This is a genomic window from Sediminibacterium soli, from assembly GCF_009939225.1.
In the GTDB taxonomy this organism is placed as follows: Bacteria; Bacteroidota; Bacteroidia; order Chitinophagales; family Chitinophagaceae; genus Sediminibacterium; species Sediminibacterium soli.
The window spans coordinates 346028-401938 of sequence record NZ_JAACJR010000006.1; the positions used below are offsets into that span (position 1 = coordinate 346028).

Genomic DNA, 55911 nt, shown 5'->3' on the forward strand with positions numbered 1-55911 from the left:
GCGATAAGGCTACGATGGGAGAATTCACGATCAAAACCTGGGTAAAAATGGCCGCCTGGACGGTGGCCGCCGTGCTGGTTTACCTCAATGTAAAACTGGTGGCCGATGAAAGTATCGGACTGTTCCGCTCGCAGGCTGCCTGGTACTGGAAATGGCTGCTTGTCATCGCCATCCTTGTATTCGTATGGCTGTTCCTCACCATGACCTTTTTACCCCTTGTAAAACGATACCGCAAAAAACAGGGTGAAACCCTGCATGGCGAAACCCCCGAGCTAAAAAACCTGCAGGTGGCCAGGATCAGCCGTATTGCGGTGGCGCTGGATTTTTCTTCTTCGGATGAGAAAATGATCGCCTATGCCATTGCGCAGGGCAATACCTCGGTAACTTATGTATTGCTGCATGTGGTGGAAAGTGTGGCTGCCAGTTACTCGGGTGAGGCAAGCGATGACAACGAAACCCGGAAGGACAGGGGCCGGCTGGAAAGTTACGCGGCCCAGTTACGCAATATGGGTTACCAGGCCGAGTTTCACCTGGGTTACAAGAACCGTGTAAAAGAGATCATACGGATGGTGCGCGATTCGGATGCCGATATGCTTGTGATGGGCGCCCACCGGCACTCGGGTCTCAAAGATTATGTATTCGGCGAAACCATTGAGGCCGTCCGCCATGCGCTGCAGATTCCCGTGCTGATCGTTGGCAAGTGATACGGAATCGTGGATGAGGGATTATCGGATTGGTGGATTATGTATTCGCGGATTTTTTCCCTTCTCGGCGAGAAACCCGACTGGCCGCATTCCCCGCAACTGAAAAATCCACAATCCACTAATCCACAATCCGCTAATCCATCAATCCGCTAATCGATATTCCATTATTCCGTCTTACATTTGTGCACTTTTAAACATTCACTAAACCTTCTATTCAATGGCACAGAAAATCAAGGTGGCAAACCCTGTGGTGGAGCTGGATGGGGATGAAATGACCCGCATCATCTGGAAATTCATTAAAGACAAACTGATCCTTCCTTATATCGATGTTGATATCAAGTACTACGATCTGGGTATGGAGTACCGTGACGAAACCAACGACCAGGTAACTGTTGATGCCGCCAATGCGATTAAACAGTATGGTGTTGGTATCAAATGTGCCACCATTACACCCGATGAGCAGCGTGTGGAAGAATTCAAGCTGAAACAGATGTGGAAGAGTCCCAACGGTACTATCCGCAATATCCTTGACGGAACCGTTTTCCGCGAGCCGATCGTTTGTAAGAATGTGCCCAGGCTGGTTCCCAACTGGACGGCACCGATCTGCATCGGCCGTCATGCATTTGGCGACCAGTACCGTGCAACCGATTTTGTGACAAAAGGAAAAGGAAAGCTGACCGTTAAGTTCGAAGGAGAAGACGGAACGATACAGGAGTTTGAAGTGTTCAACTTCAAAGGCGATGGCGTAGCACTCGCTATGTACAATACCGATGAAAGTATCAAAGGTTTTGCAAGAAGCTGTTTCAATACTGCATTGAGCAAAAAATGGCCTTTGTACCTCTCTACCAAGAATACCATCCTGAAAAAATACGATGGCCGTTTCAAAGATATTTTTGAAGAGATCTACCAGAACGAATTCAAAGCCAAATTTGAAGCAGCGGGTATTACCTATGAGCACCGCCTCATCGATGATATGGTGGCCAGTGCCTTGAAATGGAACGGCAATTTTGTCTGGGCCTGCAAGAACTACGACGGCGATGTGCAGAGCGATACCGTTGCGCAGGGTTTTGGCTCACTTGGCCTGATGACTTCCACCCTGATCACACCCGATGGCAAGATCATGGAAGCCGAAGCGGCACACGGAACGGTAACACGACATTACCGCGAACACCAGAAAGGGAAACCCACTTCCACCAACCCGATCGCTTCTATTTTTGCCTGGACAAGGGGACTGGAGTTCCGCGGCAAACTGGACGGGAACCAGGAACTGATCGATTTCTGCCAGGCCCTCGAAGCCGTATGCGTGGAAACGGTTGAGAGCGGTAAGATGACCAAAGACCTGGCCGTATGCATCCATGGCAACAAAGTGGAGCATGGTGCGCATTATCTCTACACCGAAGAATTCCTCGACGCGCTTGATCAGAACCTGAAAGCGAAACTGGGCAAGTAATAATTTTGGTCTGTGGTCTGTAGTCTGTGGTTTTTAGTAGTGAACCATAAACTACAGACCATAATGATCATTCTCTCTCAAAATACGCAAGGCTGCCGCCCACCCATTGTTTGTCGTGGTTGTAGCGCACGCCGATCATTTTGCCCTTGCTCAGCCTGGCAAGGTTGTTGGTGGCCACGGGTCTTGGCTCACCGTCTTTCCAGAAATAAAAGATACGTATCTCCGCTTTGGCGGGACCATCGGGTGTCTCTATGACATCGGCATAGGTTACTTTGCGCTGCAGTATCCAGTTGTGCGGGTCTTTTACCCCATCAATATCCGCCTGTTCAACATCAATGACAACGCCCTGGCCTGCGAACGAGAACAGGGGTTTCAGCACATAATTACCGAGGTCGGCCGGCATTTCTTTTATCTCGCTGAGAAAACGTGTTTCGGGAACATAGGGATGGTCGATAAACGGCAGCGTGTATTTGCTGATGCGGTAGAACCAGTTGGGATGCGGCAGCCATTCCACATCCAGTTCCTCGAATAACCATTTGCCTTTGTCCTGTATCTCGGCCGACTGCTGCTGCAGCTCATCAAAAATGATGCGGTTGTAGATGCGTTTGACAGGTATTTTTCTGCCATCCTTTTCATAGAACAGCTGTTTGCCTTCGCGTAACAGCTCGGTAAGGCAAACCACCGGTATGCCGGTATAATCCGATGTGCAGTAAAAATCGATCCTTGTTTTTTGCCGGTGCGGCAATATCTCGAGAAGGATCACTTCTTCTTCCCGGTGATTGCCTACAATGATCTCTCTGAGCAGTTGCCGGTAGCTGTCTGCATCAAAACCGTTCAGGTAAGTGGAATAGTTTTCAGGAATAGAAAAATGCCTGCGTGTTGTTTCGTCGTGCCATACCTGGTAGGCGAAAAGCGTGGGAAAGCCCTGCATTTCGACCAGCTGCGGCTCCAGCTCGCCTTTTTCATTCTCGCAGATGCCGAAATCAAAAGCAATAAAATGCGAATGCCTGTTTTCATTGGGTACCCGCAGGTTGGCGGGTACAGCATGAAAGGACAGGGTGCTAAAATTGAATTGCGTGATCACATCCACGATGCTTTCGCAGGCGGCCAGCAGTTTATCGCGAAACGCGGCATCGATAAAAACAGGTGTTTCCGCCACCCGGAACTCGATCGCGCCCGGGTGTTTGCTGTTCAGGTCGCTCAGGAAGCGCCGGTATTTTTCTTCGGTGAACTGTTCGTTATACGCTTTCCTGATCGAGGGTACCATAACACATGATTTCTGTTGCTATTAAAGTTACAGAAAATGCCCGAAGGCGGTGGTCCGCCCCGATGGGATTATAAGCGGAAAATAACGGCGGCTGCTATACACCCAGCAGCACCGCGCTGGTGGCCAGTTCCAGAAAATTGGGCAGCACATGGCGGTAGGTCCACATGATCTTACCCGGGTCCTGCAGCTGTTCCACCATGCTTTCCCATTTGGCCTCGCCATGGTTTTCGATAACGGTCTGCTTTTTATCCTGCCGCTGCAGGTACATAAACATACCCTCTGCATCGGCCTCGGGGTGAAACTGCGTTCCGATAAAATAATCGTTGAACCGTATGGCCATCATCGCCCGCTCATAGGGAACATGGGGGCGGTTCTTTTCGATGGCCAGTATCCTGGCGCCCATTTCGCGCAGCCTGGCATGGTTGGGTTCGATCACCTGAAAATCGCGGCTGTCCACGCTGTAGAACGGGTCTTTCAATCCGGAGAAAACCGGTTCGTTCTTTCCGTCCAGCAGCATATGGATGGGGAATACGCCAAAAGCGGTGGATTTGCGTGCGCAAACCCTGCCTACGCCAAAATAACGGCAGGCCAGCTGGTAGCTATGGCAGATAAACAGTACATGCTTTCTGGGGAAACCATCGGGTTGCCGGTTCCATTCTTCCATATTGCGGATCCAACGGAAATACTGCTGTTCCCATTCAGCACCCTCGCTGTCAAGCGGAGATCCCGGACCGCCGCTCGAAATATAGGTATCATAGGAAGTATCGGGAACCTCCTGCTTCAATCGTACCTCAAATTCATCGTACTGCAGCTGCAGTCCCTGTGCGGCTCCCCATTGCGCCAGTATCTCCCGTATGCAACGCATGCCCTGGTTCGGATGCCCTTCGTAAAGGTCAAGGATAGCGATACGTACCTGTCTTTTCTCACTCGGGTTCATCGGGCAAATGTAAGGGTTTGGGGGGAGTTGGGGAGGGGGCGTGATAAGTTGAATGGTTGTATTGTTTGATGGCTGCATTGTTATATGGCTACCTGGTTAAGTGGTTACCAGCTAACCATATAACAATGCAGCCATCAAACCATTCCACTTACCTACAGATACCTCAGATTCGTCTTCGGCGTCAGCACCAGCAGTGTCTCGTACATCAGGCGGATCGTTTCCTCGATGTCTTTTTTATGGAGCATTTCCACCGTGGTATGCATATAACGCAGCGGTATGGAGATCAGCACCGAGGGACATCCGTCGTTGGCGTAGGCAAAACTGTCGGTATCGGTGCCTGTGCTGCGGCTGAGTGTTCTGAGCTGAACGGGTATGTCTTTTTTCTCCGCCACATCCTGAACCAGGGCCAGGAGTTTGTTATGAATGGCGGGCGCATAGGCCAGCGAAGGGCCTTTGCCGCATTGTATATCGCCCTCGATGGCTTTATTGATCATCGGTGTGCTGGTATCGTGTGTTACATCGGTGATGATGGCTATATCGGGCTTGATGCGGCGTGCAATCATTTCCGCGCCGCGGAGACCGATCTCTTCCTGTACGGCATTCACCATATACAAACCGAAAGGCAGTTTCCGCCCGTTTTCTTTCAGCAGCCTGGCAACTTCCGCAATCATAAAACCACCGATACGGTTATCGAAGGCGCGGCCGATATAATGATCGTATCCCAGTTCGTCAAACCCCTCTTCGTAGGTGACCACCGAACCGATATGAATGCCCAGCGCTTCCACCTCCTTCTTGCTGCGTGCGCCGCAATCCAGGCAGAGATTGTCTACCTTGGGCGTGGGTTCTTTTGCTTCGGGGTTGCTGAGACGGGTATGGATGGCCGGCCAGCCGAATACGGCTTTTACCGGGCCCTTTTTGCCATGCACCCACACACGCTTTGCCGGTGCCACCTGGTGGTCCACCCCGCCGTTGCGTTTCAGGTAGATCAGCCCCTGTTCGTTGATATAGTTCACGAACCAGCTGATCTCATCGGCATGGGCTTCTATCACCACTTTGAATGGCGCATCGGGGTTAACAACGCCCACCGCAGTGCCATAGGGATCAGTGAAATAAGTGTCTACATACGGCTTGAGGTATTCCAGCCAGAGCTTCTGCCCGCCGCTTTCAAAACCAACGGGAGAGGGGGTATTGATATAGTTCCTCAGGAAACCCAGGGAACTTTCTTTGATCAGCGACCTGTTCCGGCCCGCTGCTTTTTTTGCTTTTGCCATAGTACTTTATTTTATCAGTGATATGCCGATGATGCCGCAGATGGCTTTCACCAGCATCAGTCCGTCAATGATTGCAAGATAATAGAGAATGTTTTTACGTCGGTGCAATGAATATGCCACAATTATCAACAGCAGAAAAGGAAGAGTATTGATGAGTACCCGCAAAACGGGAAATTGCCGTATGGAAGCATACAGGAGAAAAGTGCCGAGTCCCACGGCCGCCAGGGGGATCAGGATATAAAAAATTGTTTTCCGCAAACCCAGTTCCACCACAAAGGTCTTGAGCTGCTGGTTGTGATCCGCCGCAAAATCCTTGATATCGAACATGATGCAAAGCAGCGTGATATACATGAAGTTTTTGATAAACAGCAGGAACCCCACAAGCGTCAGCTGGTAATGTTCGCCGATGGAAAGATCCGTGAACAGCAATGGGTAAAGGGTTACCGGCCCTGCCCAGGAAAAACCGATCACAAACGGTTTTACCCAGCCCTGTTTTCTCAGGCTGTTGGTGGCCGCCCCGGGTTTGACGCTGCCGTAATACAGTGCCGCCACCAGCGGAAATACCAGCAGCAATAGCCATTCCTGCCAGTGCATCGCCAGGATGGGTTGCCATAACTGCCGCAGAAGATAACCGCCGGCAACCAACAATACCAGGGTAAGAACGACCTGCGATATACGTACCGATTTTGCATGCGCACGATACCAGAGCGAACGTGCATTCAGCGTTGTATGGGTGGCGGGCTCCGCAATATAGGCATGCGTGTAATACACTACCGTGGCGGAAAAAACGATAATATAATAGACAAAGCTGTTCAGCGGGTATTGCTGCTGCAAGGCTGCTTCTGCCGAGAGCGCTACGGCACAGATGCCGTAGAAATAGTTTCCAAAGAGAACCGTCCGTATCAGTCCGTTTGACAGCACAGCTTACCGGAGTAATACGATGTTTTCGGTGCTGATGGTATCGCTGCGGTTATTGGCCTTGTCCTTTAACCAGAATTTGAAATAACAGGTGTCGTTCCTGGTGCCGCAGCCGGCGATGGAACTGTAGCCCCCCGCACTCGAATTATACGCAAAACCCACTTCGAGAATGCCTTTCAGGTCTTTGGTGGGTGTAAAATTGGGAACACGGTACCGGGTGAGGAACTGGGCGCCGGGTGTAGTGGGACAAACACGCGATACTTTCTGCACCCAGAGCGTATCCTGTATATCGCCTTCCTTATCGGTGAAAGCTATCTGGAATAAAAGTATGTCGCCGGTAGTCAGTACTTTTTTGTTGATCTGTTTAACGGATATTTGCGGTTTGGTGGTATACGTGTCTTTTTTACAGGCGTAAAACACAAACGGTATTGCCAGCAGTATCAATAATTTTGTCTTCATTCGGCTAACTTTCCGTTCAAATTTAGTCAAAACATCACAATTCATAGCAGTGCGGTCATTTGATGTTAACAATATTTTCTCTCTTACAACAGGTTCCGGCAATTTTACTGCGCAATGCCGGGAACTGTTCCGTTTCCAGTTCGAACACAATGCGGTATACCGGCAGTGGTGCGGACTGATCGGAAAAGACCTGGCTGACGACAAGACACTTACACAAATCCCGGCGTTGCCTATTTCTTTCTTTAAAACACACGAAGTGGTCACCGGTTCGTTCCGGCCCGAACTGTTGTTTGAAAGCAGCGGCACCACGGGTATGGTTACGAGCCGGCATAGGGTAAAGCATACTTCGCTGTACCAGAAAAGTTTCCGGGAGGCTTTCCGCCGGTTTTACGGGGAAGTAAAAGACTGGTGCGTGCTTGGTCTGCTGCCCGCTTATCTTGAACGGCAGCATTCTTCGCTGGTATACATGGTGGATGACCTGGTAAAAGCCAGCGGTCACCCGCAAAGCGGTTTTTACCTCAACGAATTTGAACAGCTCTCGCATACACTGCAGCAGCTGGAGGCCGCTGGACAAAACACCCTGCTGATCGGCGTTACATTCGGCCTGCTTGATTTTGCGGAAGCGTTTCCGCAGAAACTGCGTCATACCACGGTCATGGAAACCGGCGGGATGAAAGGAAGAAAAAAAGAAATGACCCGGGCCGAAGTGCATCACCTGCTGTGCAGCGGGCTTGGTGTGGACAGGATACATTCGGAATACGGTATGACGGAATTGCTTAGCCAGGCTTATTCAAAAGGAGGGGGGCGTTTTACCTGTCCGCCCTGGATGCGGGTGCTGGTAAGAGATGAGGAGGATCCGCTGCGGGTGAGCGAAACCGGTCGCGGCCTGCTGCAGGTGATCGACCTGGCTAATGTTCACAGCTGCGCATACATTGCCACCGAAGATGTGGGTATCGTGCATGCCGACGGCAGTTTTGAAGTATGGGGCAGACTCGACAACAGCGATATCAGGGGCTGCAGCCTCTTGGTGGTGTAGGCCGGGGCAGGATACGGCTCCGTTTTTTTGCTGTATACATAGGGTCTATTCCGGCACGAGGGTATACGATTTACCTTTTTCCGTTTTAACAGACAGCAGGTATTCCTTTGCATCGTTGATCTGCACCAGTTTGGCGGAGGGGTCTTTTTGATAAGGCGGCTTACCATATGCCGTTTCTGACAGCAGGTTATCGTTCTTACCCGATGCAGCGGCCCCGATCAGCTTAACAGGTACGGTTGTTCGTATGATGCAGTCCCCGCCGTTACGGGAAACGATCTTTGCCTGGGTTAACCGGCCATTTTCCCAGCTGATATCGATCGTAAAATTTCCCCTGGCTTTGATGCCTTTTACGGAGCCTTTCTTCCAGGCCTGCGGCAATGCGGGCAGGAGGGAGATCCTTCCGTCATGGCTTTGCAGCAACATCTCCGTAATGCCCGCAGTGGCGCCAAAATTGCCATCGATCTGGAAGGGCGGATGCGCATCGAACAGGTTGGGATAGGTGCCGCCCCCGCTCATCTGTCCTTTCTCTTTCAGCGGATCGATGTAGTTGAACGCATTCGTCAGTATTTTATAGGCGTGCTCGCCATCCTGCAGTCTTGCCCACCAGTTGATCTTCCAGGCCATTGACCAGCCGGTGCTGATATCGCCCCGCTCGATAAGCGATTCTTTGGCCGCCGCGGCCAGCTGGGGACTCTGGTTAATGGTTATCTGGCTGCCGGGATACAATCCGAACAAATGAGAGATATGCCGGTGTTTATCTGTGGGATCGTCCCAGTCCATAAACCATTCCTGCAGCTGCCCGTTGCGGCCGATATGGTAGGGATAGAGTTTTTCTTTTGCGTGCACAAGCCGGTCATGAAATGGGCGGTCGATCTGCAACAGTTCTGTTGTTTTGATCAGTGCCGTAAACAGTTCGCGGATGATGGACATATCCATGGTGCTGGCCATCGACAGCTCGTATTCCTTTCCGCCGATCTTAACCGTGTTCTCGGGCGAAGTGGAGGGGTTGGTGACCAGGTACCCCGATACCGGGTCTTCGATCAGCCAGTGCAGCAGGAACTGTGCCGCGCCTTTCATCAACGGGTATGCTTCGTTTTGCAGAAATTGTTTATCACCGGTAAACTGGTAATGCTCCCACAGATGCGTGCTGAACCAGGCGCCCGCCATCGGCCAGGCAGACCATCTTGGCGCACTGCGTGGATCCCATTCGTAACCGCCGGGCGGCGATGTTTTTGCCCAGATATCAGAGTTGTGGTGTGTTACCCAGCCTTCCCGGATACCGTAGTTGACCCTGGCAGTTTTTGCGCCGTTCACCGCCAGTTCTTTCATAAAGTCAAACAGGGGCCGGTGGCATTCGGAGAGATGGGTGTTCTCCGCCAGCCAGTAATTCATTTCCGTGTTGATGTTGGTGGTATAGTTGCTTCCCCAGGGTGGCTGCACCGCATCGTTCCAGATGCCCTGCAGGTTGGTGGGCCTGGAGCCGGGTCTTGACGCGGCGATCATCAGGTACCGGCCAAACTGGTAATACAATACCGTAAGCCCATGGTCGTCCGGCGAGGCGGCAAACCGCTGCAAACGTTCATCGGTCGGAACCTGGTCCGCGCCTGTTTTGTTCTCGAGACGCAATGCCACGCGGTCAAACAAAGACCGGTAATCGCGTATATGTGCTTCTTTCAGCGCGGCAAATGTATTCCGGGCGGCTTGCTGCAATACAGCGGCTGCTTCGGCGGCGGCATCCCTGCCCTGCAATCCCGGTGATTTATCAAAGCCGTTAAAACTGGTGGCTTCGCTGAGGTAAATGGTCACTTCATCCGCATCCCTGATCTCGAGACGGTCCGCCCGCCGGTTGATGCGCCCGCCCCTGGCTACCACTTTCAGCTGCACGGAAAAATTCATGCCTTCGCCGCCGGGTTCATCGTAGGCAACCTGTACCGGTTCGGTATTCCTGTTCGCCACAAATTTTGGTGCCTTGCCGGTTAATACCAGTTGCCCGTTGTCTGAAGTTTTGGTTGTGAACCTTAGTTTGCTGCTAAGCCATATATCCAGCTGCAGCGCTGCCCGCCTGTCTGTTTTGACATGCGATACCAGTGCTTTGGCGGGATGACTTAAAAAAGTTTCCCGTGTATACCGGATACCGTCTGCGGTATATGTGGTACGTGCCACTGCGTTGCCGATATTAAGTTCGCGGCGGTAGTTGGTTACCGCTGAATCCCTGTAACCAAACTTCAGCCAAAGATCCGCCAGCGGCAGGTAACGGGCCGAATAAGGACCCTGCATCCTGCGCCAGAGTCTTGTGGCGCTGTCGTAGTGTCCTGCAAATACCTGCCGGCGCACTTCGGGTAAGGTGCGTATGCCGTTGGGGTTATTGCCGTCATCGGGATAGCCGGACCATAAAGTGGCATCGTTCAGTTGCATCCTTTCGGTAACCACGCCGCCGAATACCATGGCGCCGGTTTTGCCGTTGCCAAGCGGTAAAGCCTGTTCCCAGGCAACAGCGGGTTTGTTATACCAGAGCGTAAGCGGCGATTGTGCCCATACAGCCTGATAACAGGTAAAGAACAACAGTAAGAGCAGCTTTGTTTTTTTTCTCATGACAGCTATTGTAAAACCCGCTCATAACCGTGTTGCGGGAGATAACATAGGTAGTCAGAATATTTCAGATAGCCACGGGCCATTACGAAATCGTTATCGTTTTTTACCGGGTATGACTGCATCGGGCCGGTCGTTGGCAAATACGGTTAAAGTAAGCGAAAGATGGCTGTGTCGCTATGTTGCACGACAAATGTCGTATTTATTTATGCGCAAATTTCGCATCCGGCCCCGGGTCATATAAATAGAAACAGAATCACGAAAAAAACAACGGCGTCCGGTTAAGCTATTTTATTTCCTGCAATCCGAAGTGGGTTAAGGAGGAAAGCCGTTGAAATTGCCTTATTTTCATTTATTCTATCTCCACTATGGAAAATATTTTTGCCGAGTATGTGTTCCTGATCATGATCATCCTTTTGCTGGTCATGCTTGCGGGGAAAATGAAGATCGCTTACCCGATTGTGCTGGTGCTTGGCGGACTGGCATTGAGTTTTACTTCCTGGTTTTCCGGTATCAGCATCAATCCTGCCTCGGTGTTTTTTATTTTTCTTCCGCCCCTGCTGTACGAAGCGGCCTGGCAAACTTCCTGGAAGGATCTCTGGAAATGGCGCAGGGTCATCACCAGTTTTGCCTTTCCGATCGTGATCATCACTTCAACGGTGATTGCTTTTATATCGGCATGGCTTATCCCGGGGTTTACGCTGGCGCTGGGTTTTCTGCTGGGCGGTATCATTTCTCCTCCCGATGCGGTCTCTGCAACCACCATTATGCGGCAGGTGAAAGTGCCCAGGTCGCTGCAGAGCATCATCGAAGGCGAAAGCCTGCTGAACGACGCTTCTTCGCTGATCGTTTTCCGTTTTGCGCTGATCACCGTGGTCACCGGCCAGTTTCATATGGGTGAAGCGGCCGTAAATTTTGTGCTGGTCATCACCATGGGAATCCTTATCGGTCTGGCCGTTGGGTTTCTGTTTTACTGTATCCATCGCTGGCTGCCCACCACTTCCAGCATAGAGATCGTATTAACGCTGGTTACGCCGTATTGCATGTACTATGTTGCCGAATATTTTCATTTCTCCGGTGTACTGGCCGTGGTAAGCGGCGGGTTGCTGCTGTCGGGCAAACGAAGGATCATGCTCAGCTACCGCAGCAGGATAGAAGGGGTGAATGTGTGGACCAATCTGGTTTTTGTACTGAACGGACTTGTTTTCTTTCTTATCGGCCTGGAACTGCCAACGATCACACGGCAGCTGGAAGACGGCGGTCTGGTAACGGCCATCGGTTACGGACTGGCGATCTCGGTGATCATCATCCTCACCCGTTTCGCCTGCACCTTCGGCGCGGCCGGCTTTACCATGCTGGCGAGCCGTTTTATTACGGTTGCCGATGCCAGGCCGGGATGGAAAGGGCCGGTTATCATCGGCTGGGCGGGTATGCGCGGCGTGGTTTCTCTGGCGGCGGCTTTATCGATACCGATATACCTCACGGGCAGTGAAGCTTTTCCTTTCCGGAACCTGATCCTGTTCATCACTTTTGTGGTGATCCTGTTTACGCTGGTGGTGCAGGGGCTCACGCTTCCCTGGCTGATCCGGAAACTGAATCCCGAAGACCGGTACCGTAAGATCACTGCGGAAGAACAGGACCTGCTGATCCAGAAAAAAATGTCCTGGGCGGCGTTGCAGCTGCTTGAAACGGATCATGGAGAAAAAGCAGCGCAGAACCATTATCTCCGCAACCTTACGGACAGACTAAAGCTTGATCTCCGGTTTTTTCGGTCTGAGGAAGAGAACGTGATGGAAGAGCGGACCGCTGTTGTGAACGATTTCAGGCATACCTACCTGTTGCTGCTGGAAGCGCAGCGTCAATTGCTGTACAAAATGAACCACAAAGATGAATTCGATGAAGAACTGATCAGGAAATACCTGCTGCTGGTCGATATCGAAGAACTGAAAGTAAGAGAGAAACTGCACGAACAATAACGGGAACTCCTCAGGCAGGCATATCTTTCAGCAGCCGCGCAGTTACCAGCGCCGCGCATGCCTGCACGGTACCCATCGTAACAAACAGCGCTTCAAAAGAAATAAAATGGGTGATCAGTCCGCCCGCTGCAAAAGCCAGACCGGTAACGATCTGCGACTGTCCGGCAGACAATCCCCAGGCATAAGCGTCCATCTCTTCGTCCAGGTTCCTGGCATACAGCGCGTCCCAGGCCGGCGTGCCGATGGCTTCGGCAATACCCAGTCCGGCCTGCACCATAAACAGCTGCCAGGGCGAGCCAACGAACAGGTAACAGAATGTAAGCGCAGCATTCATGGCATACCCCGCCACCATTACCTTAGCCTGGTAGGGCTTGTTATTGATCAGCCGCCCCACTACGATGTATACCATACCGGTGATGACCAGGTAGGTAGCCCATGCCCAGGTGATATCGAGAATGTCACCGCCTACTTTCTCCGCAAAAACCGCAAACAGCGGGCCCATCATTCCCTCGCCAAAATACCAGATATTGGCGCCGATCAGTAAGGTACGGGTGGTCTTGTTCAAACGCATGCGTGTCTGTTTTTAATTGCCTTGTACAGATGAAAATACAAAATGCTTATAAAAACAAACGCCGTCCTCAAAAGATGGTTCACCCAACACCCTCTTCCTTTCTTCTATGGAAAGGGTATTCGTCTACGCAGAGAAACCGATGCCCGGCATCGGTCACCATACAGCCATAACAGGCCGGTTACAAAAGAACCGCCTTAGACAGGGATAGGCATGCCCTGCTGTTTTATTCCGCCGTTGTGGGGTCAATAACCGCCATAACCTCGCTTACCGAATTGGCAGGGAAACCGCCCTGCCTGGCGTGTTCGCGCACCATTTCTTCATTGGGTGCAATGTAAACGCAGTAGATCTTGTTGCCGGTTACATAGCTCTGGAGCCATTGAATTTTAGGTCCCAGGTTGCTCAGTACGCCGCAGGAGGTTTGCGAAATGCCTTTTAATTGTTCGGGTGTTAAATTACCCGCACCGGGTATTTCGCGTTCGATTACATATTTGGGCATGGGAGAAGGATTTTAATTTTCCGGTTGATGGCTGCCTGTGCTGTCAGCCCAAAAGACAGAAGTTAATTTGTTTAGTTAAGGTACACAGCCCGTTGAAGCTTTGCAAGCTTTTGACGGTTTATTTGCGTGAATGAAACGGGAAGGGGGTTTACCCGTTATGAAAGCTGCTATCCAATGGCGGGCAGTTGAACGAATGGCTATTGCTGATCTGTGGGTGCGGAGAGGAGTGTCTTTCTAAAATGAAGAAACGCCGGAAATCAATGTTTCTGACGTTTCTTTTTCGGTGCCCAGAACTGGATTCGAACCAGCACACCCGTGAAGGCGCTGCGACCTGAACACAGTGCGTCTACCAATTTCGCCATCTGGGCTCCTGTTTCAGGGCTGCAAATATAGGGAAGGGAGATTAATTTTGGAATTTTGGATTGGAAAATTTTGAAATTGTTTTTAGCAGCCCTCAAATTTCAAAATTTCCCAATCCAAAATTCCAAAATCCCCGCCAGTCATTTCGTTTTACGCGAGTACAGATTCCAGATCGGGATGTCCACGAGCAATCCCAGGGAGAACCTTGCCGACTGGCTGTTATTATATTCGTTGTAGCCGGCTTTTACGCTGCGCAGGTTGGTTCCGGTTTGCCAGCCTGCCGAGAGCGAAAGCGGCGTTTTGCCCAATCCCCAAATAACATGCAGTCCCGGGGCAATGATATCGCGGAAGCCTACCTTGGGTATTTCGTTCAGCGTATCGTTCCGGAAACGGAAAGAGACCACTGCCCCCACGTCGATCATGGAAATAAACAGCGAAAAGGATTTGTTGCCTTCCGTTCTGCGGTCTTTGCAGAAACGGATCTTACCCCAGCTCAGTGCAATGCCGATGGGCGCGGTAAGTCCATAGCTGTTGGCGATACTGTGATCGCTTACATTCTCTATCCATTCCTTTCCGATAAACAAACCGCCGTAAGCTGCCAGCGATATATTGAAAAACTGCTCGCGTTTTACCCTTGAGCCGCCCACGGGCATGGCTGCCCTGTTGATGGCGGCATATACCTGTTTCGAATCCGATGATTCGGCCACTTCTGCCATCAGTGTTCCGTATTCGAACAGGAAATCCATCGTTCTGTCGAGCGAACGCCGTTGTTCGCGGTCGGCCTGCATCAGCGCGGGATCGTATCGCAGGCTGTATAAAGAACGGATGCTGCTGAGCAGCATTCCGTATTTCTTTTCCTGCAAAGCCTGGTAGGCCGTAAGGATATTGTCTATTCCGGCGGTGGTTTTTCCATACAGCTCCCATACCTGCTGCATATGGCTTTGCATGGATACCGGTAACGCGGCACTGAACGGCTCATTGGTGGAGATGCTTTCCCAGAAATGCGTTACGGCTGAAAAATACGCAAGGTAATCGGACACGGTTTTCTTTGCGGGCCGCTGCAGCTCCCGGAACCGCTCCTGGCAGAATGCCACGCTGTTCAGTATGCCGCGGAAATAATCCGCCAGGCGGGCGCCCTGTCCCGCGGCAGCGGTCATTATGGTACCGAAAGAAAGCGAATGGCCGCAGTCGATCAGTTTGATGCGCTCATACAATAATCCGAGGTAAATGCGCAGGCAAACGGGATCATTCAATTGTGCCAGCTGCGATGCGTTGATCCAGTACTGATCCGCTGTATTGCTTTTCAGCGAGAGCGACACCTGCTGAAGAAATGCAATCATACCCGTCCTGGCTTTTTCGGCATCGGTGGCCGGACTGCCGGTTGCCTCATCGGCCTCATACGGATCGTAGGCTTCGAATACCTGCCCCGGCGATTTGCCCTCGCTGATTTGTTTTCCGAGGAACAAAGCCGTCAGCGCCATCGCCCTCAGTTCCCGGTGCTGTTCAAAAAACACGGCAAACCTGCCGTTACGGATCAGGTTATCCAGGTTCGGTATGATGGCGAGCATATCATTGCCAAACGCATTCCGCAGCGACTGCAGGTAGGTCTCGTACCGGTAAATCTCTTTCCCTATCGACAGCAGCTGCCGGTATGTGGCTGGAAACAGCAGCTGGCAGTCGCGGTATTCGGCCGAACTGATCTTCTCGTAAAATTTCTGGAAGAACACCGCCTGCAGTTCCTGCTTCATCCTATCCACGATAAAACGCGCAATACCGTCGATGATCACCGATTGTAGATCCGCGCCGGCAAATGCGATGCCCGGCGCATTGTTCTTTGCCATTTCCGTAGACGAGGTAAGGCCTGGCAACAGACCTGTCAGGAAAGGATTGTTTTCGAACTCATCCAGTACGGCGGTAACGGCGATGCCGTTTTGTGTTCGCCAGGCCGGCCGGCTGTAATCCTTCAGCACAGTACCCAGCAGCACCAGCGATTGGGGGTCGCTCCGGAATTTTTGCTGCGAGGCGTTGTACAGGGGTTTCAGTTTGATGGCATCGATGGCTGCATACTGCGCCTGCAATTTGCCGAGGCAGGGTAACAGAAAGAGTGCGGATAACAGGATTTGATGATTTTTCTTTTTCATACAGCAGTTGGGTTAAGAATTCCTTTTCCGTATTCCAGTGCATTGTGGGTATGATCGTATTGCTTCAGGTCTGCGATCATTTGTTCGAATATGTTTACTGCACTGGCAGCAGGATCGGTTTTGCGTTTGATGGACAGCAGCAGCGCCGTTACCCCGCTGGTAAAAGCGGTGGCGATGCTGGTATCCGAAGTGGTGACGGCCTGCCCGTTGCGATCCGTGGTAAGCAGGTTCTCGCCGGGCGACAGGCAGCAGAGATGGCTGCTGAAGTTTGAGATCTCCAGTCGCCTGAATGTTTTTGTGCAGGCGCCAATGCTGTAGCAGCAGTTGTAGGAGGCCGGATACCTGTTCTTTTCCTCTCCGCTCTGTCCGCCATTGCCCGCTGCCGCTATTAGCGCGATGTTTTTCTGCCGGCAAACAGCCAGTGCGTCGTGAAAAGCATTGTCGAACAGCCGCAGTTCGAAACTCATGGAAATAATATCCGCCCGGTTGTCTGCCGCCCAGTTCACCGCCTGTACCAGGGAATTACTGTCGTTGAAATTCACTTTGACAATAAGCAGCGAAGTCCGGGGCGCCACACCCCATACCGGCATACCGGTTCCCGCGATCATTCCCGCCATCATACTGCCATGTCCGTTGGTATCGGTTATATCAGCTGAACTATCAAAGCTTTGCATGGCTGCGATATTCCCATAGACAGGAAGCGATGGGTTGATGCCTGTATCGATGATTGCCACGCGCGTATTTTCACCCCTGCAGTTGTGCCGTTCCCACAACGCGGTGATGCCGAAATCGCGGTGCGCCCAGGAGCAATGGTTTGCATAGGGATCGGTCGCAACGGTATCCGCCAATGCCACTGCCCCGCCCCAGTAATAACTGTTATCCCTGTCGCGGTACCAGTCGCCAAGGGCATTGCCGGTCTTTTCTCCCTCAAAAACAAACCCGCGGTACACTTCGCCGATAAGGTTGGATCTGTCCGAAAGATCTGTTACGGGTGCAGACCGTTTGTTGAGTTTGTCAGCAGTTACTTGTAGTTGTGGCATAGTTAACCGATCATAACCCCATGCGCATTGATCCTGAGCCAGAGGTTCCAGTTGTGGGTGGCTATCTGCTCTATGAAACACTGCGTACGGTAATTGGTTTTTCGCAATATGGGATCCCTGTGTGTGCTCAGCCAGTTATGCCTTGCGGTCACGTAGTTTTCTGTCCATTCTTTTTCATCACCGCCGTTCGAAGGCACCGGTGTGCTGAATCTTTTGCGCAGAAAGGAGAGTATGGTGCCCGAATGGATAAAACTGTCGTAGATCACCAGCATGCTCAGCGGTAAGGCAAAGCCGTTTGCCGAAAACCAGGCAAAAGCCGGCTGGTAATACTTGCTGTCGAAGAAAGCATCCTGCGTGGTCTTCATCAGCGGATCTTCTTTACCGGCTTTTTTCAGCAGATCGCGAAAGGGTTCGTTTTTTTCGAGACTGGGTTTTTGACCGATGCGCGGCAGGTAGGTTTTCATTTCGGATGCAAAGCGGCCGTTATTATCGATGTATTCCCCCACCAGTTCTTTCAGGTGACCAAACTCTGTTGTCTGCGACCTGCCATAGGTGATCTGCCGTATCCTTGTTCCGGTATCGGGGTCTGAATAGTCTGCAAAAATGCTGAGCTGTGCATAGTCGCCTTCTCCGCTGCCGGTTTCAAACACATTCACCACCTGTTCTATTTTCTTTTTGACGGAAGGGGTGATGGGTATCTTTTCGAGGATGCCATTGTCTGTTACGGCAAGCTGGCTGTCCTGGTCGTCTGCAGGTTCTTCGAGTATGTTCAGCGCACCGCCCCAGTAGAAATAGTTGTCACGATCGCGGTACCATTTACCGAGGGAGGGGTTGGGAGTATTCAGCACTTCTTCGCCCTCGAAAACAAAGTTCTCGTTAACGGTGCCTGCAATATTTTTCGGGTCGGGCAGGTAAGCGGGAACGCTTTTGCGTTTGTTGAGCTTTTTGGCTTTGACGATGAGTTTCATGGGTTATCCTACGGCCTCCTCTCCGGGTTGTGTGTTTACGGTAACGGTAACAGGCGCCGGTGTGGGCGACGCGGTGTTTGCGGCAGGTTCTTTTTTCGCAGCGCCTTTAACACGCATCAGTTTACTCAGCAGGTCGAACCAGAATGGCGCGCCCAGCGATATCGCCAGCGCGGTGATCAGCCAGCCTATAAAATTGGCCAGGGATGCATCGGGCAACCAGAAAAAGAAAATATGCAGCAGGGCAGGGTGCTGGCAGTTGTAGCCAAGCCCGATGACGTTGTTGATGTTCTTGATGTCTTTGTCAACAAAGTTTTTTGCTTCGCCCAGCAGGGAGTCTGTGCGCTGCCTGCCCTGCTCGAACGAGACCAGCTGCAAACGGTAGGCAGCGCCCGTGTCTCCTTTTTCTTTCATAGACTGGATACGCGCGCCGAGTTGCTGGTTGTGTTCGAGGTAAGTTTGTGCGTTTTGCACCAGTTGTTCGCGGAGCTTGGGATCGCGCGCGAGTTTTTGGGCGATGGAGATGCTGTCCACATTGAATGCAACGGCAAGGAACATGCCTATGCCAAACAGGATCACCTGCACATACCGTTTGTACCAGTCGGTTGCGCGCTCCATGGTTTCGTCAAACCATTTTTCGAGCTGCGACCGGAAAGCGGCCAGGTCGTTGCCAGCCTCTGCGAGCACAGAGCGCAGAAAGAGCTGTGTATCGGCGTTGATGTCTTTCTCCCTGGTATCCTGCCTGTTTTCACGGAACGCTTCTATTGCGGGATTGGCGGTATCAGTGGATACGGGATCCAGCCGCAGCATACCGTTCCTGACCGATTCCCTGATCTTTTCGATATCGGGCGGAACGCCGTTCGTGTCAACGCCGTTCAGCAGGTCGATGATGATCTTGGAAAAATTGGAACGATCTATATAGGCGGGTTTGCTGAACCAGTTGTCCTCTGCCAGGTACTTCATCAGCGGGTGCCCGTAAAACCTCGAGGCGAATTTTTTATTCCGCAAACGGTTTACCCGGAAGATCATCTGCCAGAAGCCGCGGAGCCTGTCGAGGTAAGGCACGCCGGTAGTGGATTTTCCGTCTTCCAGCATCCGCAGGACTGCCTTCTCGAGTATCTTGGAACGGAATGCCAACTGGGTGGCAATGATCTCCTGGATGATACTGGCCAGCAGGCTGTACAGGAGATAAATGAATACGAGCCCGATAACAATATCAAGCGCTACGTTATTGAACATACGTAAAGGTTTGCGCCTACTCTGAAATCCCGTTTTCGGCATCCCGGTATGAGCATGCATGCTCAGCATGAAACATCAGCAATAAGAGGGGGAGGCAGGATGGCGATGAAACCGGCAGGGTTTCCCTGAGGGGAGAGCGCATCGATACCGAACAGCCGAACTAAAAATACCTCGCCGTTTTCAGAAATCCAAGCATGCGGCAAAAACAGCAGGAAGCAAGCCAATAAACAGGTTTTCCACAGAGGTGAATATCTCTAAAAAAATAGCCGTTTACAGAGGAGATTTTGTTGTTGGATTGGATTATTGTTTATATTAGCCATGCTAAAATCATCTATACACATTAAATTCAACAAAGATGGCAAAGTCAAAACCGGCGAAGAAAGCCGCCAAAAAAGCAGCTCCCAAAAAGGCCGCTCCCAAGAAAGCAGTAAAAAAAGCAGCCCCTAAGAAAGCCGCCAAAAAAGCAGCTCCTAAAAAAGCCGTTAAGAAAGCCGCACCCAAAAAAGCCAAAGTAAAACGCAAACCTAACGCCGCTTTCATGGCGCCCCTCACACCCAGCGCTACACTTGCTGAGGTAATTGGCAGCAAACCGCTGGCAAGAACAGAAGTGGTTAAGAAAATCTGGGAGTACATCAAAAAGAACAAATTACAGGACGCGAAGAACAGACGCATGATCAATGCCGATGCAAAACTGAAACCTTTGTTCGGTAAAGCACAGATCTCTATGTTCGACCTCACCAAGATCGTGAGCGCCAACCTGAAATAGTACCACTGTTCAGTTACAAGATTAAAACCCTGAAGCATGCTTCAGGGTTTTTCTTTTTCTTATTTGATCGGCTGCTTCGCCGGTTTGGGCAATAGTTTTCTTCTTCTGCCCTTGGCCACTATCTGCGTCTGGAGATCCGCATCGTAGGGATGCGAGATGGCATGCGCAGCATCGGGGTTACCCAGTCCTGTAGCAGGACCGCCTTTGGCACCGATATCTTCCTGCATATCCATGTTTTCCGACGCAAATCCTTTGGTATCTGTTTTTTTACTTGGCATATACGATTGTTTTGATGAAGTATACCAGTGATGCCGCATAAAACATGCCATGCCCCGCCGGTGCAGGAGGGGATTTTTTTCCCTAAAAAGGAACCGCGGGACAGATAACGGGGTTTGTTATTTTGGAATGGGGGATTGGGGAATTTTGGAATTGAAAGAAGCAGAATCTCTTTCATTAGCCGGTTGACTTTGCGCCAATGGCTCTACGGGTAACAAATTCGGTGTTTTGTGCCGGTAAAACCGTGTTTCTCACGGGGCAGAAACCCGCCGGGTTCAGTAAATTGTCTGTATCGGCGCGCCGGGCAGACAATAAACAGGCCCTGAAAGCCGTTCTATAGAAGGATTACCGGGTTCTGCTGCCGGAATTTGCGGAATTTCTGTAGGCTCAGTAGTTTTGATAACAGGTAAGGCATTTTCAGGTTTTAAAAGAACAAGCAATGCGTATTTTGATTGCAGACGATCATACCCTGATCAGGGAAGGGTTGCGGAAAATTTTGGTTGAGTCGTTTCCATTTGCGGAAGTGTATGATGTGGCGGATTCGGCCGATCTGCTGAAAAAAGCGATCAACGAAAAATGGGATATCATTATTTCCGATATCAGCATGCCCGGGTATTCCGGCATCGAAATATTAAAGCAGATCAAAGAGCATGCGCCGCAGACACCGGTGCTCATGCTGAGCATGCATGCCCCCGAGCAGTACGCAGTACGCTCCCTGAAAGCCGGGGCTTCGGGTTATCTTACCAAGGAAAGTGCGCCCTATGAACTGGTAAAAGCCGTTCAGCAGATACTCAGCGGCCGCAAATACATCACCAGCGAGGTAGCCGAGGTGTTGGCGGGCTCTATCGAACAGAACAATTCACAGGCGCCGCACGAACAGTTGTCAGACCGCGAATTCGAGGTGTTCAAGATGATCGTCAACGGCAAGAGTATTTCAGCCATCGGCGAAATATTATCGCTTAACGTAAACACAATCAGTACTTACCGTTCCCGCATAATGGAGAAAATGCACCTGCAGAATAACGCAGACCTGGTGAAATATGCCATTATGAACAACATTATTTAGCGGGTTTTTGCGGGCCACTACACGGTAGATAAAATACTACAGAAACAGAGAGGGAATTCTATCGGCTGTTGCCCCCCTTTCAGGTTATTTTTACATTACCAATTGCCGGATAAGCTGAGTGAAGGGGCGCCCTTACATGTGGTGCATTTTTTTCATCTTATATCCATTGGAGACGACCTTGATAATTCCCCCCCGGGATCTGTCAGTGTGCATGGTATTGACCAGTAATTGGGGAACGGTTCCGGTTGCCCTGGCGGGTAGGTGTAACGTAATTGTTGGCTGCCGGCGGTATGACTGAAGCTGTTGCTGCGATGTGATAACACATCCAAATCACATATACTGTTTCGCTAACTATGAACACTGAAGGTCTCAAGGTTTTACTGGTAGATGATACCCAGATTGTACTCGAACATCTGGCAGGACTGATGTCCGCCCTGCAACAGGTAAGCCAGACCAAAGCCGTAACGAATGCCGAAGAAGGTCTTGCCCTGCTCCGCGATTTTGAACCCGATGTGCTGATACTCGATATCAATATGCCGGGTATGAGCGGTGTCGAAATGCTCCGCCGCATGTCGCTGAGCCAGCCCACAGGCGCCGTGGTGGTAATGCTCACCAACAACACGTTTGCCGGTTACCGCGACGAATGTATGCGGCTCGGCGCCGATTTCTTCCTGGATAAATCCCGCGATTTTCAGATGATACCCGGTATCATCGACGATGTATACCAGGGAAGAATGGTGCAGCTATAGCATTTGTTCCTTCAATAATTCCCTAAACATTATTCAGGATCCGTCCGGGCGACAGCGTTAAGATTGTCCTTTATATACTCACCCGTTTATATCCCCAGCACCTGTTTTAACCGAACATACCCCGATTTGCTGACCGGCAGTTTCATGCCAACGCTCAGCACGGCCAGGTAACTGTCTTTTTCATAAGGCTCGATGCGTGAGATAAGCTGGATATTGATCAGGTATGACCGGTGTATCCTGACAAAATTCTGCGGGTCGAGCGCCTGTTCGAAATAGGCCATGGTTTTGTTCTTAAGGAAATAGCCTTCGGCCGTTACGATCTTTACATAATCATCCGCCGCTTCGAGGTAATGGATACCTGCTGCGGGTATGATCTTGATTTTGCCATTGTCTTTCAGAACGATCCTGCCGGGATGGTGCGGCGTGAGTCCGGGTGCATTGATGAGTTGCCGGGTATGCTCCCTTTGTTCCTGCGGGTTCTGCTGCCGCCATTTCTGGATGGCTTTGTCAAACCGCTCCTTGCTGAACGGTTTCAGCAGGTAATCCACCGCATGCGATTCAAATGCCCTGATGGCATATTCTTCGAAAGCCGTGGTAAAAATAACCGCCGGTGGCTGCTCTATGAGTTCCAGCATTTCAAAACCGGTGATCTTGGGCATCTGTATGTCCAGGAACACCAGATCGGGTTGGTGCTGCTGTATGGCTTTTACGCCTTCAAAACCATCGGCGCATTCCTGTACGATGTCGATATCCGGGTACTGCTGCAGGTATTCGCGTACGATGCCTCTTGCCAGCGATTCGTCGTCAATGATGATTGCCTTCATACTGGTATTGTGGTATCACAAGTGTGGTGGTAAAAATGCCCTGTTGCCTGCCCGTATGCAGCAGATCGTGCCTGGCAAACAACAGGAATAGTCTTCTTTGTATCGATGCCAGTCCAAAACCGGTGCCCTGCGTGCTCACCGCCGTTTCTTCGTCAAACGGGTTGCTGATGCTGATCTGCAGTTGCCCTTCGCGTTGCTCCGCATGAATGGTGATCATCACATCGCCGGTTGTATCGTACAGACCGAACTTGATGGCGTTCTCCACTACGGGTTGCAGCAGAAGGGCGGGTATATGCAGTGATTCTGTTTGGGCAGACACCCGTATATCTGTCTGCAGCCTGTGGCCAAACCTCACTTTCTCGATATCGAGGTACAGCGCCAGGTGCCGCAGTTCCTCTTTCAGGGTCATGGCCTGCTGCTCGTCGCGTTTTAAGGTGCCACGCAGGAAATCGGAGAGCTGGTGAATCATATGCCGCGCTTTTTCCGGCTGGCTGCCCGCCAGCGCACTGATGGAGTTGAGACTGTTGAACAGAAAATGCGGCTGCAGTTGCTGCCGCAGTTTGAACAGTTCCGCATCTTTTGTCATTTTCTCCGCTTCTTCTTTGCGTTTGTTGGCCTCCTGCTGTTCCTGCAGCGTATACCAGAGAATGCTCATCACCGCCATGGCCCCGAGCATCAGAAAACCGATCACAAAGCGGATGGTGCTGGAGTTGTTCAGCAATGCCAGGTAAAGTTCATCCGCGCCAAACAGCAGCTTCAGCATGGTTTTGGTGATAAATAACCACAGAGCACTCAGCACCAGTCCCATGATCAGTATATACCAGTACCGCTCGCGCTGCGGCAGGTAATATTTCATGTTGTTGGCCACCAGCAGACAGCCGGCCGCCAGGAGAATATTGCAGAGTATCGCCTCTGTAAAACCCTGCAGCAGCCCGGCGCCGTAGCTATGCACCACCCAGGCATGCACGATGATCCAAACGATCCACCATCCCGCAAATGCGAGCCGGAACCTGTTTCCTTTGGTAATCGAGTGCATCATATCAGATAGACTGCAGGAACTGCTCCGTACAGTGTTCCAGCAAATATCTTGCTTTTAGCTGTACGGTATGCTGGTAGTCGCCGCCGTCGCGCTCCTCCCTGATCTTCGAATACACTTCAGCGCCATCGGTTAGCTGTTCCAGTTTATGCAGTTCGGTTACATTGATGAATTTCCACTGCACCGGCCGCTCTGCTTCGTTCAAAAAATGATCCTGCTCCCGCTCGCCTGTCAGCTGTGCCTTGTGAAAAGCATGCAGCTCGTCTTCGGCATAGATCAGCCGCAGTTGTTCGTCGAACTGGGGTGTATGATCGCCATCGCCGCAAAGGATGCGATAAACAAGTTTTGCCAGGTACCAGTTCATAAGATGGGCTTTTGGGAGGGATTGGTAATTTTGGAATTTTGAAATTGGGGATTGTGGGCCGTTGCCACTATGCTCAATAGCTTTTGATTTCAATGCCACCGAATATGGTCACGCCTTTGACGATCAGCACTTTTTTCGGGTCGAAATTGCCTGCCTGCGCCTGTCGTTTGTCTTCCACACCGGCAAAAATGGCCACGGCCTCCGCCGTGCGTATTTCCCAGTGCGGGGGAACCACCAGTTTGGTGCCGCCAAACATCTGGAATATTTCAAGCACCACCGGGCCCTGTATATCGGCCTGGCTCAGAATGAGCTCGGCACCGCCCATAAAACACACGATATCGCCGCCACGGAAATTTTTAGAGGTAACCACTTTTTTCACGCCTGAAAAAATAGAAACGCTGTCTACCCTGTCCAATGAAGAAGCCTCGTCAAAATACTGCGCGTGTTCTGCTTCGGCCGCGGGCATCGGGGTAACGGGTGGCGCGTCGGAAACAAAATCGTCACTGGTGTCGTTTTTCCGGTAATACCATTTTCTTCTTGGCCGGAACAGGAACAGCAGTCCCACGGCTATGATCATAACGGGAAAGAAATAGGGCCTGAAATTGATCGTATCAACAATGTAATCGGACAGAAAAAAGGCACCCACACCCATCAATATCAGCCAGGCCGGATTACGGAAACCATGCCTGATGCCGATCACCAGCCCGATAACGATGCAGAGCATGGGCCAGGTAAACAACCAGTAGGGAAGCCCCAGGTTCATTTTTTCCAGCAGCAGACCCACACCTGCGATCAGGAAAATAAAACCCGTCCAGAACCTGTCCTGCGGGTGGTTGTTCCTGTACTGTCTGTTTCTTGCCATATCCTTTAATTTGACACCAAAACTATTTCGGGAAAGCGCAGAAAAAAAACACTGTTAGGCCACCGTGGTCAAACAGGCGGTCAATGGCGGAAAAAAGGCGGTGAGTGGATTGTGGATTGGCGGATTTGGGAATGGGTGGGGCTGACGCCGGTTTGTCTTTTACTTTACCGTTGCTGTGTTTAGCCATTCAACCATTGAACCATCGAACCATTTCACTCTTCCACCTTCCTAACCTCCCTTCTTCGACTTCCAGCCGATCAGCAATACGCCGGCGATTACGAGCAGGGTGCCGGAAAGCTGTGTGGTATTGACGGGCTCGCCGAGAAAAAAATGTGCCTGCAGAATGGTGGAGACTGGGCCGATGCTGGTGATGATGGATACATTGTTGCTGCCGATCCTTTTCATACCGTTGCTCATCAAAAACGAAGGCAGCACCGTTGCGATCAGCGCGATGGCGAGCGAATACCAGGCAAGGGTGGGCGTCAGCCGCACGCCGGCAAAATCGTGCACCAGCAGGAAATGAATAAAAATTCCCGCCGTGGCGGCCAGCATGGCATAAGCCGTATACCTGGTAGCACCCAGTCGCGGCACCAGTCTGCCCGAGCCCACCAGGTAAACCGAATAGGTGATGGAACAAAGAAAGACCATGAACGACCCGAAATAGAACTGCGGGTTGGTATCCCCGAGCTTCAGCTCACCAAAATAGGCGATGCCGATACCCAGGTAGGTGAGCAACAGCGCAGCCAGCTGCGCCCGCTCCAGTTTTGTTTTGAAATAATAGGTATTGATCAGCACCGCGAACGTGGGATAGAGGAAAAGGATCAGTCGTTCAAGACCTGCCGATACATACTGCAGACCGATGAAATCAAACAGGCTGCTGAGGTAGTAGCCGAGAATGCCCATTGCCAGTACCAGCAGCCAGTCCCGCCGCGTGAGCGCGGCCTGGTTCTCCTTTCTTGCAGCCAGCCCGGCCGCTGCCAGGTAGAAGGGCAGCGAGAAAAGCATACGCAGACAGAGCAGCGTCAGCGCATCCACCTGTGTATCCCTGAAAGCAAGTTTTACAAAAATGGCCTTGGTGGAAAAGAAGACCGCACCAAGTATGGTGATGAAAAAACCGGTGAGTGTGATTTTTTTACCCATTGGCATGTTGGAACGCGACCCATTGACATTGCGTATCGCCGGCGCCGGGCGCTCGCGGGAAACGGCAACTGTTACCATTTCCGGATTTCAAAGTAAACCCTTTCCGGAGGAACGAAAACGGTGCAGCCGGTCAGGCGCTTACGTTGAAATCGCGCAGTGCGTCGTTCAGGCTTGTTTTAAGATCGGTGCTTGCCTTGCGCTGACCGATGATCAGTGCGCAGCTGACCTGGTAATCGCCGGCGTTGAATTTTTTGGTATAGCTGCCCGGTATCACCACGCTTCTTGCAGGAACACGGCCTTTGTATTCAACAGGCTCGCTGCCGCTTACGTCGATGATCTTGGTAGACTGGGTAAGCACCACGTTGGCGCCCAGGACAGCTTCTTTTTCAACGATCACACCTTCCACCACGATACAGCGGCTGCCGATAAAACAGCCGTCTTCCACGATCACCGGACTGGCCTGCAGCGGTTCCAATACGCCGCCAATGCCCACGCCGCCGCTCAGGTGCACGCCTTTGCCTATCTGTGCGCAGCTGCCAACGGTTGCCCAGGTGTCTACCATAGTGCCTTCGTCCACAAAAGCGCCGATGTTTACATAGCTGGGCATCAGCACCACGTTCTTTGCCAGATAAGCGCCATAACGTGCCACCGCATGCGGTACGGCCCGTACACCCAGTGCCTTATAATTGCTTTTCAGCAGCATTTTATCGTGAAATTCAAAAGGAGGCAGGTCCCAGGTCTGCATTTGCTGAATACCGAAATACAGCAGTATGGCCTGCTTCACCCATTCGTTTACCACCCAGCCGTTGTCGGTGGGTGTTGCTGTGCGCAATCGGCCTTTGTCCACCTCTTCTATCACTTCGCGTACGGCATCGGCGTATTTGGCGGTTTTCAGCAGTTCTCGGCTATTCCAGGCTTCCTGTATCAGCAGTTGTAAAGACATGTTTTGAAATTTTTTGCAAACATACAGTATCGTAAGTTGCCACAATCTGTAATTTGCGGCGGTAAATGCAACCTTTCGAAAAAGATATCGAAGCCTGCCTGGAGCAGTTGAACAGGGGCGGACTTATTTTATACCCCACCGATACCGTGTGGGGTATAGGCTGTGATGCAACCAATGCCGAGGCCGTTGCAAAAATCTACGCGCTGAAAAAAAGGGCCGATTCAAAAGCGATGATCGTGCTGGTGGCCGATGAGAGGGATATCCTCCGGTACGTGACCCAGCCCGATCTGCAGATATTCGACTACATCAAAGGCGTTAACAAACCCACCACCGTTATTTACGAGGGCGCCATTGAACTTGCGGATAACCTGATTGCCGCGGATGGTTCCATCGCCATACGTATCTGCGAGGAGGATTTCTGCAGGCACCTGATACGCCGTTTCCGCAAACCGCTGGTGAGCACCTCCGCCAATATCAGCGGTTACCCCTCGCCGCAATGTTTCGATGATATTGAACCCCTTATCCGCGATGGGGTGGACTATGTGGTGAACTACCGCCAGGACGACCGCGAGCCGCGCCGGCCCTCGTCTATCGTAAAATGGGAAAAAGATGGGACACTTCAGATCATCCGACCCTGACAAACCGCCTGTGCATAACCCGGTGCGAAACTTCCGTTTTTTGTTAATTATTTGATTATCATTTAATTGAGACGGTTATCGCAATTACGGCATATTAATTGAATCTTACCTGCTTGTAAGAACGAAACCAAATCACCAATTTAACCAAATAATCAAGCACCATGGCAAAAGTTAGCATTGATGTACCAACCGAGAAAATGCAATCTTTTCTGCAGGCCATAGTAAACCTCGGTATCGATACGCGTTCTGTATTAACCAAACGCTATCGCAAGGCGGTTGATCAGAAAAGACATTTATCACAGTCGCTCAAGAACATGCTGTTCGGCTGGGAGTATTTCAGTAACGAACTGGAGTACGAATAGGAACGGCAAAGCTGTTTCCGCCTGCCGCCTTTTTTCCACAAACCCGCTTTCGCTTAGTTTTGCATCACCATGCAGAAAATACTGGTTGTTCAGACAGCTTTTATAGGTGATGTTGTATTGGCTACCGGCCTGCTGGAAAAGCTGCATGTTTTTTATCCCGACGCCCATCTCGACATACTGGTCCGCAAAGGCAATGAAGCCCTGTTCAAAGGGCATCCATTTCTGCGGCAGGCACTGGTATGGAACAAACAAACGGCAAAGTACCGCCATCTCTGGCAGCTGATCCGGAAGATCCAGAGAAACAAATACGACCTGGTGGTCAATGTACAGCGTTTTGGTGCCACGGGTCTGCTGACGGCATTATCGGGCGCCAAGCATACCATCGGCTTCGATAAAAATCCTTTCAGTTTTCTTTTCTCGGAGATCGTTGTGCATGTGGTGGGGGAGGAAGCGAAGACCCTGCACGAGATCGAACGCAATCACCAGCTGATCCGCTCTCTCACCGACGAAATACCCGGCAGGCCCGCACTGTATCCGTCACCGGCAGATAAGGAAGCGGTGGCTGCCTGGAAAAAACATCCCTATATCTGCATTGCACCGGCCTCGGTATGGTTTACCAAGCAATTCCCCGCTGAGCAATGGATCGAATTTATCGGTGCATTACCCGGCAACATCGCGGTATACCTGCTGGGCGCGCCCGGCGATAACGGGTTATGCGAGCAGATACGTACCAGGGCCATTGCGCTGCGGCCGCAGCAGGCTTCGCCGGTGGTTAACCTGGCGGGCCAGCTCGGGTTTCTTGCTTCCGCTGCTTTGCAGCAGGACGCAGAGATGAATTATGTGAACGATTCTGCGCCCATGCATTTTGCTTCTTCCGTAAACGCGCCGGTTACGGCGGTGTATTGCTCCACGGTGCCCGCGTTTGGCTTCGGGCCCTTGTCCCGCAACAGCCATATCGTGGAAACGCCCCAAGTGCTGGCCTGCCGCCCCTGCGGTCTGCATGGACGGAGGGCCTGTCCGCTGGGTCATTTTCACTGCGCCACGCATATCCGGACAGAACAATTGCTTGCCACCATGGTAGAGAGATAATAGTAACGGCACTGCAGGCTTCTTGGTGCAGCGGCAATCTTCAACGGGCAATTGTTCGCCCGCACTTACCTTTGCCGTTTATGGAGATCGCATTTACTGCAAAGGAGACTGGCATATTCAGAAAGATCAGCGAGGCCGCTGCGGGCCTGGGTGTTCCCTGCTACCTGATCGGGGGATTTGTTCGCGACAAGATTATCGGCAGACCCACCAAGGACGCGGATATCGTTTGCCTGGGCGATGGCATCGAGCTGGCGCATGCCGTGGCCGCTTTTTTCGATCCCAAACCGCCGGTGGCCTATTTCAAAACATTTGGCACCGCACAGATCAAACTCGGCGATTTTGAAATTGAATTCGTGGGCGCCCGCAGGGAAAGCTATACGCATACCAGCCGTAAACCCGAAGTGGCGCCGGGTACGCTGGAAGACGACCAGAACCGCCGCGATTTTACCATTAACGCCCTGGCGGTAAGCCTGGGAAAAGAAGATTTCGGCACGCTGATCGATCCGTTCAACGGGCTGGTGGACATCAGCAATCAACTTATCCAGACACCGCTGGAACCTTTACAGACATTCAGCGATGATCCGCTGCGGATGATGCGTGCGATCCGTTTTGCGGGCCAGCTGCAGTTTGCGATCGATGCAAAAACATTTGCCGCGATAAAGGAAAACGCCCATCGCATCAGGATCGTTTCGCAGGAGCGGATCACGGATGAACTGAACAAGATCATGCTGTGTGAAAAACCATCGGTGGGCTGGGACCTGCTGTATAAATCGGGTCTGCTGAAACTGGTCTTCCCGCAGATGGTAGACCTGCAGGGCGCCGAATACGTGGATGGGAAAGGGCACAAAGACAATTTTTACCATACGCTGCAGGTGCTCGATAAAATGTCGGAGAAAACCGCCGATCTCTGGCTGCGCTGGGCCGCTGTATTGCATGATATCGGTAAACCGGCCACCAAGAAATTTGAAGAAGGACATGGCTGGACATTCCACGGGCATGAAGTGGTGGGCGCCAAAATGGTGCCTAAAATATTCACCCGGCTGAAACTGCCGCTGAACGACAAAATGAAGCTGGTACAGAAATTGGTGCTGTTACACCTGCGGCCGATCAGTCTGACAAAAGAAAACATCACCGACAGCGCCATCAGAAGGCTTTTATTTGATGCGGGAGAGGATATAGACGCATTGCTGATGCTTTGCAATTCGGATATCACCAGCAAGAACGAACAAAAAGTGAAACGGTATCTCCAGAATTTTGAACTGGTACGGCAGCGGTTGCAGGAGGTGGAGGAAAATGACCGCATCCGCAACTGGCAGCCGCCGATCACGGGAGAGCTGATCATGCAGAAATTCGGGCTGCCGCCAAGCAAACCGGTGGGTATTATCAAAGACGCGATACGGGAGGCAATACTCGACGGTATTATTCCCAACGAATACGAAGCGGCCTACGCCTTTATGTTACAGAAGGCATCCGAACTCAACTTGCAGGCAGTGGAATAAATTGTATTTTAGTAGGCTGATTGTACACTTAAAAACGAAAAACAAAGAACCGAATGGCGATTTTGAAATTCAGGATTTATCTCGAAGAAGATGATGCAGTTTACAGGGACATTGTAATCAAACATACGCAGTCTTTCCAGGAACTGCATTTTGCCATATTGAAATCGTACGAATTCGATTCCAAACACAAAGCCACTTTTTACCGCAGTAACGACAACTGGCAGAGAGGCCGGGAGATCAGCTTTGAAAAATACGAGAGACCGTACGTGGTGGAGCCGCTGATCATGCAGGAGGTGAACATCGGCTCTGAGATACGGGATACCAACCAGAAGTTCATTTACGAATACGATTTTGTAAAACACTGGGTGTTCCTGGTAGAGCTGATCAATGTCAGCAAGGAAGAAAACAGTAAGGTCAGCTATCCGGCCACCTCGCGCGTGGAAGGCATCGGTCCGCAGCAATACGGCACCAAGAGCCTGCTGGGCGATAAGTTTGCCGATATAGAGGAGAAATACGACCTGGCGGAAGCCACCGACGGATTTGGCACCGAAGGAGAGGGCGAGGGCGAAAGTTCTTCGGAAGAATCATTCGGGTCAGAAGATACGCAGGAGGATTTCTGATGCTGCGTGGCCGGGTGCATGGCTGCATGGCTATACTGTTACGCTGGTAAACGGTTCAACAACGCCATTCTGCAATAAAACCATTCAACAATGCAGCCATTCAGCAATACAGCCATTTAACTATTTAACCATCCCCACCACTTCCCATGCAGGAACCTACCGTGATTGTCGTTGCCGGACCAACCGCCGTTGGCAAGACGGCATTTGCGATAGCGCTGGCAAAATATTTTAAGACTGAGATCATCTCTGCCGATTCAAGACAGTGTTACCGTGAAATGAAGATCGGTGTGGCGCGCCCGTCCGAGAATGAACTGGCGGAAGTGCCGCATCATTTTATCGCTTCGCACAGTGTTACGGAAGACCTGAACGCAGGCAGTTTTGAAAGATATGCGCTGGATATTGCCGCGAAACTTTTTGAAAAACAGCAAGTGATCGTACTGGTTGGCGGTACGGGTTTGTATATACAGGCATTCTGCGAGGGGATAGACCCGATGCCCGAAGTGCCGGAAGCTGTGAGGCAGGATGTGATCGAAGGATACCAGACCAAAGGATTGATCTGGTTACAGAAAGAACTGCAGCACAAAGACCCGGTATTCTGGGAAGTGGCCGAACAACAGAACCCCCAGCGTTTGATGCGCGCACTGGAAGTGCTCAACGCCACCGGAAGATCGATCATGGAATTCCGTACAAAAAAGAAACAGCAGCGACCGTTCCGCGTGATCAGGACGGGATTGGATCTGCCCAAAGAGCAGTTACACGAACGTATCCACCAACGGGTAGACCAGATGATGGCGGACGGTCAGCTGGAAGAAGTGCGCTCGTTACTGTCTTACCGGGAGCACAATGCGCTGCAGACCGTAGGGTACCGCGAACTCTTTGACTGTATAGACGGAAAATTGACGCCGGAGCAGGCAGTTGAGAAGATCAAGACCAATACACGTCACTATGCAAAAAGACAGCTTACCTGGTTCAGGAAGGATACGGCATTTGAATGGTTCCTGCCTGAGCTGACCAATGTGCACAAAGTTGCTGCGTTGATTGAAAGATGAATTGCCACAGATTGGCACAGAGGAGTTCTTTCTGTGATAATCTGTGGCAATAATTTTTATCTCTTGGATCCTAAAACTTAAATCCAACCGTCAGCACCAGATTACCTTTAAATCCTTTCTGCTCGGCATAGGTATTGGGTTTATCGTTCAGCCTGTACGCAAACACCACATCCTTTGTGAAATTGTGCGCATACCCCAGGTCGATGAAAATGCCATGGTTGCGGTACCCCAGTCCGCCGGTGGCCAGTATGCGGTTGGCGTTCAGTGATTTATCTGCATACGGACTTCCATAATACGCACCACCGAGACGGAACATCACCGTATGCCATTTCAGTTCGCCGCCTATGCGGAAATTGATATTGCCTTTATACGTGTCTTTGATCGTTTCATTGATCATATCGTAATAATTCCGCAGCGCGTTGTCTCCTTCGTTGTTGCTGGTGGCCGAGAACCGTGCGCCGCGGTAGTTCACATATTCCAGGTCGGCGCTGATAAATGCACGCTGCCGGCGGGTATCGCTGATCTCACGGAACACATAACTGGCGCTGACGATCGCTCTCCAGGGAGTGATAAGGTTGTATTGTCTTTTGCCTGCGTTACCGCTGTTCAGTGCATCGCTGGTTGCTTTGCGAAGACCGGCATAGCTCTCGGTGTTTGCCGTGATCTCCGCCTTGATCCTGTCTGTGAAACTCATCAGCTGCGGCGTATGGATGGCAAAACCAACGCGCCAGAATTCCTGGGGTTTATAGATCAGTCCCAGCTTGGCGCCAATGCCGATGCCTTTTGACGAAAAACTTTCTTTATACTCGAAAAAAGAGAACTGGTTGTTGGGGTTGCTGGTATAATCTGTTTCGCGGTAGCTGATATCGCGCCAGTAGCTTACGATGGGAATGGTGAGGCTGCCGCCGATATAGAGCCTATCGTCCATATTGCCTGCCCCGCCGATGGCGATTTCGTGCGATCCGCCGCGTGTGATCGCATCATAGCGCTGCCGTACACCGGTGGAAATGGGCACCAGGCTCTGGTAACCCATTACCGAACCGCCGGCGCCGCGGATGGTATCGATCAGGTAAGTGCGGAATGCCAGCGAAGACCCGAAAATATAATTGCTCAGCGCTGCATTGGTATCGGCCCTGTCGCGGGTAAGTTCTTCCAGGTACTGTTCGCTGAAGGAGCTGAAATTGTTGACGCCGCTGAACTGTACGCGGTTATTGTAACTGGCCAGCTGCATAACCGAAATGGCAAAGGCGCTGCTGGTCCATCTGTTACCGGTATGGTTTCTTCCGCCGAACACAAAACCCGATGTGCCGTAAGAGAATGCATTTTTTTGATTGGAGGTATCGGTGCCGCGGTAGCCGAATTTATTGCTGTTGAGCTGGAAGCCGGGACTCAGCACAAATTCCCTGGTCTTGTACAGACCGATGCCCGCAGGGTTTACATGGTTTGCTGTGATCTCGCCGCCAAGTGATCCCATTACGCCGCCGGTGGCCACATTGCGGGCAGTGCCGTTCTGTGTAAACCAGGCGGTGCGCAGGGCATCTTCGGGCGACTGTGAAAATGCGGTGATGCCAAGCGCCAGACAGAGGGATAGCAGTATTGTTTTCATAACATGGTTTTGGGTATAGGTATGTCACCAGGCCTTACGGCCCGGAAAAATGTGCACGATGGATGGTTCCGGTAAACTAAATTACCCCCTGCCGCCACGACCTGTGCTGCTGCTCGATCCGCTGCTCTTGAATCCGCCGCTGTTGCCACCGGCGCTGCTGCTGGTAGAAGGCGTGCTGCTGTTATTTGTTGGCGCAAAGGTTCTTGCTGGCCTGTCGAAGCTGTTGGTGCTACCATTGGGGGAGGTGGTAAACACTTTTTTCAGCAGGTTGCCAAAGTTATTGTTATTGGTAGCCGAGGGCACGAAATTGCCCGACTTATCGCGGTAACCGTAATTGGAATTGTTATAGGTTTTGTTCTTGTAGGCCGACAGGTTGCTGCCGGATGTATAACCACCGCCGCCGAATTTGGGCGTACTGTAATTTACCAGGGTATAATACGGGTTGTTCCAGCCATAATAAGCGCCGCCGCCCCAGTAGGGTCTGCCATAGTAGGAAACACCGATATACAGGCCATTGTTCCAGGTGTTGTAAAGAGAGTAGTTGTTGTAATTGCAGAAATCATAACGGCTGTCGTACCAGTAAGCATAATCATCCAGCGAAGACCAGCGGTTGCGGTTGGCTACCTTCATCCTCAGGTAACGGTCGTCCTGGCTGCTGATGTATTCGTCGTAATCCTCACGGTCCTGTTGCCGGCGCGTCTCTTCCTTCGCTGTCAGTCCTTCCCGGCCGGGTGAATAATAAACATCGTCTGGGGTTTGTCCTGCCTTGTACGCGGTTGAGCAACCGGAAAAAATTGCCATACCAAGAATAGCGGAGAGTAACAGTTTTTTCATAACAGCCGTATTAAGGTTAGATAATGTGAAGTTACATACATTTGCGGTCTTGTAACTTCTGGTATTTCCGGAGCAAATGTTCGGCCAACTAACATTTGTGAACCGGTTTATATGTTAAAAATGAGATAAAACTTTATGGGTAAGGAGATCACTTCAAGAGAACAGGATTATTCGCAGTGGTATAACGATCTTGTCATCAAAGGCAGCCTGGCCGATTACAGCGCCGTGCGCGGCTGTATGGTCATCAAACCCTATGGTTATGCGTTATGGGAGAACATGCGCGATGTGCTGGACAGGATGTTCAAAGACACCGGTCACCAGAATGCATACTTCCCGCTCTTTGTTCCCAAAAGCCTGTTTGAAGCCGAGGAAAAAAATGCGGAGGGCTTTGCAAAAGAATGTGCCGTAGTAACGCACTACCGTTTAAAAAGCGATCCCGTTAACAAAGGCAAACTGATCGTAGACCCCGAGGCAAGACTGGAAGAAGAACTGGTGGTTCGCCCAACCAGCGAAGCCATTATCTGGAATACCTATAAGGGATGGATCCAGTCGTACCGCGATCTGCCCATCCTGGTAAACCAGTGGGCCAATGTGGTAAGATGGGAAATGCGTACGCGTTTGTTCCTGCGCACTGCCGAGTTCCTCTGGCAGGAGGGACATACCGCGCATGCCACGGCTGCGGAAGCCATCGCCGAAACCAGGCAGATGCTGGATGTATACGCCGATTTCGTGGAGAACTGGATGGCATTGCCCGTGGTGAAAGGTGTAAAAAGTCCCAACGAACGTTTTGCAGGCGCCGAAGACACTTATTGCATCGAAGCACTGATGCAGGACGGTAAGGCATTGCAGGCGGGCACCTCTCATTTTCTGGGGCAGAATTTTGCAAAAGCCTTTGATGTGAAATTCTCCGACAGGGATAACAAACTGGATTATGTATGGGCAACCAGCTGGGGCGTAAGCACCCGGCTGATCGGTGCGCTGGTGATGGCGCACAGCGACGACGACGGGCTGATACTGCCGCCGCGTATTGCACCCCTGCAGGTGGTGATCGTACCGATATTCCGGAACGAAGAACAGAAAGCGCCCATAGATGCCAGGGTGAAAGAGATCATGCTGCGTTTGAAAGCAATGGGCATTTCCGTGAAGTACGACGACTCTGATAATGCAAGACCGGGCTGGAAATTTGCGGAATACGAAATGAAAGGCGTGCCCGTGCGCATGGCCATTGGTACGCGCGACCTGGAGAACAATGTAGCCGAGATAGCGAGAAGGGATACCAAGGAGAAAATGAGCGTAAGCCTCGATGGCATCGAGATCTATATCCAGACGCTGCTGGTGCAGATACAGCAGGGGCTGTATGATAAAGCCCTCGCTTACCGCAACGAACATATTACGGCAACCGATAACTGGGAAGAATTTCAGCAGCTGCTCGACACCAAGGGCGGTTTTGTATCCGCACACTGGGACGGCACAGCCGAAACAGAAGAAAAGATCAAGGAACTGACCAAGGCCACGATACGTTGTATACCGCTTGATAACAAATCGGAAGAGGGAAAATGTATTCTTACGGGCAACCCTTCCGCCCAGCGGGTGTTGTTTGCACGCGCTTATTAATTCTTTGGCGAGAAAGCATGAAACAAAAACCGGTACCACCTTACCTGCAGCCCTACCTGGAGGGTAAAGTATTGTTATTGGACAAGCCGCTTCACTGGACTTCCTTCGATGTGGTGCGAAAACTGCGCAACCTGATCAGGGTAAAGAAAGTAGGACATGCCGGCACCCTGGATCCGTTGGCCACCGGCCTGCTGATCGTATGCACGGGTAAGTTCACGAAGAAGATCAATGAATACATGGGGATGGAAAAAGAGTATACCGGCAGTTTCACGCTGGGTGCCGTTACGCCAACCTATGATCTCGAAAGCGAACCGCAGGACCACAAGGATTTCGCGCATCTTACCGATACCATGATCCATAATGCCACGAAGCCTTTCACCGGTGAGATTATGCAGGTGCCGCCCGCGCATTCCGCCATCAAAAAAGACGGCAGGCCCGTGTATCTCGCAGCCAGGAAAGGTCTTGAAGTAACACTCGACCCCAGACCCGTAACGATACATTCGTTCAGCATCGAAAAGATCGAACTGCCGGTTGTTTATTTCAGGGTGGTGTGTTCCACCGGCACCTATATCAGGAGTCTCGCCCATGATTTCGGCAAAGAACTCGGCGTTGGCGCCTACATGAGCAGTCTCCGCCGCACCCGCATCGGCATATTCAACGTTGAAGACGCGATGAAGATGGAGGAATTTGAGAAGGAAATTGAACAGATGAGGAAGGAGGAAGGAACAGATGAACAGATGAACAAGGAATAACGAATATCGATCGGAGGGGGATGGCTGATCGGTCGTGGAGCGTGAAAACATACTCATGCCGACTACGGACTCTTCTCAAGACAACTCACGATAACTCATGACAACTCACGTTTCACGCTTCACGCCTTACGTGCATCACTAAAATGGCAGGCCTATTCCCAGTTGGATGGCGTAATTATTCACTTTCAGTCCGTTGGTTCTGTATTCGTTCCAGCTGATGCTGTTGGCCCAGCCGCCGGGGGTGGGTCTGAGCGGGTCTTTCAGTTTGAAACCGCAGTCAACACGGATCAGGAAATAGGAAAAATCCATACGGATACCCGTTCCCACGCCTACGGCCAGATCGCGGTAGAGATTGGAAAACGAGAATGCCGCCATCGGGTCTATATCGCTGCGTTTTACATTCCATACATTGCCGATATCGGCAAACAAAGCACTGGATACCTGTGCGCCGGCGATGGTGGTGATGGGGAAACGGTATTCGATATTGGCTTCCAAACGCATATCCCCGAACCGGTCGCGGTAACTGTTCTTGGCGGTATCCTGCTCAGCCAGCGTGGAACTGCCCAGCCCCAGCTGGCGCAAACCCCAGGCACGCATGCTGTACGGTCCGCCCGCCGAAAACTGTTTGAAGAAAGGCATGGTCTGGTTGGTGGCGGTATCGCCTCCGTAACTGTAGCCTGCACCGCCAAACAAATGCCAGGCGAGTTCTGTTCTGCGGAACTTAATCATCCTGGTAAACTCGGCCTCCGCTTTTACATACCGGTAAATATTATCCTGCAGCCCGGGTATCAGGCCAAACAGTCCGCCGGCTTCTTCCAGGCTGAGACGGATGCGGTGACTTGCCCTGGGGTTTCGTGCAGAAGTTACCGATCGCAGCAGCGACACGCTCTGGCTGATGATGCGTCCCTCGTTAAAAGAGGTTTTCAGGAAGGGGTTCTGTTTGATCAGCGTATCCAGCTTGGCCAGTTTATCGAGGGCATAGAACTCCAGGTTCAGCGGGCGGTACAGCCATACGTTATTGCCTTTTTTCCATTCGTATCCCCAGTTGGTCACCAGTGAGCGGAGCTGGTAGTACTCACGCCTGTCAACATACGAGCCGTTGATGGAGAACAGGGTTCTTTTGTTATCAAGCCTGTTCAGCGCCCGCCAGCGGCTGAAGGGTTGTATCAGCCTGGGAAAGGAATAGGTATGTCCAAGTCCTATGAGGAATGTCTGCACCAGCGGGTCCTGGTTGGAGGTAAGGATATTCAGCTCCACACCCGTGCGGAATGTGGTGAGCGATTGTATCGCTCCCTTCCACACATTGCGGTTGGTGTATTCGATATTGCCGGTAAAGCCCCAGAGATTGCCAAGACCGATATCTGCGGTGTTACGGCTTGCTTCGAGTCCCAGCGTATAGCTCTGCTTGACGGCGGGGATCAGAAAATAATACAGGTCGAGCGTATCCCTGCCCCTCGGCACGGCTTTGCCATCCACCTGCTGCCAGGCGCCCAGCTGGCCCAGCGTATTGATGGTTTTGAAATAATTGGCTTCATTGTACAGATCGCCCGTGCGCAGGTAGCTGTGTTCGCGCAACGGCCGGTAATGGAATTTGCCTTGCTTATAGCGCATCACGATACCGCGTCTGGTGGATTCCCGGAAATCGCGTCTTTTGATCAGGCTGTCGGGCGATTCGGCGAGTTTGCTTTCGGGATAGAAATAGGTTTTGCCAACATAATACTGAACCAGTTTATTGGTATCCGCAGAAGCTTTGCGCATGACGGTGATATCCCATTTGGGATCTATGCGCCGGTTTCTTGCCGCTTCCGCAATGATCTGGGCCTGTCGGAAAGGATCCAGCGTAAGTGTCAGCAGATTGGCGTCGATGCTGTCGACCAGTGCATAGATATCCTCGCGTGTAAAAAAGTAATACCCGTTCTGCCGGTAAAAATTCACCAGCCTGTCGAGTTCGCTGTTGATGATGTCTTTCGAATAAGGCTTACCCTTTACCAGCAGCGTATGCTCTTTTTGTTCCATTGTCAGCCGCTGCAGGTTGGAATCTGCAAGATTGAAGGAAACCGAATCGATGCTGATGTTCTTGCCGGCATCGATGTACATGATCAGGTTGGTACGCAGCTGGTCTTTTACGGTGTCTATCCGCACAGAGTCTTTATACGTGGCATAATAATAACCCTGCGCGTTGAGATAGGCGTTCATATAATTGACCGATCGCGTAACATTGGCCGTATCAAAAACAGGCGGGTTTTGTAACCGATACATGTAAAAGAACCCAGGCCGCTGCAGTCTTCTTGCCTGTGCGCTGTCGTCCCAGTAATTCTCCAGGTCTGTGAGTAAACGATTTTTCTCATCTTTGGACATACTGCCGGTGAGTTCGATCCGGTTGTTGAAAACAAAAGGTTTTCCAACCGGATACTCCTTCACCCTGGTGCTGGTTGTAACGGAACATGCGCTGATCATTGCCAGGATGGAGAGTAGCAGTAAGAAAGAAAAGGTTCGCCTGTAACAGGTAAAATCCATAGCAGATGTTAAGCAAGAATGAGGTCAAATATATTCAATCTTTATGCCAGAAAAGACAAAGACTGCAGGAAGGACTGTTCCTTGCAGAAGGCGTAAAGCTGGTGGATGAGTTGCTGCAAAGCGATTTCCGGATCAGAAAACTGTATGCGGCCGAAGCCTGGATCCGGGGCCATCCCGGCGTTGAAGCCGTGCAGGTTACCGACGACGAGCTGGCCAGGATCAGCGGGCAGGCCAGCCCCAACCAGGTGCTGGCGGTGGTTGAACAGAAGCAACCCCCGCGTTTGCCGCTGTGGAAGGGCAGGCTGTCACTGGCGCTGGATGGCATACAGGACCCGGGTAACCTGGGTACCATTATCCGAATTGCAGACTGGTTTGGCATCGGGCAGATCATGGCAAGCGAGGATACGGTTGACTGCTACAACCCCAAAGTAATCCAGTCTACCATGGGCAGCTTTCTGCGGGTCACCGTCTGGTACGGCAAGCTCGAAACCGCTTTGTCTGCCGCCGGGGTTCCGGTGCTGGGCGCGCTGCTCGACGGTAAGAACCTGTATGTCTCTGGAAAACGCAGTGAAGGCATCCTGCTGATCGGCAACGAATCCAAAGGCATACAACCGGCATTGCTGCCGCTGGTCACGCATCCCATTACCATACCCAGAATAGGAGGGGCGGAATCACTGAATGCCGCGGTGGCAACGGGTATAATCCTGTCGCATATCGTATAACATAGGGGCGATTGCCAATGATCAGTGATGAATGGCCGAAATGGTAAGGGGATCAGCGGAACTGTATGGCCCTTATCGGACTTATTCTTTTTACCAGCAGGGTGGGGATGATCAGTGCAAGGTAGCAAACCAGCGCGGTGGCCGTGCAGATGGCCAGCACCTGCCACCAGATAATGCTCACCGGTGCGGTAGCCACATAATAGGAACTTTCGTCGAGCCGGATAAAACCGGTTTGCTGCTGCAGTATCGCCAGTCCGAGACCGGCCAGCAGCCCGATACCGATACCGCGGATAGTGATCGCCGTAGCCTGGTAGAGAAATATTTTCCGAATAAGCGCATCGCCGGCACCCACGGCTTTCAGGATACCGATCATTCTTGTCCGCTCCAGGATCAGGATCAGCAGGCAGGTGATGAGGTTGATAACGGCCACCACCGACATCACGATAAAGATCACATTGCGGTTTACGTCCTGGATGTTCAGCCAGTCGAATATATTGGGAAACACTTCGCGTATGCTCCGGCTTTCCCATTGCAGCGGCAGCTGGTCAGACAGCTGTTTGTTGACCGTGTCTATCCGGCGGTAATCGTTCAGAAAAATTTCGTACCCGCCAATCTGGTCGGGGTCCCAGCTGTTTACGCGCTGCAGCAGACGCAGATCGCCGATGATGAACAATTTATCATACTCTTCGATCCCTGTTTTATAGATACCTGCAACCCGCAGTTTGCGATAGGTTCTGTTGCCGTCGTTCAGCGAAATAAAATAAACGGTTGCCGTATCCCCGAGGCGGATATCGAGCTGGGCCGCAAGCTGCGCCGAAACCATCAGTTCCCTGCTGTATAACGAATCATCAAAACAGAGCCAGCGCCCCTGCAGCAGGTATGCGTGCAACTGGCTGCTGTCGTAATTCCGGTCGATGCCTTTCAGCAGCACCCCTTCGATCTCTTTGTTCTTTTCAAGCACGGCAGACTTGGTGGCAAAACCCTGGAAATTGCGGATGCCCGGTTGCTGCCTGATGATGGTTTCAACAGTATCGTTCCGGGCAATGGGGTTTTCTTCGGCCACCAGCGATTTACCGGGCTCGTATCCCTGCACCCTGATATGCCCCCAGAAACTGAATACTTTTTGCGAAACGGTCTGCTGAAACCCGTTCACAAACGCCATGGTCAGTATCATAGCGGCCACACTCAGCGCCGTGGCGGCAACGGACAGCCTGATGATGAACCTCGAAAAAGAGCGCTGACCGGTAAAAGCAATGCGTTTCGCAATATGAAAGGCCAGGTTCAAATGGAGAGGGGTTGATTCAGGCAAAACTAACGACATGGGTCTGTATTTGAGAATTTTGCTGCACCTGAATCCTGAAATTCCGCCATGGCATTTCTTAACGGCCTGTCAAATTTCAATATTCACCATTCCTGATCCCCGGTTGCCCCGCTGTGCTATTTCTGTTTATCGTAAGTTTACCCATGCGTTGTGCGTTAGTGATTGTTCTGGGTGCTTTATCCCTCGGGCTTTTTGCCCAGCGTTTGCCCGACCAGGTGTATATGGCCGGTATCCGTACCCCCAAACTGTTTCAGCAGAACAACCAGCAGAGCCTGCCGGTATGGGTGTTGAATTCGGCCGAGCAGCTCGAGCTGCATTTTGATGACCTGACGGGTTACCCGCGGAATTTTTATTACACGCTGCAGTTGTGCAATGCAGACTGGGCACCGGCCGATGTGAATATATTCGACCAGATCAAGGGCTTTTTACAGAATCGGCTGTCGCAGTACCGGGTATCTTCGATTGCTGCAACAAAATATGTGCATTACCAGGCTTTGTTACCTGAAAGGAATTGTATGCCAGCCAAAGCGGGTAACTACCTCCTGAAAGTTTTCCTGGATAACGATACCGCCAAACTTGCTTTTACCAAACGCCTGCTGGTATTGGATCAGCAGGTGCTGATCGGCGCCAGCGTGCAGCAGCCTTTCAACAACGAATACCTGCGCACCCACCAGAAAGTGCAGTTCTCTGTTAATACGCAGAAACTGAATATACTCAGCCCGCAGCAGGTGAAAGCGGTGGTGGTGCAGAACAACAAATGGAATGAGGCGGTAAAGGATATCCAACCGGCATTTATCAGGGGAAATGTATACGATTACAACGGTGAGCGCGACTGCATTTTCTTTGCCGGCAAGGAATACCGCTGGGTGGATCTGCGGAGTTTTCGGTTTCTTACCGACAGGATGGAAAGTGTTGACCGGCGTTCCGCTCCCAATGACATTATGGTGAAGCAGGATATGGAGCGAAACGACCTGCGCTATATGTATTTCAGCGATCGCAACGGGTACGATGAGATAAGCACCACCGAATCGGTCAATCCCTGGTGGCAGGGCGACTATGCCAATGTGCAATTCAGTTTTGTGCCCCGGGCCAACCGGCCATACGCGGGAAAGGATGTGTACCTGGTCGGCGAGCTGACGGGTAACCGCGCCGGCGATACCTCGCGGATGGTGTATGACACCTCTGCCGGTATGTATCGAAAAAGCCTGATGCTGAAACAGGGCTACTACAGCTACTATTACGCCACAAAGGATGCCCGTAACCAGTACGCCAGACTGGATCCCTCGGTAACCGAAGGGAATTACTGGGAAACGGAAAACGAATACACGATCCTCTTCTACAACCGCCCCTTCAGCGCCAGGCATGATGAACTGGTTGGTATGGTGACGGTGAATTCGAGGGCTGCGCGATGAATGGGGAGGGAGGTCGACATGGAGATGTTTTCACGGCCTACCTCCGCTCCCCCTCCGATCGATATTCGTTATTCCTTGTTCATCTGTTCATCTGTTCATTTGTTCAATTTATTCCTTGTTCAATCATCCCGATTCCCTTAATTTTGCGCCCGGCAGGTCTTACACGGCCAGCTCCTGCTGAACCTCCCCAGGGCAGGAATGCAGCAAGGATAGGCGGTTGTAGCGGTGCGATGTGAGTAGCCTGCCATTTTTTTTCTTTTATCCGCGGATGATCCATTCCGCGGTCAGCATATCTGACATCCAAAACCGCATTCATGAAATTTTTCATCGACACGGGTAATCTCGCCCAGATCAAGGAAGCAAACGATTTAGGTATTCTCGATGGTGTTACCACCAATCCCAGCCTGATGGCCAAAGAAGGCGTTAAAGGCGAGGAAGCCATCGCCAATCACTACAAGACCATCTGTGAGATGGTGGACGGCGATATCAGCGCTGAAGTATTGTCCACCGATTTCAGCACCATGGTGGAAGAAGGTAAAAAACTCGCCGCGATCCATCCAAATATCGTGGTGAAGGTTCCGATGATCAAAGACGGTGTCAAAGCCATCAAATGGTTTACCGATAACGGTATCCGTACCAACTGTACCCTGGTATTCTCTGCCGGACAGGCGATCCTGGCCGCAAAAGCGGGTGCCAGCTATGTATCACCTTTTATCGGCCGTATCGACGACAGCGGCTGGGATGGTATGGAACTGATCGGCCAGATCCGTCATATCTACGATATACAGGGTTTTAAAACCGAGATACTCGCGGCTTCTATCCGCAGCGCGCTGCATATCATCAAAGCGGCGGAACTCGGTGCGGATGTTTGCACCTGTCCGCTGGACTCGATCCTCGGTCTGCTGAAACATCCCCTGACCGATATCGGTCTTGCGAAGTTCCTCGAAGACGCAAAGAAAATGTAAACCGACCGGTTGCATAACCGGAAATGATTTTACGGTTTACCGGGTACAAAGTACGATGCTCCGGCATCTGTACAGGTACCCGGTAAACCTTTTTTTTTGCGGTTCTTATTCCCTTTCTATCCTTTTTATTGCTTCGCGGATGCTTAGTGCAGGCAGGGGATGCTGCTGTACAAAACGGCTCACCCATTCCGGATCTGTTTTTGAATATTCGCGCAGGGCCCAGCCGATCGCTTTCTGGATAAAGAACTCCTTCGACCGGCTGCAATGGAGTATGTACCTGGTAAGCAATTCCGTATCCGTGTCTTTCCTGAACTTTTTCTGGAACAGGATACTGCTGCGCTGCAGCCAGATATTGGCTGAGCGGTTCCATTTACCGGTTACCGTTCCGATGTTTTCAGGATACAGCCTGAAATAATCGTTCAGCCATTCGCTGGCAATATGATCCACACTGTCCCACCAGCTTTTGGTAACCAGGCATTCTTCCATAAGCCCGATAACAGAGGCGTTCCATTGTTTTTTATGCCAGGCAAACAGTTCGATGGCGAAATACTGGTACTCGCGTTGCGGAAGCGCGAAGCATTCCCTTACAATGGCTTCCAGCTCCGTAAGACCGGATACCGGGTATTGCCGGTAATGCTCCCTGCACAATCGCCTCCGCCCGGGTGTTTTCAACCCGAAGAAAGTAAATTGGTTCAGCAGATAGGCTTCTGCGCCCGCAGCATTTGCCGCGTTGGCGTTTTGCCGGAACGCGCGGGTGATGGGTACCAGGTATGTATGCATGGAATACGCCTGCTTCTTTAGGGTAACATATGGGTAAATACCATCACAGGTCGATCACCCTTTTTTCGGTATGACTTTTTACCGCCGCCTCGATGATCTCCATTACACGGATGCCATCCTGCACGGTCACCGGCATGGGTTTGTCGTAACGCAATGCCTGGTATACGCCATCGTAGTAATCGTAATAATTGCCCTGCAGCGTGGGTACCTTCTCGCGGATGAGCTTTCCATCTTTTTCCGTATGCAGCAGTCCCTGCTCGGATTGGGGTTCTGTGCCCCAGTCGGTAAGATTGGGTTTTTTGCCCGCCACCAGTTCCGTTTCCTGTATATCGGCGCGGCTCTTGAGAAAACTGCCCTTGCGTCCGAATACACTGAACGCGGGTAAAGGCTCCCTTACCTGGTAACCCGATTTCAGCCGTACACGCAACGCCGGGTAGTAGAGCAGTATCTCGAAATAATCGTCTACCTGCGAACCGGGCCGCGTGATCCTGAGATCGGCAAATACGGCAGAAGGCATGCCGAAGAGAAAGAGTGCGCCGTCTATCAGGTGCGGACTCAGGTCGTTCAGGATGCCAGCGCCGGGCCCCGGTGTTTCTTTGTGTGGTTTGGGACTGAGTTCGTCTTTAAACCTGTCGAAATGGAATTCCGCCTCCACGATCTCGCCAAGCCAGCCTTCCCGGATGATGCTGGTAACGGTTTTAAAATCGCTGTCCCAGCGTCTGTTCTGGAATACCGAGATCTTCTTTCCTTTTTTTTCTGCAAGTGCCTGTAGCGCGTAGGCTTCCGCAAGCGTGGCGGTAAAGGCTTTTTCCACCACCACATGTTTACCCGCCTCGAGTGCTTTGGTGGTATAGTCGTAGTGCGTTGCGGTGGGGGTGTTCACCACCACCAGTTCAATGCTTTCGTCGCCCAGCACTTCCTCGAGTGAGCGGTATATTTTGCTGCCGGGGTAAACCGCGGCCGAATCGGATTTGGTTCTTTCCCAGATACCCGTCAGTTCAAATCCGGGATGTAAATGAATAAACGGTGCATGAAAAGCTTTACCTGATAAGCCAAACGAGAGCACAGCGGTTTTGATAGCGGACATAAGCTTTGTATTCGCGATAAAATTAAGTCAGGGAGACAATACGGCAGCGCTGAATTTTTGCGCAGACAGTGTTGCTGCGAAAAAAAGCGGCCATACGGCCGCCTTCAAAAGGGGGAAGGGATGTATGCCGGTTTATTTTGGCCTGCGGCGCCATGTCTGCAGCAGGAATTTACCATAGGCATTGGTGCCGGTAAGCCTCACCTCGTTGTTCAGCAGCTGCAGTGTGGCGGGTTTGTATTCAAGACCGCTGATGCAGCTGCTCACCAGGCAGCCGGCTTTGAACTGACCCGAACCGGCCGAAGTGCTGAGCTCTTTCCACATCACATCGGTGGGTCTTACGCAATACCTGTTCTTCTGCAACACCGTGATCATACCATCCGCTGTAACGGGATCCACCGATATTACAGTTCCATTCAGCGCGCTGTCGTCATCGGTGGTACTGACCAGTTGCCAGTCTCCTTCGAGCTGGTAAAGACCGGTCGGGCCCGGGGGCAGTTTCCGGGTACTGCATCCATACACAGACAACAGTACGCACACAACAAGGGGTATGGTTGCTTTTTTCATATCAGTTGGTCGAATCCTTTGCATAGTTAGTGTGTTTAGCGGGTCGGGGTTTTATACCATTTCACAGAAAATTTACATAATTCACAGATTTTCTTCTATTTATACTGTTTTGCCGGCTATCTTTAGCAGAATAGCATGCACCATGAAAAACGAATTTGTAAAGGTACAGACCTGTGAGCCCCATCGAACGCGTACCAAGGAAATCCTTCGCGAATGCCCGGAAATGCGCAAACTGATCGGTAAGAACCCTTACACTTTTGCAGCCATCCTGGGCCTGGTGGGCATCCAGCTGGCCGCCTGCTGGATGGTATCGGACCAGCCCTGGTGGGTGGTGCTGGTTGTTGCCTATACAGTTGGCGCTTTTGCCGATCATGCGCTGTTTGTGATGATACATGAATGCGCGCATCGCCTGGTGTTCAAAACCCGTACAGCCAACAGGCTGGCGGGTCTGGTGGCCAATTTCCCGCTGTTATTTCCCAGTTCCATATCGTTTGAGAAATACCATATCAAACATCATTCCTTTCAGGGAATACACGAGCTGGATGGCGATCTTCCGAATTACTGGGAGGCCAAGCTCATCAATAATTTTTTTATCGGGAAAGTGATCTGGCTGTTGTTCTATCCGTTCTTTCAGCTGTTTCGCATGCCCAGACTGAAAGAGATCAAACCGTTTGATAAATGGACAGCGCTCAACTGGACGCTGCAGATACTGGTCGCTTTTGCCATTGTCTGGTTCTTCGGGCTCAAGGGCATCGCGTTTTTCGTAGCCAGCTTTTTCTTTTCGGTGGGTCTGCACCCACTCGGTGCAAGATGGATACAGGAACACTACCTTACACACGGGGAACAGGAAACCTACAGTTACTACGGCGTGCTCAACAAAGTGGCTTTCAACGTGGGTTATCACAACGAACACCATGATTTTCCCTCCGTGCCCTGGAACAGGCTGCCGCAGATCAGGAAAAGCGCCCCCGCATTTTATGATACCCTGTCGTACCATACCTCCTGGACAAAACTTTTCTTCCGTTTTCTCTTCGATAAAGAAATATCCCTGTTCTCACGCGTGATCCGCTCCAACCGTGGCAAGGTCAAACTCTGCGACCAGTCAAAACCCGATATGGAACTGATAGAGCAGTAACACCGGATATACGCTGAAAAACCCCGGAACAGGCAAAAAACAACTCCCGACAACACAATAACGGCAACTGTCCCGGTTTCCATACTGACGACTGACGCCGCTCATCGTCCCGGTCCACCATTTAACACATTATTTGCGATTGTATTTGCCTGCTAAGCAGCAAATATGTAATTTTGCACCCTGAAATAATGAGCGTGTAATCTATATACACAGTTATCTCAACAGGAGATGTGATCATACAGCCTCTTTCTAACGATTGAATCGGTTTCCCCCTGTTCCGCGCTCATACAACAACTTAATATTAAAAAGGAGAAATATTATGACTAGTAATGTTATGCCTTCTATTGTCCGGATAGAAGCAAATGAATTGAAAGCACTGGTAAAAGAAGTAAAAGAAACAGTGGCAAGCAATGTGATCCGTAATCCAAAAACGCAAAGCAGGATCTTTGGCGCGGTGGATATGTGGAACCTTCGCCGTAAAATGAAAACAGCCAGTCTGGCTGCTCATTACGGTCTGTAACGGATCGATGGCACACACCGGGTTGGGAATATCGACAGGATGGTTCAGCCACCAGGTCGGTTTTCTCATTCTCCCGATCCGGTTTTCCCTTCTGTCCACGCAAACTGCGCTGACCGCGGAAAATGCGCAAAACGTTCCCTGAAATGATCGGGGAGTACGGCCAGTTTTCTTTTGACCGCATCCATCCAGGCGCCATCCACCGTAAGCACGGCGCAGCGTATTTCTTTGTTCTTCCATAACTCGTGCACCATCGTCCAGCGACCGCCGTCACGGGTGCTTTTGGTTATCTCCACCGTCATTTCGAGCGAATCGTTGTAATGCACTTCTTTTTTGAAAATGCATTCTTCACGAAACAGGATAGGGCCGATCTGCGCCTTCATCATCTCTGCCGGTGTAAGCCCGGATTCCGTTAACAGCGCAATACGCACAAATGCGCCCCAGTCGTAGTACACCGAATGACGTACATGAAAATTGGGGTCGAGATCGCTCCACCGTACCTGTATGGGTTTGCTGTAATGGTTCATGCCACTAAGGTAGCGATAAAGCAGGGCGAAGCACGCACCGGCAGATCGTAAAGATGAATTAGGGTTACCGCAACTGCGACTGTATCTGCTGCTTGATATTCTCGGGCAGGGTTTCTTTCTGCCTGATCTCTTTGACAAGACAGGTGATGATCATCGTCTGTTTTTCAAAATGTTTGCAGGCGCCGCAAAGTCCCAGGTGCGTTCTTAACTGCACCTGTTCCAGCCAGGTGAGTTTGTTCTCTTCTCTTTTCGACAGCAGGAAAGTGGCTTTTTTACAATGCATCTTGCGTTATTTGGGGTTGATCCAGTTTTTTTCGAGACAGTTGCGCAGTTGCAGCTTGGCACGGTGCATCAGCACCCAGTAATTGGATGGGGTGATGCCCAGTGTTTTGCATATCTCGGCAGAATCCAGGTCGTCGAGGTACTTCATGGCAAAAACGGATTGCTGCGCATCGTGCAGTTTCTTGCGGCAGCCTTCAAAAGCCTGGTAGAATTCTTTGCGCTCAACTTCCCCGTCGGCGGCATTGCGCCAGTCGGCAGGTTCGTCCTGCTGGTTCCAGTGACCCGGCTCTCCGAAATACCGGTCTTCGGTATTGTCCTGGTCGATATGCACCATGATATCCGTCGATTTCCTGCGGTAATGATCAATGATCTTGTTCCTGCAGATGGCGAACAGCCAGTTTTTTTCGGAAGCCTCGCCTTTATAGCCCTCCCTTGCCTTCCAGGCGCTCAGGAAAGTTTCCTGCACGATGTCCTGCGCCAGCGCCTGATCGTTCACACGCGGCAGTGTATACGAGTACAATGCATCGGCGTATTGGGTAACCCATTCCTGTGGATGAAGACTGTGTGCCATACATCGTGAAAATACACATTTCCCCCGGCTTGCCTGGTTGCCGAAAAGTGGGAATTATGCAATTTTTATCCCGATTCCTGTAATGCTGCTGTGGATAGCCTGGCGGAACTTTGAACAAAACAAATCATGGAACCCCGGTTTATACTTGTATGGATGATGCTGGGCGCGGTCACCGCCATGGTGATGGTGGTTCACAAACCGCTTTCGGCTTTTTTCAAAGCGCGCAGACGCTGAACACAGGATATTTTTTTTCATATAGCAGTTAGTTTTGGTCCAACCCCTGTTTTCACAGGGGTTTCCATTATATGGAATCCGTCTCCACCTGATGGAATTTCTGTTTATCTTTTGCCGATTTTACAACCAAACCTGCCTATATGAAATCCTTGCTGTCCATTCTGCTCTGCGCTGTATGCGCAACTGCCAGTGCCCAATCCTATTCACCCACCGCCGATAACCTTGCTGCCAGGAAAGCGTTCCAGGATATGAAATTCGGCATGTTCATCCATTGGGGCGCCTCCAGCGTGCTGGGCAGCGGAGAATGGGTGATGAACAACCGCAATATCCGCGTAAACGAATACAACAACCTGATCCGCGTATTCAATCCCCAGGATTTCGACGCAAAGAAATGGGTGGAGACCGCAAAGAATGCGGGTATGAAATACATTACATTCATCACACGCCACCACGACGGTTTCAGTAACTGGGACACCAAACAATCGGACTGGAAAATCACCAATACGCCCTATGCAAAGGATGCATTGAAACAACTGGCGGAGGAATGCCACAAACAGGGGATTAAATTATTCTGTTATTACTCGCTGCTCGACTGGTACCGTTCGGATTACCAGTGGGAGACGGGCAAGACCGGAAAAGGCACCGGCAGGAGCGGCAAAAGCAATTGGGAAAGCTATATCGCCTTTATGAAAGCGCAGCTGACAGAATTGCTGACAAACTACGGCGAGATATCGGGTATATGGTTCGATGGTCACTGGGACCAGCTGGATAACGACCACGACAAAACGCTGCAGTCAAAAGTGAACTGGCATTACAACGAGATCTACACGCTGATCCATAAACTGCAGCCGCAATGCCTGATCTCCAATAACCACCACCTGGCACCCATACCCGGAGAGGATTTCCAGGCTTTTGAAAAAGACCTGCCGGGTGGCAACACCACCGGTTTTGGCGGTGCCAGCGTTTCGCAGCTGCCGCTTGAGACCTGCGAAACCATGAACGATGCCTGGGGGTACAATATGACCGACCGCAAATTCAAATCCTTCAAAACCCTGATCCATTATATGGTGAATGCCGCTGCGCTCAACGCCAATTTCCTGCTGAATGTGGGTCCGATGCCCAACGGTGTGATACAGCGCGAGTTTACCGATACGCTGGCAAAAATGGGCAGGTGGATGCAGCAATACGGCAGCAGTATTTATGGTACAAGGGGCGCTGTGTTACCGGCGCAGGACTGGGGCGTGGTTACCGCCAAAGAAAAAACCTGGTATGCGCATGTGCTGCGCAAACCGCAGCAGTCCTATATCTTACTCCCGCAGGTAAAAGAAAAAGTGACCGCGGTATCGCTGATGAACGGTGGTGCCCTGCAGTTTAAACAGCAGGCCGAAGGTATTTTTGTCTACCTGGATAAGACAGCGCCCGACGAGGTGGATACAATCGTGGAACTGCGGTTCTAACCCTCTTTTTTCCGATCGGAAACAAACAAATGCAACCGCGGAACGGCAAAACCGTTCCGCGGTTGCTGTTTACGTAAGTTTTACATTGCCCGTAAGGGTACAGTCTTTCGGTTCTTCGCCGATCATCGTCACCGTAAGTATATCGATCATCACATCCTTCCATTGCGGGTAGCGTTGCAGGTACTGCTGGGATGCCTGCAGGAAAGACAGCATTTTACGGCGGGTAATGCCTTCGTCCGAAATGGTATTGACCGGATGATAGGACTTAGTGGTAACACCGATAAAATGCAGCCGTCCGAACCGGGAGGCAATGATATCGATCTTGCCATGGCAGTAGGCCCAGTTGCGTTTAATAAGCAGGAAGCCTTTCTCCGTAAGCCAGCCTGCCACACGTAATTCCAGTTTCTCTTCTTTAAGCGGATCTGTCTGCATATGCCCGGGTTTTGCTGAAGATATATACCCCGCAAGCATCGTGCCTTTTTTGCGCGGTAACGATCTGCTGATATTCCTTTGTTTTTGCCTGTTTTGGGCAATGAATTCCACAATGCCGCCTGTGGGAAAGCGTGGTATCATTTATGCGGGAAGGAGGGTAGTAAGGAACGAAAACCCGATGGCCGCAAAAAGTGGCGGATATTGTTCAACGGCATTGTTCAATTAGTAAAAACGATTGTATGAAAAAGACCTATTTCGCAGCGATTTTCCTGTCTCTGGCGGCGGTGGTTTTGTTTGCGTTCAGCCCCCAGCGCCTGGGGTCTGTTAAAGGAAGCGTGACCCCGGTAGATGGGGCAAGCCAGGTTTGGCTGATTACCGCAAAAGATACGCTCCGGTCTGGTATACAGAACGGTGTGTTCCAGGTTACCGGTGTCAAACCCGGCACCTGTACGCTGGTGGTAGAGGGCATTTCTCCCTATAGACAGACGGTACGCACCGGCGTGGAAGTGTTTGAAGGCACCGAGACCAATGTAGGGGAGATCATCCTGGAAAAAGCGAAAAAAAGCAGCGCGCCGCTGTGGTAGGGAAATGCATTGTTGACCTAAACTTTTCCTATGAAATACATTTTGCTCGGCGTTATGAGCCTGATCATGGCCACCACCCTGTGGCATCCGCTGGTTATCGGCGTGAGACATGCCCATGCTGCGCCGGCAAAAAAACAGGGCGGACCAACCCTTTCGGGCGAATGGTTCTTACAACCGGTACTGGCTTCCGATACGGCCACGGGTAAGCTACCCACCCTGCGTTTTGATCTCAGAAATGGAACGTTCACGGGGTTTACCGGTTGCAACCGGATCAACGGAAATTTTTTACTGAAAGGAGATACCCTGCATTTCAACGAAAAGATCAACCTCACCAGGATCGTTTGTGAAGGATATAACGAAAAGGAATTCCTGCTCAACCTGCTGCGGGTGGAGCGGTACCGGATCAAAGAAGGTGTGCTGTGGCTGATGGTAGACCAGACGCCTGTTTCCAAATGGCTGCGCAAAGCGCCGGGAAAACAAACCGTGTAAGATGAAAACGACGCTAACGATAGTCTGCGTTGTTTTGTCTGCAGCGATGTTTTCCTGCAAACAGAAAAGCCAGGGCGGCGGAACGGCGATAGCAGCCGATACGCTGCCGCCGCATGCACCGCCGCCGCATGCACCGCCGCCGGATTCGGGTCTGTATCCCGTGGATTCTTCCCGGTACCATACAGACACTTCTTCACAGCACCGTATGTTCTAACGCTAAAACGAATGACCATGAAAAAATCTGATCAGGCTGTCAAAGCGCAGCAGGAAGCCGGCGAAAAAGAAACCAGTAAGGGCAAGCCCACTTCCACACAGGACACAGGCCCCAAGAACCAGGTAAACGAATCGCTGCGAGGCGACGATTATAGCGAGGAAGAAACACATCTCGACAGCGCCGAGCTGCGGGACGCCGATGCCGAATCAAAAGGTGAATAAGGCAGGGGATAAACGCTTAAAAAGAAGGTTATGCATTCGGTAGACAAAAACTGGAATGAAGGGTTGCTTGCAGAACTGGAAGCGCTCGACGGGGAACTGGTGACAGTGGACGGGAAACAGCTGAAGCCAAGCCAGTGTTACCATATCGGTACCCAGCCACCGCATGTATTGTTCAATACGAACTGTCCGGCCGACCTGAAAGAGAAGGTAAACCGTATCCTCGATAAATACAGTATTGTTTAACGCCCTTCGGGCAGCCATTTGGCCAGGGTGTCCTGCAGGGCCTGTAAGGTGAAAGGTTTGTTGAGATGATCTTTCATACCGGCGGCAAGCAATTCCTGCTCCTGTTCTTCATCCATGCTGGCCGTCATGGCAATGATCACGGGCTGCTTCCAGTCGGTGGCATTGGCCAGTATCTGTTCCGTGGCGGTGATGCCGTCCATTTCAGGCATCATCACATCCATAAAAATAAGATCGAAGGGTTGGCTGCAGGCCGCGTGGAATGCCTGTAATCCATCACCCACGATAACGGGTTCGATACCTGCTTTCTGGAATAGCAGGCCAATGAGCTTCTGGTTAATGGGATTGTCTTCTGCAATAAGAATACGTGCCGCCATGTCTTGCTAACTGCTGTATCAGCAAATATATCTTCCATGCCCAATCTGGCCAAGCATTGGTTTAAAATTCCTGTATGCGGAATGGTGGGGTTACCAGCACCTGCCTGCATGCAGCGATCGGCAGCCCAGCGCTTCTTTGCGTAACGAATTACCGTACGACGGCTCGCCTCATTTTGCTTATCTTACTGCGATAAAACATTCGCCATGATGAAAAAAATCTTTCCCGGTATCTTATTGCTGTTCCTGGCTCCCGCGGTTTCGGTAACCGCACAGCAGGGCGACCCGTTACAGGCGGGCGATAACCTGGCCGTTACCGCCACCGAAAGCGGTAAGGTAAAGGGCTACCTGCACAACGGTATCTTCACTTTCAAAGGCATACCCTATGCAAAAGCAGAACGGTTTCTTGCCCCGCAAAAACCCGAGCCCTGGACCGGTGTGCGCAGCTCTATGACCTACGGGCCGGTATGTCCTACCGACGCCACCACCACCGTAAACGATGTGTTTGAATTTGCGTTCAACCATAACTGGGGATATACCAATGAAAACTGCCAGACCCTGAATGTATGGACGCAGCAGCTGAACGATGGAAAGAAACGCCCGGTGATGCTCTGGCTGCACGGCGGAGGTTTTACCGCGGGCTCTTCTATCGAATTACCCTCTTACGACGGCGAGAACCTGGCGAAGAAGGGCGATGTGGTGCTGGTGTCGATCAACCATCGCCTGAACGTGCTGGGCTTTCTGGATCTTTCCGCCTATGGCGATAAATACAAAGCATCTTCCAATGCCGGTCTGCTGGATATACAGATGGCGCTGCAATGGATCAGGCAGAACATAGCACAGTTCGGCGGCGATCCGGGTAATGTGACCATATTCGGACAGTCGGGCGGCGGTGGTAAGGTAACCAGCCTGATGAATGCCCCTTTGGCCAAAGGATTGTTTCACAAAGCCATTGTGCAGAGCGGCAGTTATATCACCGGGGGCTTTGCGGAAAAAAGCAGCAAACAAAAAGTGGCCGCCGCCCTGCTGGCAGAACTGGGACTGAATGCATCGCAGGTGGATTCGCTGCAGAGACTGCCTTACGAAGTGCTGTACAGCGCCGCCAAAAAAGCATCCCGCAAGGTATCGGCCGAACTGGTGAAGGAAGGTAAGCCCGGAGTGGGGTGGGGCCCTGGTATCGACGATTATCTTCCCGATCAGCCTTCTACGGCAAAAGCGCAGGAGCTGGCCAAAAATATTCCCCTGCTGGTGGGTTCCACCAAAAACGAAGCCACGCCGTTTGCGCCCGCTAATCCGAACATAACGATGGAGGAGGTGAAAGCGAACCTGCAGAAAAAATACGGTGATAAAACAGACGCGTATATGGCTGCGGTAAAAACGGCTTACCCGGCTGCCAGCCAGCCGGCAGGGTATACAGACATCGATTTCAATTTCCGTTCCTTCGCCATCAAACATGGCAATACGAAAGCCGTGCCCGGCGCAGCGCCGGTATATATGTACCTGTTCACCTGGCAGTCGCCCGCCAATGGCGGTATATATAAGTCGATGCATTGTATGGACCTGGCTTTCCAGTTTGATAACATCGACCGCTGCCAGGAAATGACCGGCGGCGGCAAACAGGCTAAGGAACTGGCGGCGAAAATGAGCAGCGCCTGGATCAATTTTGCACGCACCGGCAACCCCAATGCAAAAGGACTGCCCCAGTGGCCGGCCTATACCAGGGAGAACGGGACTACCATGATCTTCGACAACCAATGC

General features: G+C 51.4%; 59 protein-coding genes, 1 tRNA gene and 1 other RNA gene (2 of these 61 only partly in view). 28 read left to right on the forward strand and 33 right to left on the reverse strand.

Annotated elements, in window-relative coordinates; all coding sequences use genetic code 11:
* Together GWC94_RS05430 and GWC94_RS05435 are read left to right on the forward strand one after the other, a co-directional pair.
* On the forward strand, positions 1-704 hold the 3' portion of the coding sequence (locus GWC94_RS05430; RefSeq protein ID WP_161834017.1) for an Nramp family divalent metal transporter. The gene continues 1180 nt to the left of window position 1, outside the view; only the last 704 of its 1884 coding nucleotides appear in the window; the start codon falls outside the window, past its left edge; the stop codon is at positions 702-704.
* Positions 705-921: 217 nt separating this feature from the next.
* The gene (locus GWC94_RS05435; protein WP_161834018.1) at positions 922-2154 is read left to right on the forward strand and encodes an NADP-dependent isocitrate dehydrogenase; all 1233 of its coding nucleotides are present in this window, start codon (positions 922-924) and stop codon (positions 2152-2154) included.
* Between the two features lie 67 nt (positions 2155-2221).
* Here the strand turns inward: GWC94_RS05435 and GWC94_RS05440 are convergent, their stop codons facing one another.
* The 5 genes from GWC94_RS05440 to GWC94_RS05460 form a co-directional block, all read right to left on the reverse strand.
* Positions 2222-3421, reverse strand: a complete 1200-nt coding sequence (locus GWC94_RS05440) for a hypothetical protein (RefSeq protein WP_161834019.1) — start codon at positions 3419-3421, stop codon at positions 2222-2224.
* Positions 3422-3515: 94 nt separating this feature from the next.
* Entirely contained in the window at positions 3516-4358 is an 843-nt protein-coding gene (locus GWC94_RS05445; protein WP_161834020.1) for a type 1 glutamine amidotransferase, read from the reverse strand.
* A gap of 152 nt (positions 4359-4510) precedes the next feature.
* Complete coding sequence (locus GWC94_RS05450) at positions 4511-5629, reverse strand: M42 family metallopeptidase (protein ID WP_161834021.1); 1119 nt, start codon at positions 5627-5629, stop codon at positions 4511-4513.
* Positions 5630-5635: 6 nt separating this feature from the next.
* On the reverse strand, positions 5636-6550 hold the full coding sequence (locus GWC94_RS05455) for a UbiA prenyltransferase family protein (protein WP_161834022.1): 915 nt from the start codon (positions 6548-6550) through the stop codon (positions 5636-5638).
* A 3-nt stretch (positions 6551-6553) separates the two neighbouring features.
* Entirely contained in the window at positions 6554-7006 is a 453-nt protein-coding gene (locus tag GWC94_RS05460; protein WP_161834023.1) for a hypothetical protein, read from the reverse strand.
* Positions 7007-7055: 49 nt separating this feature from the next.
* On the opposite strand from GWC94_RS05460, the gene GWC94_RS05465 reads away from it, so the two are divergent.
* Positions 7056-8042 (forward strand): LuxE/PaaK family acyltransferase, encoded by a 987-nt coding sequence (locus GWC94_RS05465; RefSeq protein WP_161834024.1) that lies wholly within the window; start codon positions 7056-7058, stop codon positions 8040-8042.
* Positions 8043-8087: 45 nt separating this feature from the next.
* Here the strand turns inward: GWC94_RS05465 and GWC94_RS05470 are convergent, their stop codons facing one another.
* Positions 8088-10634 carry a glycoside hydrolase family 95 protein gene (locus GWC94_RS05470; protein WP_161834025.1) on the reverse strand — a complete coding sequence of 849 codons (2547 nt, stop codon included), beginning with the start codon at positions 10632-10634 and terminating at the stop codon, positions 8088-8090.
* A 365-nt stretch (positions 10635-10999) separates the two neighbouring features.
* Between GWC94_RS05470 and GWC94_RS05475 the strand changes: the two genes are divergently transcribed.
* Positions 11000-12607, forward strand: a complete 1608-nt coding sequence (locus GWC94_RS05475; RefSeq protein ID WP_161834026.1) for a Na+/H+ antiporter — start codon at positions 11000-11002, stop codon at positions 12605-12607.
* Between the two features lie 10 nt (positions 12608-12617).
* On the opposite strand, the gene GWC94_RS05480 is transcribed toward GWC94_RS05475, so the two are convergent.
* The 8 genes from GWC94_RS05480 to GWC94_RS05515 all read right to left on the reverse strand — a co-directional run bounded on the left by GWC94_RS05480 (position 12618) and on the right by GWC94_RS05515 (position 19643).
* Positions 12618-13178 carry an MFS transporter gene (locus tag GWC94_RS05480; RefSeq protein WP_161834027.1) on the reverse strand — a complete coding sequence of 187 codons (561 nt, stop codon included), beginning with the start codon at positions 13176-13178 and terminating at the stop codon, positions 12618-12620.
* A 223-nt stretch (positions 13179-13401) separates the two neighbouring features.
* Positions 13402-13674, reverse strand: coding sequence for a DUF4242 domain-containing protein (locus tag GWC94_RS05485; protein WP_161834028.1), 273 nt, complete (start codon positions 13672-13674; stop codon positions 13402-13404).
* Between the two features lie 284 nt (positions 13675-13958).
* Positions 13959-14042, reverse strand: a tRNA-Leu gene (locus tag GWC94_RS05490).
* Positions 14043-14174: 132 nt separating this feature from the next.
* On the reverse strand, positions 14175-16175 hold the full coding sequence (locus GWC94_RS05495) for a hypothetical protein (RefSeq protein WP_161834029.1): 2001 nt from the start codon (positions 16173-16175) through the stop codon (positions 14175-14177).
* Positions 16172-17215: a S8 family peptidase gene (locus GWC94_RS05500; protein WP_161834030.1), complete on the reverse strand. Its 1044-nt coding sequence runs from the start codon at positions 17213-17215 to the stop codon at positions 16172-16174. Before GWC94_RS05500 ends, GWC94_RS05495 begins: the two co-directional genes overlap by 4 nt.
* A gap of 2 nt (positions 17216-17217) precedes the next feature.
* A complete protein-coding gene (locus GWC94_RS05505) occupies positions 17218-18183 on the reverse strand; it encodes a chitosanase (protein ID WP_161834031.1) in 966 nt (321 codons plus the stop codon).
* A gap of 3 nt (positions 18184-18186) precedes the next feature.
* Positions 18187-19419, reverse strand: a complete 1233-nt coding sequence (locus GWC94_RS05510; protein ID WP_161834032.1) for a hypothetical protein — start codon at positions 19417-19419, stop codon at positions 18187-18189.
* Positions 19420-19481: 62 nt separating this feature from the next.
* Positions 19482-19643 carry a hypothetical protein gene (locus GWC94_RS05515; RefSeq protein ID WP_161834033.1) on the reverse strand — a complete coding sequence of 54 codons (162 nt, stop codon included), beginning with the start codon at positions 19641-19643 and terminating at the stop codon, positions 19482-19484.
* A gap of 131 nt (positions 19644-19774) precedes the next feature.
* Between GWC94_RS05515 and GWC94_RS05520 the strand changes: the two genes are divergently transcribed.
* Entirely contained in the window at positions 19775-20185 is a 411-nt protein-coding gene (locus GWC94_RS05520) for an SWIB/MDM2 domain-containing protein (protein WP_161834034.1), read from the forward strand.
* A gap of 59 nt (positions 20186-20244) precedes the next feature.
* Here GWC94_RS05520 and GWC94_RS05525 read toward each other — a convergent pair whose 3' ends face one another.
* On the reverse strand, positions 20245-20463 hold the full coding sequence (locus GWC94_RS05525; protein ID WP_161834035.1) for a hypothetical protein: 219 nt from the start codon (positions 20461-20463) through the stop codon (positions 20245-20247).
* A 437-nt stretch (positions 20464-20900) separates the two neighbouring features.
* Here GWC94_RS05525 and GWC94_RS05530 point away from each other — a divergent pair, with 437 nt between their 5' ends.
* Positions 20901-21527 (forward strand): response regulator, encoded by a 627-nt coding sequence (locus GWC94_RS05530; RefSeq protein ID WP_161834036.1) that lies wholly within the window; start codon positions 20901-20903, stop codon positions 21525-21527.
* A 353-nt stretch (positions 21528-21880) separates the two neighbouring features.
* Entirely contained in the window at positions 21881-22276 is a 396-nt protein-coding gene (locus tag GWC94_RS05535; RefSeq protein WP_161834037.1) for a response regulator transcription factor, read from the forward strand.
* 86 nt (positions 22277-22362) lie between these two features.
* Here the strand turns inward: GWC94_RS05535 and GWC94_RS05540 are convergent, their stop codons facing one another.
* The 6 genes from GWC94_RS05540 to GWC94_RS05565 form a co-directional block, all read right to left on the reverse strand.
* Positions 22363-23100, reverse strand: coding sequence for a LytR/AlgR family response regulator transcription factor (locus tag GWC94_RS05540; protein ID WP_161834038.1), 738 nt, complete (start codon positions 23098-23100; stop codon positions 22363-22365).
* A complete protein-coding gene (locus tag GWC94_RS05545; protein WP_235918465.1) occupies positions 23081-24139 on the reverse strand; it encodes a sensor histidine kinase in 1059 nt (352 codons plus the stop codon). The genes GWC94_RS05540 and GWC94_RS05545 overlap by 20 nt, the downstream gene beginning before the upstream one ends.
* Position 24140: 1 nt before the next feature.
* A complete protein-coding gene (locus tag GWC94_RS05550; RefSeq protein ID WP_161834039.1) occupies positions 24141-24500 on the reverse strand; it encodes a DUF4288 domain-containing protein in 360 nt (119 codons plus the stop codon).
* 73 nt (positions 24501-24573) lie between these two features.
* Positions 24574-25362 carry a LiaF transmembrane domain-containing protein gene (locus GWC94_RS05555; RefSeq protein ID WP_161834040.1) on the reverse strand — a complete coding sequence of 263 codons (789 nt, stop codon included), beginning with the start codon at positions 25360-25362 and terminating at the stop codon, positions 24574-24576.
* Between the two features lie 228 nt (positions 25363-25590).
* The gene (locus GWC94_RS05560) at positions 25591-26580 is read right to left on the reverse strand and encodes a DMT family transporter (RefSeq protein WP_235918466.1); all 990 of its coding nucleotides are present in this window, start codon (positions 26578-26580) and stop codon (positions 25591-25593) included.
* 52 nt (positions 26581-26632) lie between these two features.
* Entirely contained in the window at positions 26633-27445 is an 813-nt protein-coding gene (locus GWC94_RS05565; protein WP_161834041.1) for a 2,3,4,5-tetrahydropyridine-2,6-dicarboxylate N-succinyltransferase, read from the reverse strand.
* A gap of 65 nt (positions 27446-27510) precedes the next feature.
* Between GWC94_RS05565 and GWC94_RS05570 the strand changes: the two genes are divergently transcribed.
* The 6 genes from GWC94_RS05570 to miaA all read left to right on the forward strand — a co-directional run bounded on the left by GWC94_RS05570 (position 27511) and on the right by miaA (position 32702).
* On the forward strand, positions 27511-28083 hold the full coding sequence (locus GWC94_RS05570; protein WP_161834042.1) for an L-threonylcarbamoyladenylate synthase: 573 nt from the start codon (positions 27511-27513) through the stop codon (positions 28081-28083).
* A 161-nt stretch (positions 28084-28244) separates the two neighbouring features.
* Entirely contained in the window at positions 28245-28445 is a 201-nt protein-coding gene (locus GWC94_RS05575; RefSeq protein ID WP_161834043.1) for a hypothetical protein, read from the forward strand.
* Positions 28446-28514: 69 nt separating this feature from the next.
* Positions 28515-29534 (forward strand): glycosyltransferase family 9 protein, encoded by a 1020-nt coding sequence (locus GWC94_RS05580; RefSeq protein WP_161834044.1) that lies wholly within the window; start codon positions 28515-28517, stop codon positions 29532-29534.
* Positions 29535-29614: 80 nt separating this feature from the next.
* On the forward strand, positions 29615-31033 hold the full coding sequence (locus GWC94_RS05585; protein WP_161834045.1) for a CCA tRNA nucleotidyltransferase: 1419 nt from the start codon (positions 29615-29617) through the stop codon (positions 31031-31033).
* 53 nt (positions 31034-31086) lie between these two features.
* Positions 31087-31653 carry an IS1096 element passenger TnpR family protein gene (locus GWC94_RS05590; RefSeq protein WP_161834046.1) on the forward strand — a complete coding sequence of 189 codons (567 nt, stop codon included), beginning with the start codon at positions 31087-31089 and terminating at the stop codon, positions 31651-31653.
* Positions 31654-31799: 146 nt separating this feature from the next.
* The gene (miaA, locus tag GWC94_RS05595) at positions 31800-32702 is read left to right on the forward strand and encodes a tRNA (adenosine(37)-N6)-dimethylallyltransferase MiaA (protein ID WP_161834047.1); all 903 of its coding nucleotides are present in this window, start codon (positions 31800-31802) and stop codon (positions 32700-32702) included.
* 70 nt (positions 32703-32772) lie between these two features.
* On the opposite strand, the gene GWC94_RS05600 is transcribed toward miaA, so the two are convergent.
* Both GWC94_RS05600 and GWC94_RS05605 read right to left on the reverse strand, forming a co-directional pair.
* Positions 32773-34308, reverse strand: coding sequence for an aromatic hydrocarbon degradation protein (locus GWC94_RS05600; RefSeq protein WP_161834048.1), 1536 nt, complete (start codon positions 34306-34308; stop codon positions 32773-32775).
* A gap of 81 nt (positions 34309-34389) precedes the next feature.
* Positions 34390-35142, reverse strand: coding sequence for a hypothetical protein (locus GWC94_RS05605; RefSeq protein ID WP_161834049.1), 753 nt, complete (start codon positions 35140-35142; stop codon positions 34390-34392).
* A 135-nt stretch (positions 35143-35277) separates the two neighbouring features.
* Here GWC94_RS05605 and proS point away from each other — a divergent pair, with 135 nt between their 5' ends.
* Together proS and truB are read left to right on the forward strand one after the other, a co-directional pair.
* Positions 35278-36756, forward strand: coding sequence for a proline--tRNA ligase (gene proS, locus GWC94_RS05610; RefSeq protein ID WP_161834050.1), 1479 nt, complete (start codon positions 35278-35280; stop codon positions 36754-36756).
* Between the two features lie 17 nt (positions 36757-36773).
* Complete coding sequence (truB, locus tag GWC94_RS05615; protein ID WP_161834051.1) at positions 36774-37508, forward strand: tRNA pseudouridine(55) synthase TruB; 735 nt, start codon at positions 36774-36776, stop codon at positions 37506-37508.
* Positions 37509-37646: 138 nt separating this feature from the next.
* Here truB and tamL read toward each other — a convergent pair whose 3' ends face one another.
* Positions 37647-40025 (reverse strand): translocation and assembly module lipoprotein TamL, encoded by a 2379-nt coding sequence (tamL, locus tag GWC94_RS05620; RefSeq protein WP_161834052.1) that lies wholly within the window; start codon positions 40023-40025, stop codon positions 37647-37649.
* Positions 40026-40030: 5 nt separating this feature from the next.
* Between tamL and GWC94_RS05625 the strand changes: the two genes are divergently transcribed.
* Positions 40031-40747 (forward strand): TrmH family RNA methyltransferase, encoded by a 717-nt coding sequence (locus GWC94_RS05625; RefSeq protein WP_161834053.1) that lies wholly within the window; start codon positions 40031-40033, stop codon positions 40745-40747.
* A gap of 52 nt (positions 40748-40799) precedes the next feature.
* Here the strand turns inward: GWC94_RS05625 and GWC94_RS05630 are convergent, their stop codons facing one another.
* Complete coding sequence (locus GWC94_RS05630; RefSeq protein WP_235918467.1) at positions 40800-42068, reverse strand: ABC transporter permease; 1269 nt, start codon at positions 42066-42068, stop codon at positions 40800-40802.
* Positions 42069-42211: 143 nt separating this feature from the next.
* Between GWC94_RS05630 and GWC94_RS05635 the strand changes: the two genes are divergently transcribed.
* From GWC94_RS05635 to fsa, 3 genes are all read left to right on the forward strand, one after another.
* Positions 42212-43480 (forward strand): type IX secretion system plug protein, encoded by a 1269-nt coding sequence (locus GWC94_RS05635; protein ID WP_161834054.1) that lies wholly within the window; start codon positions 42212-42214, stop codon positions 43478-43480.
* 150 nt (positions 43481-43630) lie between these two features.
* Positions 43631-43730, forward strand: an RNA gene (ffs, locus tag GWC94_RS05640) — signal recognition particle sRNA small type.
* A gap of 64 nt (positions 43731-43794) precedes the next feature.
* Positions 43795-44445 carry a fructose-6-phosphate aldolase gene (gene fsa, locus GWC94_RS05645; RefSeq protein WP_161834055.1) on the forward strand — a complete coding sequence of 217 codons (651 nt, stop codon included), beginning with the start codon at positions 43795-43797 and terminating at the stop codon, positions 44443-44445.
* A 105-nt stretch (positions 44446-44550) separates the two neighbouring features.
* Here fsa and GWC94_RS05650 read toward each other — a convergent pair whose 3' ends face one another.
* From GWC94_RS05650 to GWC94_RS05660, 3 genes are all read right to left on the reverse strand, one after another.
* On the reverse strand, positions 44551-45225 hold the full coding sequence (locus GWC94_RS05650; protein WP_161834056.1) for a DNA alkylation repair protein: 675 nt from the start codon (positions 45223-45225) through the stop codon (positions 44551-44553).
* Between the two features lie 43 nt (positions 45226-45268).
* Positions 45269-46312, reverse strand: a complete 1044-nt coding sequence (locus GWC94_RS05655; protein ID WP_161834057.1) for a Gfo/Idh/MocA family oxidoreductase — start codon at positions 46310-46312, stop codon at positions 45269-45271.
* Positions 46313-46444: 132 nt separating this feature from the next.
* Positions 46445-46876 carry a hypothetical protein gene (locus GWC94_RS05660; RefSeq protein ID WP_161834058.1) on the reverse strand — a complete coding sequence of 144 codons (432 nt, stop codon included), beginning with the start codon at positions 46874-46876 and terminating at the stop codon, positions 46445-46447.
* Between the two features lie 142 nt (positions 46877-47018).
* Here GWC94_RS05660 and GWC94_RS05665 point away from each other — a divergent pair, with 142 nt between their 5' ends.
* Together GWC94_RS05665 and GWC94_RS05670 are read left to right on the forward strand one after the other, a co-directional pair.
* Positions 47019-48011, forward strand: coding sequence for a fatty acid desaturase (locus GWC94_RS05665; RefSeq protein WP_161834059.1), 993 nt, complete (start codon positions 47019-47021; stop codon positions 48009-48011).
* Positions 48012-48330: 319 nt separating this feature from the next.
* Positions 48331-48531 (forward strand): hypothetical protein, encoded by a 201-nt coding sequence (locus GWC94_RS05670; RefSeq protein WP_161834060.1) that lies wholly within the window; start codon positions 48331-48333, stop codon positions 48529-48531.
* Positions 48532-48596: 65 nt separating this feature from the next.
* On the opposite strand, the gene GWC94_RS05675 is transcribed toward GWC94_RS05670, so the two are convergent.
* The 3 genes from GWC94_RS05675 to GWC94_RS05685 form a co-directional block, all read right to left on the reverse strand.
* Positions 48597-49055 (reverse strand): acyl-CoA thioesterase, encoded by a 459-nt coding sequence (locus GWC94_RS05675; protein ID WP_161834061.1) that lies wholly within the window; start codon positions 49053-49055, stop codon positions 48597-48599.
* Positions 49056-49119: 64 nt separating this feature from the next.
* Positions 49120-49338, reverse strand: a complete 219-nt coding sequence (locus tag GWC94_RS05680) for an anti-sigma factor family protein (protein WP_161834062.1) — start codon at positions 49336-49338, stop codon at positions 49120-49122.
* Between the two features lie 6 nt (positions 49339-49344).
* Entirely contained in the window at positions 49345-49908 is a 564-nt protein-coding gene (locus GWC94_RS05685; protein ID WP_161834063.1) for a sigma-70 family RNA polymerase sigma factor, read from the reverse strand.
* A gap of 374 nt (positions 49909-50282) precedes the next feature.
* Here GWC94_RS05685 and GWC94_RS05690 point away from each other — a divergent pair, with 374 nt between their 5' ends.
* The gene (locus tag GWC94_RS05690) at positions 50283-51599 is read left to right on the forward strand and encodes an alpha-L-fucosidase (RefSeq protein ID WP_161834064.1); all 1317 of its coding nucleotides are present in this window, start codon (positions 50283-50285) and stop codon (positions 51597-51599) included.
* 69 nt (positions 51600-51668) lie between these two features.
* Here GWC94_RS05690 and GWC94_RS05695 read toward each other — a convergent pair whose 3' ends face one another.
* Positions 51669-52031, reverse strand: a complete 363-nt coding sequence (locus GWC94_RS05695; RefSeq protein WP_161834065.1) for a YraN family protein — start codon at positions 52029-52031, stop codon at positions 51669-51671.
* A 239-nt stretch (positions 52032-52270) separates the two neighbouring features.
* Between GWC94_RS05695 and GWC94_RS05700 the strand changes: the two genes are divergently transcribed.
* From GWC94_RS05700 to GWC94_RS05720, 5 genes are read left to right on the forward strand one after another with little or no spacing between them, the layout of a single operon-like run.
* A complete protein-coding gene (locus tag GWC94_RS05700) occupies positions 52271-52615 on the forward strand; it encodes a peptidase associated/transthyretin-like domain-containing protein (protein WP_161834066.1) in 345 nt (114 codons plus the stop codon).
* Positions 52616-52645: 30 nt separating this feature from the next.
* A complete protein-coding gene (locus tag GWC94_RS05705; RefSeq protein WP_161834067.1) occupies positions 52646-53104 on the forward strand; it encodes an META domain-containing protein in 459 nt (152 codons plus the stop codon).
* A 1-nt stretch (position 53105) separates the two neighbouring features.
* A complete protein-coding gene (locus GWC94_RS05710) occupies positions 53106-53318 on the forward strand; it encodes a hypothetical protein (protein ID WP_161834068.1) in 213 nt (70 codons plus the stop codon).
* A 17-nt stretch (positions 53319-53335) separates the two neighbouring features.
* Positions 53336-53539: a hypothetical protein gene (locus GWC94_RS05715; protein ID WP_161834069.1), complete on the forward strand. Its 204-nt coding sequence runs from the start codon at positions 53336-53338 to the stop codon at positions 53537-53539.
* A 30-nt stretch (positions 53540-53569) separates the two neighbouring features.
* Entirely contained in the window at positions 53570-53782 is a 213-nt protein-coding gene (locus tag GWC94_RS05720; RefSeq protein WP_161834070.1) for a hypothetical protein, read from the forward strand.
* Here GWC94_RS05720 and GWC94_RS05725 read toward each other — a convergent pair.
* The gene (locus tag GWC94_RS05725) at positions 53779-54156 is read right to left on the reverse strand and encodes a response regulator (protein WP_161834071.1); all 378 of its coding nucleotides are present in this window, start codon (positions 54154-54156) and stop codon (positions 53779-53781) included. The genes GWC94_RS05720 and GWC94_RS05725 overlap by 4 nt on opposite strands.
* 204 nt (positions 54157-54360) lie before the next feature.
* On the opposite strand from GWC94_RS05725, the gene GWC94_RS05730 reads away from it, so the two are divergent.
* On the forward strand, positions 54361-55911 hold the 5' portion of the coding sequence (locus GWC94_RS05730) for a carboxylesterase/lipase family protein (protein WP_202628647.1). It continues 54 nt past the right edge of the window; 1551 of the gene's 1605 nt are visible here — the first part of the coding sequence; it begins with the start codon at positions 54361-54363; the stop codon falls past the right edge of the window.

Bases quoted from the DNA above. Each gene is read 5' to 3' on its own strand.
- GWC94_RS05435 (WP_161834018.1), top strand. From the start codon at position 922: ATGGCACAGAAAATCAAGGTGGCAAACCCTGTGGTGGAGCTGGATGGG.
- GWC94_RS05530 (WP_161834036.1), top strand. From the start codon at position 20,901: ATGCGTATTTTGATTGCAGACGATCATACCCTGATCAGGGAAGGGTTG.
- GWC94_RS05575 (WP_161834043.1), top strand. From the start codon at position 28,245: ATGGCAAAAGTTAGCATTGATGTACCAACCGAGAAAATGCAATCTTTT.
- fsa (WP_161834055.1), top strand. From the start codon at position 43,795: ATGAAATTTTTCATCGACACGGGTAATCTCGCCCAGATCAAGGAAGCA.
- GWC94_RS05510 (WP_161834032.1), bottom strand. From the start codon at position 19,419: ATGTTCAATAACGTAGCGCTTGATATTGTTATCGGGCTCGTATTCATT.
- GWC94_RS05540 (WP_161834038.1), bottom strand. From the start codon at position 23,100: ATGAAGGCAATCATCATTGACGACGAATCGCTGGCAAGAGGCATCGTA.
- GWC94_RS05715 (WP_161834069.1), top strand. From the start codon at position 53,336: ATGAAAAAATCTGATCAGGCTGTCAAAGCGCAGCAGGAAGCCGGCGAA.
- GWC94_RS05520 (WP_161834034.1), top strand. From the start codon at position 19,775: ATGGCAAAGTCAAAACCGGCGAAGAAAGCCGCCAAAAAAGCAGCTCCC.
- GWC94_RS05560 (WP_235918466.1), bottom strand. From the start codon at position 26,580: ATGGTAACAGTTGCCGTTTCCCGCGAGCGCCCGGCGCCGGCGATACGC.
- GWC94_RS05450 (WP_161834021.1), bottom strand. From the start codon at position 5,629: ATGGCAAAAGCAAAAAAAGCAGCGGGCCGGAACAGGTCGCTGATCAAA.
- GWC94_RS05475 (WP_161834026.1), top strand. From the start codon at position 11,000: ATGGAAAATATTTTTGCCGAGTATGTGTTCCTGATCATGATCATCCTT.
- GWC94_RS05660 (WP_161834058.1), bottom strand. From the start codon at position 46,876: ATGAAAAAAGCAACCATACCCCTTGTTGTGTGCGTACTGTTGTCTGTG.
- GWC94_RS05605 (WP_161834049.1), bottom strand. From the start codon at position 35,142: ATGAAAAAACTGTTACTCTCCGCTATTCTTGGTATGGCAATTTTTTCC.
- GWC94_RS05485 (WP_161834028.1), bottom strand. From the start codon at position 13,674: ATGCCCAAATATGTAATCGAACGCGAAATACCCGGTGCGGGTAATTTA.
- GWC94_RS05630 (WP_235918467.1), bottom strand. From the start codon at position 42,068: ATGTCGTTAGTTTTGCCTGAATCAACCCCTCTCCATTTGAACCTGGCC.
- GWC94_RS05670 (WP_161834060.1), top strand. From the start codon at position 48,331: ATGACTAGTAATGTTATGCCTTCTATTGTCCGGATAGAAGCAAATGAA.
- GWC94_RS05695 (WP_161834065.1), bottom strand. From the start codon at position 52,031: ATGCAGACAGATCCGCTTAAAGAAGAGAAACTGGAATTACGTGTGGCA.
- GWC94_RS05685 (WP_161834063.1), bottom strand. From the start codon at position 49,908: ATGGCACACAGTCTTCATCCACAGGAATGGGTTACCCAATACGCCGAT.
- GWC94_RS05535 (WP_161834037.1), top strand. From the start codon at position 21,881: ATGAACACTGAAGGTCTCAAGGTTTTACTGGTAGATGATACCCAGATT.
- GWC94_RS05635 (WP_161834054.1), top strand. From the start codon at position 42,212: ATGCGTTGTGCGTTAGTGATTGTTCTGGGTGCTTTATCCCTCGGGCTT.
- GWC94_RS05650 (WP_161834056.1), bottom strand. From the start codon at position 45,225: ATGCATACATACCTGGTACCCATCACCCGCGCGTTCCGGCAAAACGCC.
- GWC94_RS05710 (WP_161834068.1), top strand. From the start codon at position 53,106: ATGAAAACGACGCTAACGATAGTCTGCGTTGTTTTGTCTGCAGCGATG.
- GWC94_RS05480 (WP_161834027.1), bottom strand. From the start codon at position 13,178: ATGCGTTTGAACAAGACCACCCGTACCTTACTGATCGGCGCCAATATC.
- GWC94_RS05550 (WP_161834039.1), bottom strand. From the start codon at position 24,500: ATGAACTGGTACCTGGCAAAACTTGTTTATCGCATCCTTTGCGGCGAT.
- GWC94_RS05505 (WP_161834031.1), bottom strand. From the start codon at position 18,183: ATGAAACTCATCGTCAAAGCCAAAAAGCTCAACAAACGCAAAAGCGTT.
- GWC94_RS05585 (WP_161834045.1), top strand. From the start codon at position 29,615: ATGGAGATCGCATTTACTGCAAAGGAGACTGGCATATTCAGAAAGATC.
- GWC94_RS05460 (WP_161834023.1), bottom strand. From the start codon at position 7,006: ATGAAGACAAAATTATTGATACTGCTGGCAATACCGTTTGTGTTTTAC.
- GWC94_RS05495 (WP_161834029.1), bottom strand. From the start codon at position 16,175: ATGAAAAAGAAAAATCATCAAATCCTGTTATCCGCACTCTTTCTGTTA.
- GWC94_RS05655 (WP_161834057.1), bottom strand. From the start codon at position 46,312: ATGTCCGCTATCAAAACCGCTGTGCTCTCGTTTGGCTTATCAGGTAAA.
- GWC94_RS05705 (WP_161834067.1), top strand. From the start codon at position 52,646: ATGAAATACATTTTGCTCGGCGTTATGAGCCTGATCATGGCCACCACC.
- GWC94_RS05500 (WP_161834030.1), bottom strand. From the start codon at position 17,215: ATGCCACAACTACAAGTAACTGCTGACAAACTCAACAAACGGTCTGCA.
- GWC94_RS05590 (WP_161834046.1), top strand. From the start codon at position 31,087: ATGGCGATTTTGAAATTCAGGATTTATCTCGAAGAAGATGATGCAGTT.
- GWC94_RS05545 (WP_235918465.1), bottom strand. From the start codon at position 24,139: ATGATGCACTCGATTACCAAAGGAAACAGGTTCCGGCTCGCATTTGCG.
- GWC94_RS05700 (WP_161834066.1), top strand. From the start codon at position 52,271: ATGAAAAAGACCTATTTCGCAGCGATTTTCCTGTCTCTGGCGGCGGTG.
- miaA (WP_161834047.1), top strand. From the start codon at position 31,800: ATGCAGGAACCTACCGTGATTGTCGTTGCCGGACCAACCGCCGTTGGC.
- GWC94_RS05570 (WP_161834042.1), top strand. From the start codon at position 27,511: ATGCAACCTTTCGAAAAAGATATCGAAGCCTGCCTGGAGCAGTTGAAC.
- GWC94_RS05555 (WP_161834040.1), bottom strand. From the start codon at position 25,362: ATGGCAAGAAACAGACAGTACAGGAACAACCACCCGCAGGACAGGTTC.
- GWC94_RS05440 (WP_161834019.1), bottom strand. From the start codon at position 3,421: ATGGTACCCTCGATCAGGAAAGCGTATAACGAACAGTTCACCGAAGAA.
- GWC94_RS05675 (WP_161834061.1), bottom strand. From the start codon at position 49,055: ATGAACCATTACAGCAAACCCATACAGGTACGGTGGAGCGATCTCGAC.
- GWC94_RS05600 (WP_161834048.1), bottom strand. From the start codon at position 34,308: ATGAAAACAATACTGCTATCCCTCTGTCTGGCGCTTGGCATCACCGCA.
- GWC94_RS05690 (WP_161834064.1), top strand. From the start codon at position 50,283: ATGAAATCCTTGCTGTCCATTCTGCTCTGCGCTGTATGCGCAACTGCC.
- truB (WP_161834051.1), top strand. From the start codon at position 36,774: ATGAAACAAAAACCGGTACCACCTTACCTGCAGCCCTACCTGGAGGGT.
- GWC94_RS05565 (WP_161834041.1), bottom strand. From the start codon at position 27,445: ATGTCTTTACAACTGCTGATACAGGAAGCCTGGAATAGCCGAGAACTG.
- GWC94_RS05580 (WP_161834044.1), top strand. From the start codon at position 28,515: ATGCAGAAAATACTGGTTGTTCAGACAGCTTTTATAGGTGATGTTGTA.
- GWC94_RS05720 (WP_161834070.1), top strand. From the start codon at position 53,570: ATGCATTCGGTAGACAAAAACTGGAATGAAGGGTTGCTTGCAGAACTG.
- GWC94_RS05665 (WP_161834059.1), top strand. From the start codon at position 47,019: ATGAAAAACGAATTTGTAAAGGTACAGACCTGTGAGCCCCATCGAACG.
- GWC94_RS05625 (WP_161834053.1), top strand. From the start codon at position 40,031: ATGTTAAGCAAGAATGAGGTCAAATATATTCAATCTTTATGCCAGAAA.
- GWC94_RS05470 (WP_161834025.1), bottom strand. From the start codon at position 10,634: ATGAGAAAAAAAACAAAGCTGCTCTTACTGTTGTTCTTTACCTGTTAT.
- GWC94_RS05525 (WP_161834035.1), bottom strand. From the start codon at position 20,463: ATGCCAAGTAAAAAAACAGATACCAAAGGATTTGCGTCGGAAAACATG.
- tamL (WP_161834052.1), bottom strand. From the start codon at position 40,025: ATGGATTTTACCTGTTACAGGCGAACCTTTTCTTTCTTACTGCTACTC.
- proS (WP_161834050.1), top strand. From the start codon at position 35,278: ATGGGTAAGGAGATCACTTCAAGAGAACAGGATTATTCGCAGTGGTAT.
- GWC94_RS05445 (WP_161834020.1), bottom strand. From the start codon at position 4,358: ATGAACCCGAGTGAGAAAAGACAGGTACGTATCGCTATCCTTGACCTT.
- GWC94_RS05680 (WP_161834062.1), bottom strand. From the start codon at position 49,338: ATGCATTGTAAAAAAGCCACTTTCCTGCTGTCGAAAAGAGAAGAGAAC.
- GWC94_RS05725 (WP_161834071.1), bottom strand. From the start codon at position 54,156: ATGGCGGCACGTATTCTTATTGCAGAAGACAATCCCATTAACCAGAAG.